Origin of the sequence: Streptomyces sp. NPDC008317 (assembly GCF_042955955.1) — a bacterium.
Classification (GTDB): Bacteria; Actinomycetota; Actinomycetes; order Streptomycetales; family Streptomycetaceae; genus Actinacidiphila.
The window spans coordinates 228,445-285,997 of record NZ_JBIBFQ010000006.1; the positions used below are offsets into that span (position 1 = coordinate 228,445).

General features: G+C 72.4%; 47 protein-coding genes and 1 tRNA gene (2 of these 48 running past the window's edge). 23 read left to right on the forward strand and 25 right to left on the reverse strand.

Annotation, left to right across the window (positions count from 1 at the left end; all coding sequences use genetic code 11):
* A protein-coding gene (locus tag ACFY9V_RS21190) for a CE1759 family FMN reductase (protein ID WP_391162387.1) crosses the window boundary here: on the reverse strand, positions 1-289 show its beginning. The gene continues 419 nt to the left of window position 1, outside the view; only the first 289 of its 708 coding nucleotides appear in the window; its start codon is at positions 287-289; its stop codon lies beyond the left edge, outside the window.
* Positions 286-1,395 (reverse strand): LLM class flavin-dependent oxidoreductase, encoded by a 1,110-nt coding sequence (locus ACFY9V_RS21195; protein ID WP_355337796.1) that lies wholly within the window; start codon positions 1,393-1,395, stop codon positions 286-288. The genes ACFY9V_RS21190 and ACFY9V_RS21195 overlap by 4 nt, the downstream gene beginning before the upstream one ends.
* A gap of 228 nt (positions 1,396-1,623) precedes the next feature.
* Between ACFY9V_RS21195 and ACFY9V_RS21200 the strand changes: the two genes are divergently transcribed.
* A complete protein-coding gene (locus ACFY9V_RS21200; RefSeq protein ID WP_355337793.1) occupies positions 1,624-2,322 on the forward strand; it encodes a type 1 glutamine amidotransferase domain-containing protein in 699 nt (232 codons plus the stop codon).
* Positions 2,323-2,395: 73 nt separating this feature from the next.
* A tRNA-Arg gene (locus tag ACFY9V_RS21205) sits at positions 2,396-2,468 on the forward strand.
* A 147-nt stretch (positions 2,469-2,615) separates the two neighbouring features.
* Here the strand turns inward: ACFY9V_RS21205 and ACFY9V_RS21210 are convergent.
* The 3 genes from ACFY9V_RS21210 to ACFY9V_RS21220 form a co-directional block, all read right to left on the reverse strand.
* A complete protein-coding gene (locus ACFY9V_RS21210; RefSeq protein ID WP_391162389.1) occupies positions 2,616-4,457 on the reverse strand; it encodes an FG-GAP-like repeat-containing protein in 1,842 nt (613 codons plus the stop codon).
* Positions 4,458-4,625: 168 nt separating this feature from the next.
* Positions 4,626-5,489: a class F sortase gene (locus ACFY9V_RS21215; RefSeq protein WP_391162391.1), complete on the reverse strand. Its 864-nt coding sequence runs from the start codon at positions 5,487-5,489 to the stop codon at positions 4,626-4,628.
* Positions 5,486-6,265: a hypothetical protein gene (locus ACFY9V_RS21220; protein WP_391162392.1), complete on the reverse strand. Its 780-nt coding sequence runs from the start codon at positions 6,263-6,265 to the stop codon at positions 5,486-5,488. Before ACFY9V_RS21220 ends, ACFY9V_RS21215 begins: the two co-directional genes overlap by 4 nt.
* A gap of 438 nt (positions 6,266-6,703) precedes the next feature.
* On the opposite strand from ACFY9V_RS21220, the gene ACFY9V_RS21225 reads away from it, so the two are divergent.
* The 5 genes from ACFY9V_RS21225 to ACFY9V_RS21245 all read left to right on the forward strand — a co-directional run bounded on the left by ACFY9V_RS21225 (position 6,704) and on the right by ACFY9V_RS21245 (position 12,892).
* On the forward strand, positions 6,704-8,149 hold the full coding sequence (locus tag ACFY9V_RS21225) for a DUF4331 domain-containing protein (protein WP_355337781.1): 1,446 nt from the start codon (positions 6,704-6,706) through the stop codon (positions 8,147-8,149).
* A gap of 122 nt (positions 8,150-8,271) precedes the next feature.
* Positions 8,272-9,687, forward strand: coding sequence for a tetratricopeptide repeat protein (locus ACFY9V_RS21230; RefSeq protein WP_391162393.1), 1,416 nt, complete (start codon positions 8,272-8,274; stop codon positions 9,685-9,687).
* Positions 9,684-11,552: a hypothetical protein gene (locus tag ACFY9V_RS21235; protein ID WP_391162394.1), complete on the forward strand. Its 1,869-nt coding sequence runs from the start codon at positions 9,684-9,686 to the stop codon at positions 11,550-11,552. The genes ACFY9V_RS21230 and ACFY9V_RS21235 overlap by 4 nt, the downstream gene beginning before the upstream one ends.
* A 137-nt stretch (positions 11,553-11,689) precedes the next feature.
* Entirely contained in the window at positions 11,690-12,034 is a 345-nt protein-coding gene (locus tag ACFY9V_RS21240) for a hypothetical protein (protein WP_391043302.1), read from the forward strand.
* Positions 12,035-12,238: 204 nt separating this feature from the next.
* Positions 12,239-12,892: a sigma-70 family RNA polymerase sigma factor gene (locus ACFY9V_RS21245; protein WP_391162395.1), complete on the forward strand. Its 654-nt coding sequence runs from the start codon at positions 12,239-12,241 to the stop codon at positions 12,890-12,892.
* A 56-nt stretch (positions 12,893-12,948) separates the two neighbouring features.
* Here ACFY9V_RS21245 and ACFY9V_RS21250 read toward each other — a convergent pair whose 3' ends face one another.
* Positions 12,949-13,929: an RNA polymerase sigma-70 factor gene (locus ACFY9V_RS21250; protein WP_355337766.1), complete on the reverse strand. Its 981-nt coding sequence runs from the start codon at positions 13,927-13,929 to the stop codon at positions 12,949-12,951.
* Positions 13,926-14,858 (reverse strand): NAD(P)-dependent oxidoreductase, encoded by a 933-nt coding sequence (locus ACFY9V_RS21255; protein ID WP_355337763.1) that lies wholly within the window; start codon positions 14,856-14,858, stop codon positions 13,926-13,928. The genes ACFY9V_RS21250 and ACFY9V_RS21255 overlap by 4 nt, the downstream gene beginning before the upstream one ends.
* A gap of 166 nt (positions 14,859-15,024) precedes the next feature.
* Here ACFY9V_RS21255 and ACFY9V_RS21260 point away from each other — a divergent pair, with 166 nt between their 5' ends.
* The 5 genes from ACFY9V_RS21260 to ACFY9V_RS21280 all read left to right on the forward strand — a co-directional run bounded on the left by ACFY9V_RS21260 (position 15,025) and on the right by ACFY9V_RS21280 (position 19,597).
* Positions 15,025-15,201 (forward strand): hypothetical protein, encoded by a 177-nt coding sequence (locus ACFY9V_RS21260; protein ID WP_391162396.1) that lies wholly within the window; start codon positions 15,025-15,027, stop codon positions 15,199-15,201.
* A gap of 24 nt (positions 15,202-15,225) precedes the next feature.
* Positions 15,226-16,182 carry a pseudouridine synthase gene (locus ACFY9V_RS21265; protein WP_391162397.1) on the forward strand — a complete coding sequence of 319 codons (957 nt, stop codon included), beginning with the start codon at positions 15,226-15,228 and terminating at the stop codon, positions 16,180-16,182.
* Positions 16,183-16,368: 186 nt separating this feature from the next.
* On the forward strand, positions 16,369-18,045 hold the full coding sequence (locus ACFY9V_RS21270; protein WP_391162398.1) for a SpoIIE family protein phosphatase: 1,677 nt from the start codon (positions 16,369-16,371) through the stop codon (positions 18,043-18,045).
* Positions 18,042-19,190: a cobalamin-dependent protein gene (locus tag ACFY9V_RS21275; protein WP_391043289.1), complete on the forward strand. Its 1,149-nt coding sequence runs from the start codon at positions 18,042-18,044 to the stop codon at positions 19,188-19,190. The genes ACFY9V_RS21270 and ACFY9V_RS21275 overlap by 4 nt, the downstream gene beginning before the upstream one ends.
* Complete coding sequence (locus ACFY9V_RS21280; protein ID WP_391162399.1) at positions 19,187-19,597, forward strand: STAS domain-containing protein; 411 nt, start codon at positions 19,187-19,189, stop codon at positions 19,595-19,597. Before ACFY9V_RS21275 ends, ACFY9V_RS21280 begins: the two co-directional genes overlap by 4 nt.
* An 81-nt stretch (positions 19,598-19,678) precedes the next feature.
* Here ACFY9V_RS21280 and ACFY9V_RS21285 read toward each other — a convergent pair whose 3' ends face one another.
* Positions 19,679-20,479 carry a VOC family protein gene (locus ACFY9V_RS21285; protein WP_391162400.1) on the reverse strand — a complete coding sequence of 267 codons (801 nt, stop codon included), beginning with the start codon at positions 20,477-20,479 and terminating at the stop codon, positions 19,679-19,681.
* A 339-nt stretch (positions 20,480-20,818) separates the two neighbouring features.
* Here ACFY9V_RS21285 and ACFY9V_RS21290 point away from each other — a divergent pair, with 339 nt between their 5' ends.
* A complete protein-coding gene (locus ACFY9V_RS21290; protein WP_188279703.1) occupies positions 20,819-21,034 on the forward strand; it encodes a hypothetical protein in 216 nt (71 codons plus the stop codon).
* 114 nt (positions 21,035-21,148) lie between these two features.
* Here the strand turns inward: ACFY9V_RS21290 and panD are convergent, their stop codons facing one another.
* A complete protein-coding gene (gene panD / locus ACFY9V_RS21295; RefSeq protein WP_391162401.1) occupies positions 21,149-21,571 on the reverse strand; it encodes an aspartate 1-decarboxylase in 423 nt (140 codons plus the stop codon).
* A gap of 222 nt (positions 21,572-21,793) precedes the next feature.
* Between panD and ACFY9V_RS21300 the strand changes: the two genes are divergently transcribed.
* From ACFY9V_RS21300 to ACFY9V_RS21315, 4 genes are all read left to right on the forward strand, one after another.
* A complete protein-coding gene (locus ACFY9V_RS21300) occupies positions 21,794-22,006 on the forward strand; it encodes a heavy-metal-associated domain-containing protein (protein ID WP_188279701.1) in 213 nt (70 codons plus the stop codon).
* A gap of 92 nt (positions 22,007-22,098) precedes the next feature.
* A complete protein-coding gene (locus ACFY9V_RS21305; RefSeq protein WP_391162402.1) occupies positions 22,099-24,384 on the forward strand; it encodes a heavy metal translocating P-type ATPase in 2,286 nt (761 codons plus the stop codon).
* Positions 24,385-24,412: 28 nt separating this feature from the next.
* Positions 24,413-25,594 (forward strand): DNA glycosylase AlkZ-like family protein, encoded by a 1,182-nt coding sequence (locus ACFY9V_RS21310; RefSeq protein WP_391162403.1) that lies wholly within the window; start codon positions 24,413-24,415, stop codon positions 25,592-25,594.
* Positions 25,595-25,726: 132 nt separating this feature from the next.
* Positions 25,727-26,440, forward strand: a complete 714-nt coding sequence (locus tag ACFY9V_RS21315) for a rhomboid-like protein (RefSeq protein WP_355337739.1) — start codon at positions 25,727-25,729, stop codon at positions 26,438-26,440.
* Here the strand turns inward: ACFY9V_RS21315 and ACFY9V_RS21320 are convergent.
* A complete protein-coding gene (locus tag ACFY9V_RS21320) occupies positions 26,424-29,003 on the reverse strand; it encodes a D-alanyl-D-alanine carboxypeptidase (protein ID WP_391162404.1) in 2,580 nt (859 codons plus the stop codon). The genes ACFY9V_RS21315 and ACFY9V_RS21320 overlap by 17 nt on opposite strands.
* A 253-nt stretch (positions 29,004-29,256) precedes the next feature.
* Here ACFY9V_RS21320 and ACFY9V_RS21325 point away from each other — a divergent pair, with 253 nt between their 5' ends.
* From ACFY9V_RS21325 to ACFY9V_RS21335, 3 genes are all read left to right on the forward strand, one after another.
* Entirely contained in the window at positions 29,257-29,958 is a 702-nt protein-coding gene (locus ACFY9V_RS21325; protein WP_355337733.1) for a GPP34 family phosphoprotein, read from the forward strand.
* Between the two features lie 414 nt (positions 29,959-30,372).
* Positions 30,373-31,230, forward strand: coding sequence for a helix-turn-helix transcriptional regulator (locus ACFY9V_RS21330; RefSeq protein ID WP_355337730.1), 858 nt, complete (start codon positions 30,373-30,375; stop codon positions 31,228-31,230).
* A 172-nt stretch (positions 31,231-31,402) separates the two neighbouring features.
* On the forward strand, positions 31,403-31,612 hold the full coding sequence (locus ACFY9V_RS21335) for a DUF397 domain-containing protein (RefSeq protein ID WP_355337727.1): 210 nt from the start codon (positions 31,403-31,405) through the stop codon (positions 31,610-31,612).
* Positions 31,613-31,791: 179 nt separating this feature from the next.
* Here ACFY9V_RS21335 and ACFY9V_RS21340 read toward each other — a convergent pair whose 3' ends face one another.
* Positions 31,792-32,670 (reverse strand): hypothetical protein, encoded by an 879-nt coding sequence (locus ACFY9V_RS21340; RefSeq protein ID WP_391162405.1) that lies wholly within the window; start codon positions 32,668-32,670, stop codon positions 31,792-31,794.
* Between the two features lie 95 nt (positions 32,671-32,765).
* Between ACFY9V_RS21340 and ACFY9V_RS21345 the strand changes: the two genes are divergently transcribed.
* Complete coding sequence (locus ACFY9V_RS21345) at positions 32,766-33,956, forward strand: aminotransferase class I/II-fold pyridoxal phosphate-dependent enzyme (RefSeq protein WP_391162406.1); 1,191 nt, start codon at positions 32,766-32,768, stop codon at positions 33,954-33,956.
* Between the two features lie 96 nt (positions 33,957-34,052).
* On the opposite strand, the gene ACFY9V_RS21350 is transcribed toward ACFY9V_RS21345, so the two are convergent.
* A complete protein-coding gene (locus ACFY9V_RS21350) occupies positions 34,053-34,841 on the reverse strand; it encodes an SDR family oxidoreductase (RefSeq protein ID WP_355337718.1) in 789 nt (262 codons plus the stop codon).
* A 432-nt stretch (positions 34,842-35,273) separates the two neighbouring features.
* On the opposite strand from ACFY9V_RS21350, the gene ACFY9V_RS21355 reads away from it, so the two are divergent.
* Positions 35,274-36,845: a sodium:solute symporter family protein gene (locus ACFY9V_RS21355; RefSeq protein ID WP_391162407.1), complete on the forward strand. Its 1,572-nt coding sequence runs from the start codon at positions 35,274-35,276 to the stop codon at positions 36,843-36,845.
* A 69-nt stretch (positions 36,846-36,914) separates the two neighbouring features.
* On the opposite strand, the gene ACFY9V_RS21360 is transcribed toward ACFY9V_RS21355, so the two are convergent.
* From ACFY9V_RS21360 to ACFY9V_RS21420, 13 genes are all read right to left on the reverse strand, one after another.
* Positions 36,915-38,018 (reverse strand): ADP-ribosylglycohydrolase family protein, encoded by a 1,104-nt coding sequence (locus ACFY9V_RS21360; RefSeq protein WP_391162408.1) that lies wholly within the window; start codon positions 38,016-38,018, stop codon positions 36,915-36,917.
* A 243-nt stretch (positions 38,019-38,261) separates the two neighbouring features.
* Positions 38,262-39,482, reverse strand: a complete 1,221-nt coding sequence (locus tag ACFY9V_RS21365; RefSeq protein WP_391162409.1) for a phosphodiester glycosidase family protein — start codon at positions 39,480-39,482, stop codon at positions 38,262-38,264.
* Between the two features lie 156 nt (positions 39,483-39,638).
* Positions 39,639-42,218: a bifunctional FO biosynthesis protein CofGH gene (locus tag ACFY9V_RS21370; protein ID WP_391043257.1), complete on the reverse strand. Its 2,580-nt coding sequence runs from the start codon at positions 42,216-42,218 to the stop codon at positions 39,639-39,641.
* 114 nt (positions 42,219-42,332) lie between these two features.
* Positions 42,333-43,160 (reverse strand): TIGR03619 family F420-dependent LLM class oxidoreductase, encoded by an 828-nt coding sequence (locus ACFY9V_RS21375; RefSeq protein WP_391162410.1) that lies wholly within the window; start codon positions 43,158-43,160, stop codon positions 42,333-42,335.
* 48 nt (positions 43,161-43,208) lie between these two features.
* Positions 43,209-45,791 carry a hypothetical protein gene (locus tag ACFY9V_RS21380; protein ID WP_391162411.1) on the reverse strand — a complete coding sequence of 861 codons (2,583 nt, stop codon included), beginning with the start codon at positions 45,789-45,791 and terminating at the stop codon, positions 43,209-43,211.
* Positions 45,792-46,067: 276 nt separating this feature from the next.
* On the reverse strand, positions 46,068-46,424 hold the full coding sequence (locus tag ACFY9V_RS21385; RefSeq protein ID WP_391043251.1) for a DoxX family protein: 357 nt from the start codon (positions 46,422-46,424) through the stop codon (positions 46,068-46,070).
* 126 nt (positions 46,425-46,550) lie between these two features.
* The gene (locus ACFY9V_RS21390) at positions 46,551-47,456 is read right to left on the reverse strand and encodes a zinc-binding dehydrogenase (RefSeq protein WP_391162412.1); all 906 of its coding nucleotides are present in this window, start codon (positions 47,454-47,456) and stop codon (positions 46,551-46,553) included.
* 274 nt (positions 47,457-47,730) lie between these two features.
* Positions 47,731-49,473, reverse strand: a complete 1,743-nt coding sequence (locus tag ACFY9V_RS21395) for an amidohydrolase family protein (RefSeq protein WP_391162414.1) — start codon at positions 49,471-49,473, stop codon at positions 47,731-47,733.
* Between the two features lie 48 nt (positions 49,474-49,521).
* A complete protein-coding gene (locus ACFY9V_RS21400) occupies positions 49,522-50,646 on the reverse strand; it encodes an LLM class flavin-dependent oxidoreductase (RefSeq protein ID WP_391043245.1) in 1,125 nt (374 codons plus the stop codon).
* A gap of 111 nt (positions 50,647-50,757) precedes the next feature.
* Positions 50,758-51,540: a glucose 1-dehydrogenase gene (locus tag ACFY9V_RS21405; RefSeq protein WP_391162415.1), complete on the reverse strand. Its 783-nt coding sequence runs from the start codon at positions 51,538-51,540 to the stop codon at positions 50,758-50,760.
* Between the two features lie 55 nt (positions 51,541-51,595).
* A complete protein-coding gene (locus tag ACFY9V_RS21410; protein ID WP_391162416.1) occupies positions 51,596-52,552 on the reverse strand; it encodes a TIGR03619 family F420-dependent LLM class oxidoreductase in 957 nt (318 codons plus the stop codon).
* 3 nt (positions 52,553-52,555) lie between these two features.
* Positions 52,556-53,818: an amidohydrolase family protein gene (locus tag ACFY9V_RS21415; protein WP_355337681.1), complete on the reverse strand. Its 1,263-nt coding sequence runs from the start codon at positions 53,816-53,818 to the stop codon at positions 52,556-52,558.
* Between the two features lie 97 nt (positions 53,819-53,915).
* Positions 53,916-54,677, reverse strand: coding sequence for an AMP-binding protein (locus ACFY9V_RS21420; RefSeq protein WP_355337678.1), 762 nt, complete (start codon positions 54,675-54,677; stop codon positions 53,916-53,918).
* A 601-nt stretch (positions 54,678-55,278) separates the two neighbouring features.
* Between ACFY9V_RS21420 and ACFY9V_RS21425 the strand changes: the two genes are divergently transcribed.
* Positions 55,279-57,553, forward strand: the 5' portion of a protein-coding gene (locus ACFY9V_RS21425) for a BTAD domain-containing putative transcriptional regulator (protein WP_391162417.1). It continues 659 nt past the right edge of the window; 2,275 of the gene's 2,934 nt are visible here — the first part of the coding sequence; it begins with the start codon at positions 55,279-55,281; its stop codon lies beyond the right edge, outside the window.

The window sequence follows — 57,553 nt, forward strand, 5'->3', positions numbered from 1 at the left end:
TGTACGAGCCGGTGAACACCGGGGTCACGGCGATCAGGCCGTCGGCGCCGGTCACCGAATCGATTGCGTCGCGCAGATGATGCGCCGGGAAGCCAGTGAGCATGTTGTGCGCGATGTCGTTGGCCAGGCCCCGCAGCTCGATGACCCGTACGTCCACGTCCACGTCACCGTCGATGTGGCGGCGTACCGCCTCCGTCAGCCGGTCGGCCAGCAGCCGGGTGGACGACGGCTGGCTGAGACCGGCGGTGACGACGGCGAGCCGGCGTCGCTCGATCGGGTGGTGCGTCATGCCCGGGCCTCCAGGACTTCGTCGGCGGTGTCGGCGTCGCGGCGGGCGAGCAGCGAGGCGTGGGTGGGGGCGTCGGGCACCTCGGCCGGGCGGCCCTTGGCGAATTCGGCGCGCAGGACGGGGACGACCTCCTCGCCGAGCAGGTCGAGCTGTTCGAGGACGGTCTTGAGGGGCAGACCGGCGTGGTCCATGAGGAAGAGCTGGCGCTGGTAGTCGCCGACGGCGTCGCGGAAGGTCAGGGTGCGTTCGATGACCTGCTGCGGGGAGCCGACGGTCAGCGGCGTCTGCTCGGCGAAGTCCTCCAGCGACGGCCCGTGCCCGTAGACCGGGGCGTTGTCGAAGTACGGCCGGAATTCCCGTACCGCGGCCTGCGAGTCGCGGCGCATGAACACCTGGCCGCCGAGGCCGACGATGGCCTGCTGCTCGGTGCCGTGGCCGTAGTGCGCGAAGCGGCGACGGTAGAGGTCGACCATCTTCTTGGTGTGTTCCATGGGCCAGAAGATGTTGTTGTGAAAGAAGCCGTCGCCGTAGTACGCGGCCTGCTCGGCGATCTCCGGGCTGCGGATGGATCCGTGCCAGACGAACGGGGGCACGCCGTCCAGCGGGCGGGGCGTCGAGGTGAACGACTGGAGCGGCGTACGGAACTTGCCCGCCCAGTCGACGACGTCCTCGCGCCACAGCTTGTGCAGCAGCGCGTAGTTCTCGACGGCGAGCGGGATGCCCTGCCGGATGTCCTTGCCGAACCACGGGTAGACCGGCCCGGTGTTGCCGCGGCCCATCATCAGGTCGACGCGGCCGTCCGCCAGGTGCTGGAGCATCGCGTAGTCCTCGGCGATCTTCACCGGGTCGTTCGTGGTGATCAGCGTGGTGGAGGTGGACAGCACGATGCGCTCGGTGCGGGCCGCGATGTACCCGAGCATGGTGGTGGGCGAGGACGGCACGAAGGGCGGATTGTGGTGCTCGCCGGTCGCGAAGACGTCCAGGCCGACCTCCTCGGCCTTCCGCGCGATGGTGACCATCGCCTTGATCCGCTCGTGCTCGCTCGGCGTCCGTCCGTTGGTCGGGTCCGTCGTGACGTCGCCGACCGTGAAGATCCCGAACTGCATCACACCCACCGTCCTGTCGCACTCACCCTGTTTGGTTGAGCATTCAACATCCCGAACATTCCGGCCACCCTACCTATTCCCCTGACCCGGCCGCACCCGGCCCCCGGCCGCACCCCGACCCGGCCGCACCCGACCCCCCGCCGCACCCGGCGCGAGCCCCCGCCTCGGCGTACGTTGGAAACGCCCGCCCCACCCGCCCCCAGCGACACGGAAGAGAGAGCCACCTCCATGGCAAGGATCCTGTTTGTCCTGACCGGAGCCACCCACTGGACGCTCGCCGACGGCAGCGCGCACCCGACCGGCTTCTGGGCCGAGGAGGCCGTGGTCCCGTACCGCGTCTTCACCGAGGCGGGCCACGAGGTCGTCGCCGCGACGCCGGGCGGGGTCGTACCGACGGTGGACCGGGGAAGCCTCGCGCCCGAGTTCAACGGCGGCGAGGAGGGCGCGGCGGCGATGGCGGCCGAGCTGGCCGGGATCGCCGCCTTCCAGCACCCCGTGAAGCTGTCCGACGTCTCGCTCGACGACTACGACGCGGTCTTCTACCCCGGCGGCCACGGCCCGATGGAGGACCTGTCGGCCGACGCCGTGTCCGGCGCCCTGCTCAACGCGGCCCTCGCCTCGGGCAAGCCGCTCGGCATCGTGTGCCACGCGCCCGCCGCGCTGCTCGCCACCGCCACGGGACCCGGCGGCGCCTCCCCCTTCGCCGGTTACCGGCTGACCGGCTTCACCAACGTCGAGGAGACCCAGGCGGGCTTCGCCGACAAGGCCCGCTGGCTCCTCCAGGACCGGCTCGTGCAGCTCGGCGCCGACTTCCAGGAAGGCGCGCCCTGGGCGCCGCACACCGTCACCGACCGCAATCTGCACACCGGTCAGAACCCGGCCTCCGCCGGTCCCCTGGCCGCCGAGATCCTCAAGACCCTCGGCTGACGAACCGGCCTTCCGCCCCGCCCCCGGGCCCCCGACCGGCCACCGCCAACCCGCTACACTGACGCCTGTCCCCGCCCCAGTAGCTCAGGGGATAGAGCACAGCTCTCCTAAAGCTGGTGTCGCAGGTTCGAATCCTGCCTGGGGCACACCGGAAGTAGCAGGTCACAGCCATGAGAGGCCCTCCCGTTGTCGAACGGGAGGGCCTCTTTGGCCGTGGAAGTCGGCACGGGGGCCGCTCGGAGACGGCACCGGTGCCCCACGGAGACCGCACGCCCCCGAGGGGACCCGGCCGGTCAGCTCATGTTGTTATACGCGTTGCCCGTGTGGGCGTCGGAGATCGCGCGGGGGGCGAAGGGGCGGGCGGGGTCGCCGGTGCCGGAGTAGAGGTAGACGGTCTTGGTGGCGGCCTGGTAGGCGAAGAGGTCGGCCTTGCCGTCGTGGTCGACGTCGCCGGCGCTGGTGAGCTGGGAGTACGTCTGCCAGCCGGAGCCGATCCGGGTGCGGCGCTCGAAGGTGCCGTCGGACTTGCCGAGGTAGAGCCACAGCACGCCGTCCTTGTCGCGGGCGACGAGGTCGCCCGCGGGTCCGCCCGCGAGGTCGCCGACGGCGGTGAGCTGGTCGTAGCCGGTCCAGCCCGTGCCGACGCGCACACGGGGCTCGAAGGGGCGGCCCGTGCTGCCGGTGCTGCGGTAGAGCCAGAGGGCACCGGTCGTGTCGACCGCGACGAGATCCGGGCGGCCGTCACCGGTGAGGTCGCTGCCGCCGGTGAGATGGGTGTACGTCTGCCAGCCGCCGCCGACGCGGACGCGCGGGGTGAGACCGCCGTCCTCGCGGCCCGAGTAGAGCCACAGGACCCCGTCCTTGTCGCGGGCGACGAGTTCGGGAAGGTAGTCGGGGCTGTTCGTCCCCGCGATGTCGCCGACGGTCTCGAGCTTGTCGTAGATCTGCCAGCCGCCGCCGATCCGCGCCCGCTGGCGCCCGTCGGCGGCGCTGTCCCGCCACAACCCGCCCGAGGCGTCGCGGCCCAGCAGGTCGGGCAGGCCGTCGTTGTCGAAGTCGTGCAGGGCGGAGGTCGGGGTGCCCGCGTGCGCGAGGAGCCGCGCGAACGGCCGGCCGTTCGGGTCGAGGGCGACGCGGAAGACGCCCGCGCCCTGGGCGGAGTCGCTGCCCTGGACGATTCGCGCGGTGCCGTCGGGGACGGCGTACGAGGCGTCGGCGCGGTCGAGGAAGGTGACCTTCTCGCCGGTCCCGACACGCAGGGCCGTCGTCCCGTACGTCACCCAGTCGCCGAGCAGGCCGATGGTCAGGTCCGTACCGGCTTTCACGCCCGGCACGGGCACCGCGGTGTCCGCGCCGGTGGTCCGGTTGCGGACGACCACCCGGAGCGTGTTCGCGGCGGTGTCGTCCTCGATCCAGGCGAGGCGGTTGCCGGAGATCACCGGATTCCGCGCCTGCCGCGGGTAGGGGAAGGTGAGGGTGGCGGTGGCCAGGTCGATCAGGCCGAAGCGCCGGTCGCTCTCCCCGGTCCCGGTGGGGACCAGGCCGTGGGTCGCGTCGCCCGGCCGCACCCGCCCGTAGTCGGTCCCCTCGGGCAGGCCCTGCACGGCGCGGTTCGCCCCGTCCGCGGTCTCGACCCACAGCTTCGTGGCGCCCCGGACGAACAGCGCGCGGCCCGCGACGCCCCCGTAGAGGCTGTCCAGCCCGTCGTCGACCGTCCGCAGCGCGAAGGAGGTGCCGGTGGGCATGTCCAGCACGCGGCTCCCGGACGTGTCGCTCGTGGTGGTGACGGTGTCCCCCGAGATCTCGGCGATCCCGTTGGCGGTGTCGAAGCGCAGGTCGCGGACCGGGCCGGGCCGGTACGGGGTCCAGCGGAGCTTGCCGTCGTCGCCGTCGTGCGGGACGTACGTCCAGAAGCCCTGGGTGCCCGCGGACGCCAGCGTGGCGCCGGGCGTCATCGGGAGCAGGCCGCTCACCCCGGATGTCGTGGCGGACGCCCGCGTCGCACCCGCGGAGGCGGAGGTGGTGGCGGTGGCCGTGGTGGTCAGCGAAACCGCGCCCAGAGTGACGGCCAGGACGGTGGCGGTCGCGGCGACGAGACGGCGGCGCCCGGTGCGGAGGGAGAGCGGGGAGACCAAGGAACGTTCCTCCTGTGCGAAACGGGGTGGGACACCGCCCTTGGTGTCCCACCCCGTCCGACAGCCGACCCGTCGGGTTGGTTGTGCTCTGCGGTCAGATGATCAGAGGAAGTCAATACGGCGTCGTGCGGGTGAAGTTGGGGACACCCCGGTCTCCGTGAGCCGTTCTCAGGTCGCGAGGTGGGCGAAGACCACGGTGTTTCCCTCGTAGGAGTGAGTGCGCGCGTTCCAGTCGGAGCAGGTGATGAGCCGGAGTTCGGCGTCCGCGGTGTTGCCGTAGACGTCGAGGGTCGGGAACCGGGCCTTCTCGTAGGAGCGGACGGCGTCGACGGTGAAGACGGCGACTTTGTGGTCGGCGCGGGTGACGCGGATCTGCTGCTCGGGCTTCATCGCGCCGAGCCGGTAGAAGACGGCGGGGCCGGTCTCCTTGGAGTCGACGTGGCCGAGGATGACGGAGGGTCCGGTCTGGCCGGGGGCGGGCGAGTTGCGGTACCAGCCGGCGCGCAGCGGCTTGGAGGGGACCTCCAGGCTGCCGTCCTTGTTGAGGCCCAGGTCCAGCAGGTCGGAGTGGACGCCGATGGCCGGGATGTCGAGGGCGACCGGCTTGGACGCGGGCAGGGTGCCGGGCCGGGTGGGCGTCGGACCGGCCGCTTCGGCCGAGGCGCCGCCGCTCGGCGGGGCGGGCATCGCGGCCATGTCGTGGCCGGACATCTCATGACCCGACATGTCGTCGCGCGGTGTGCTTCCCGCGACGGCCGGGCCCGGCTGCGGCGGCGGGTTGCCGCCGCCCCCGGTGGTCCCGGCGAGTACGGCGGTGACCCCCGCGGCGACGCAAGCCACCGCGAGGACGACGAGCATGACCGCCGTACGTCGCGTGCGGCCCACGCGGCCGGTGCGGCTGGCGCGGAGGGTACGGCCGGTGCGGCCGTCGCCGGTCGTACGTACGGTGTCGTCCGTACGGCCGGTCTCGTCCGTACGGCCGGTCTCGTCGTCCGGGCCGTCCTCGTGCGCGGCGGCGGCGTCGTCACTCATCGGGTCGTGACGCCCCTGCGGCGCAGGGCGAATCCGCCGATGCCGAGGCCGACCAGGGCGGCGGCGCTGCCGCCCGCGACCATGCCGGTGTGGATGCCGCTTCCGGTCTGCGTGGCGCCGTCACCGGTGTCCGCGCCGCCGCCGGGCATCGAGGTCATCTGGGAGACGTTGAAGGCGCCGCAGAGGGCGGGGTCGGTGGCCTCGGCGGGCAGGGTCTTGTCGAGTTCGCTCGCGCCGAGCACGTTGTCGTACGTGCCGTTGCCGTTGTAGTCGATGCCGTGCACGACCAGGACGGCCTTGCCGGACTTGAGGTTCGCGGCCACGTTGTCGGTGACTTCGAGGGTGCGGCTGTACTTGACGCTCGAACCGGCCGGGAAGCGGTCGACGGCCAGGGCGCTCTTGGGGGTGCTGTCGCCGCTGGTGGTGAGCGAGGTGCCGATCATGCCGTAGTCCTTCATGGCGTCGGCGACGTTGATCGAGCTGTGGCCGTTGTGGTCCTTGGCCTCGGACGGCTTGGGACACACACCGGCGCCGTCGACGTGGATGTGCATGGCGTGCGGGGAGCCGCCGCCGACCAGGCCCGACGCGGTGACGGTGATCTTCGCGGTGTTGCCGGAGAGCTGGATCATCGCCGTACCGCGGCCCGTGACGTGGTTGGCGGTGATCGGGTCCAGCGACGCCTGGTACGTGGTCCAGGGGACGTCGGTGTCCGTCGGTGCCGCCCACGCCGCTGCCGGGAAGGCCAACGGGACTGCGGCGACTGCTATCGCGGTCACGACACGTGCGCTGGTGGATCGCATGGTGGTGCTGCCCTTCACTCGCGGATTCGCGGAGTCGGCATGGCGTCGGCTCCGCGACCGGAGGCGGGTGCCTCCGCACTGGCATTCGGAGCGGTGGGGGGCGCGGATTGGTACGGGTGTGCCCTTGACCTCTTTACGGCGGTACCTCCGCGTCCGGGCATACGGACATATCGCATACGTATGTCCGTATGCCCGGGGAGAGCCGGAGCGCCTTGCGCCGCGCACGACATGACGCGCCGTCAACATCGGCACCACCGCCAAGCCGGACGGCGCACCCCTGGCATCCGTATCCGCATATTCGCCCGATCGGGGACAAAAACCTCTTTCGGGCAATCCGGCACCTCCCCTGGAGACGAACGGGGTGCAGGGACCGGTCCCGAGGCCGGACTCTTCACCCCCACAGAAAGACCACCCATGAGTTCACGCAGAACACCGGGCATCGTCGGCCGGTGGAAGTCGGCAGCGCTGCTGCTGACGCTCGGCACGGCGATCGCGGGAGCGGCGCTCGCCGGTCCCGGTACGGGCGTCGGCCAGGCGTCCAGCCACCGCGAGGCGCCGCTGATCGCGGCGGACCCACAGGTCGACAACACCGACCTCTACGCGTTCTCCAGTCCTGACAAGTCGGACACGGTGACGCTGGTCGCGAACTGGTACCCGTTCCAGGAGCCCAACGGGGGGCCGAACTTCTACCCGTTCGCCACCGACGCCCAGTACGACATCAATATCGACAGCCAGGGCACCGGCAAGGCGGACCTCACGTACCGCTGGACCTTCCGCAACGAGGACCGGCGCGGAGACAAGACATTCCTGTACAACAACGGCGTGGTGAACAACCTCAACGACAAGACGCTGCTGTTCCGCCAGCACTACACGCTCCAGGAATTGCGCGCGGGCAAGCGCCCGGTCACGCTGGTGAAGGACGGCATCGCGACGCCGTCGAACGTCGGCAAGGCGTCGATGCCGAACTACGGGCGGCTGCGCGGCCAGGCGACGCGGAAGCTGCCCGGCGGCGGTCAGACGGTGGCCTCGCAGGCCGCCGACCCGTTCTTCCTCGACCTGCGCGTCTTCGACCTGCTCTACGGCGGGAATCTGTCGGAGACCGGGCACAACACGCTCAAGGGCTACAACGTCAACACCCTGGCGATCCAGGTCCCGAAGTCGGCGCTGGCGCTCAACTGCAACCCCAAGCGCAACCCGGTGATCGGCGTGTGGAGCACCACCTCGCGCCGCACCATGAACCTCTCCCCGGGCAAGCAGACGGCCAGCGGCCCGTACGTGCAGGTCTCGCGGCTGGGCAACCCGCTGGTGAACGAGGCGGTGGTGCCCGCGGGTCTGAAGAACGCGTTCAACGCGCTGCCGCCGTCGCAGGACCACAACCAGCCCAAGGTCGTGGCGAAGGTGCTCAACCCCGAGCTGCCGATGCTGATCCAGTCGATCTACGGGATCCCGGCGCCCGCGACGCCGCGCAAGGACCTTCAGGAGATCTTCCTGACCGGTATCGCGAAGGCGGCGAACGGCCCGCTGGCCGTGGACCTCAACTCGCAGCTCATGAACCAGGACGCCGACAAGAAGCGGTTCGTCCCCGCCGAGGAGCTGCGGCTGAACATGTCCACCCCGGTCACCGCGAAGCCGGACCGTCTCGGCGTGCTGAACGGCGACTTCCAGGGCTACCCCAACGGCCGCCGCCTCGGTGACGACGTCGTGGACATCGCGATCCAGGCGCTGGAGGGCGCGACCCCCGGCCACCTGATCCAGGCGCTCGCCGCGGGTGACGGCGTGAACGGACCCGGCGTCCCCTTCGCCGGCACCTTCCCGTACGTCGCGCTGCCCTACACCGGCTCGGTCAACCAGGCCGGCTGAGCAAGCCACCCGGCGTGGGCACCTGACAGGCCCACGCCGGGTCCCTCTCCTCCGGTCCGACCGCCCCACCCGTCCGACCGGCCGGAGCCCCTGTTCGCCCCGAGCGGAGAAAACAGACCCCCATGCGCCGCCTCGCCCTGATCGCCACCACCGCCGTGCTCTGTGCGGGCCTGACCGGCTTCGCAGCGCTGGAGCGCTCGGGCGGCGCCTCGTCCCCGCCGCCGTCCGACGCGGTCCCGGGCCAGAGTTCCGATACGGGTTCCGGAACAGGTTCCGGTACGGGTCCCGGCCCGGACTCCGGCACGCAGGCGGCGCCGTTGAGCGTGGACGCCATCGTCGCCAAGCTCCAGAGCACGCTGCGCGCACAGCCGAACGACGCCTCCTCCTGGGCCCAGCTCGGCTCCGAATACGTCGAACAGGCCCGGCTCGACGTCGATCCGACGCTGTACCCGAAGTCGGAGGCGGCGCTGCGCAAGTCGCTCGCGCTCCAGCCGCGGCACAACACCGCCGCGCTCACCGGAATGGCCGGACTGGCCAACGCGCGGCACCAGTTCGCGCAGGCCAGGACGTGGGCGGACAAGGCGATCAGCGACGACCCGTACGCCTGGGCGCCCTACGGCGCGCTCAACGACGCGCTCACCCAGTTGGGTGAGGACAGCGCCGCGCAGGACGCCGTGCAGCGGATGCTCGATCTGCACCCGTCGACGGCGTCGTTCACCCGGGCGTCGTACACCTTCGAGCTGCACGGGCGCACCGCGGACGCGGAGCAGGCGCTGCGGCGGGCGCTCCAGGACGCGACGACGGCGGCCGACCAGGCGTTCTGCCACCACTACTTGGGCGAGCTGGCCTTCAACACCGGCAAGACGCGCGAGGCGCTGCGGGAGTACCGGACGGCGCTCGCGCTGGATCCGACGTACACCGCGTCGCTGGCGGGCGCGGCCAGGGCGGAGGCGGCGCTCGGGCGGACGGACCAGGCGGTCGCGGACTACCGGACGGCGATCGACCGGGTGCCGCAGCCGCAATATGTGTTGGAATTCGGCGAATTGCTGGAGTCGCTGGGCCGGGCGCCGGAAGCCAGGGCGCAGTACGGGGTGCTGGAGGCGGAGCAGAGGCTGTTCGCGGCCAACGGCGTGGTGGACGACCTCAACCTCGGCCAATATCAGGCCGATCACGGCGACGCGGACCTCGCGGTGAAGCTGCTGAGCGCCGAGTGGGACCGGCGGCACAGTGTGCTGGTCGCGGACGCGCTGAGCTGGGCGCTGCACCGGGCGGGCCGTGACGGCGACGCGCTGCCGCTGGCCGAGCAGGCGAACCGGCTCGGCTGGCGCGACGCGCTGCTGCGCTACCACCGGGGCGTGATCGAGCAGTCGCTCGGCGACGACGAGGCGGCGCGTACGGACCTGGCCGGGGCCCTGGCCGCCAATCCGGCCTTCTCGCCGCTGTACGCGCCGGACGCGCGCGCCCGGCTGACCGCCCTTCAGAAGGATCAGAAGGAACCGGCGGCACAACCACCGCAAGGACGGCGAGGACAGCGATGACGACCCCGATCCGTGCCCGGCGCGGCGCGGCCCTGCTGCTGGTGGCGGTGCCCTCGCTGCTGTGGCTGGCCGCCCCGGCCGTCTCCGCCCACCCGCTGGGCAACTTCACCGTCAACCGGTACGACGGTCTGACCGTACGCCCCGACCGGATCGACGACCTCGCCGTCGTGGACACCGCCGAGATTCCCACGCTCCAGGCCAAGGCCGCCATGGACACCGACCACGACGGGGCCCTGAGCCCGGCGGAGGCCGCGGCCCACGCGCACACCGCCTGCACCGACCTGGCGCGCGGTATCGACGCGACGCTCGGCGGCGACACGGGCGCGGCCGGCGGTTCGGGGACCGCGGGCGGCGCCGGGGGCGCGCGGCGGTCCAGGGCCCTGCGGTTCGGGCTGACGGACGCGTCCTTCCGGCTGGTGCCCGGGCAGGCCGGGCTCGACACCGGACGGCTGGAGTGCCGGCTGTCCGCGCCCGCCTCTCCCGGCCGCGGCGACACGATCGCGCTGGCCACGGGCGTGGACAGCAGCCGGATCGGCTGGCACGAGATCACCGCGCACGGGGACGGCGTACGCATCGGCTCCTCGGACGTCCCTGCCGTCTCGGTCTCGCGCGAGCTGCGCGCGTATCCGGCGGACCTGCTCGCCGACCCGCTGGACCAGCGCCGTACGCGGCTCGTCCTGGGCTCGGGTCCCGGGGCCGTCGCGGCCGTCGCGCCCGGCACCGGCTGGCCCTCCTCCTGGTACGCCGCCCTGGACCGGCGGCTGGGCGCGCTCACCGACCACGACCGGCTCACCCTTCCCGTCGGGCTGCTCGCCGTGCTGATGGCCATGGTGCTGGGCGCGGGGCACGCGGCGCTGCCCGGTCACGGCAAGACGATCATGGCCGCGTATCTGGCGGGCCGTCAGGGGCGTCCGCGCGACGCCGTCACGGTCGCGGGCACGGTGACGCTGACCCACACCGCCTCCGTCCTCGTCCTCGGCATCGCGCTCAGCGTGTCCTCCGCGCTCGTCGGCGAGGACGTCCTGGCCTGGCTCGGTACGGTCAGCGGCATCGTCATCACCGCGGCCGGTCTGTGGCTGCTGCCGTCGGCCGTCCGGGTCTTCCGGGCGCGGCAGGCGGAGCACGGGCACGCGGGGGGCGCGGCTCACGGTTCGCACGGCCACGGCCACGAGCCCGGACACGAGCACGGACCGGGACACGGGCACGGACACGGACACGCGCAAGGACACGGGGCTGAGCACCAGCACCCGCACCCGTCGTCCGGCCCGCTCGTCGAGGTCCCCGAGGGCGCCGAGGGCATCACCCAGCAGAGCGCGGCCACGACCGTCGCCACCACGCGGGTCGCGGTCCTGGACGAACGGGAGGCCCCCGAACACGAACACGACCGCGAGCACGGCCTTGAGCACGGCCTTGAGCACGACCACGGCCACGACGGTCACCACTCGCACCACACCGACGATCACACCGCCCACGAACACCCGCACCGCCACGGCCTCTTCGGCCACGGCCACCATCACCACTCCCACTCCGCGGGCGGCACCCGCAAGCGCGGCGGTCTCATCGGCATCGGCATCGCGGGCGGCCTGGTCCCCAGTCCCTCGGCGCTGGTCGTCCTGCTGGGCTCGATCGCCCTCGGCCGTACGGCGTTCGGCGTGCTGCTCGTCGTCTGCTACGGCCTCGGCATGGCCGCCACCCTCGCCGCCGCGGGCCTGCTCCTGCTGACGCTCAGGGACCGCTTCCCCGCACTGAGCGGCGGGAGATGGCACGCCGTCGGCGCGTGGAGCGGTCGCCTCACCCCTCTGGGCACCGCGCTGCTCATTCTCGCCGTGGGCGTGGGAACCGCCCTGCGTGCGATGCCCCTCTGACGGATCGACAACACCCGCACCCGTTGTCCCACGGACGCCACAAGGACAGAACCATGCGCACACCCTCGCGTACGACGCCTCGCACGACTGATATGACCCGCACGACAACGCGCACGGCCACACGTACGGCCACACGTATGACACCGCCTACGTCACCGCGTACGGCCTCCCGCCCGGCCGCCCTCCTCGGCGCCGCCCTGACCGCCGCCGTCCTCGCGCTCGCGCTCACCTCCTGCGCCGCCGACCGGCACACGGGAGCGCTGGTCACCGGCCCCGCGAGCCCGCGTCCGACCTGCCGCGTCCACCAGGCGACGCTGCCCGACCGCGACTACACGGCGGGCAAGAACAGCGACCCGATGGCCGTACTGTCGATGCTCCGCTACTACACGGCCCAGCACGCGCTGCCCTATTGCGACGGAAAACCGGCCAGCCGTCAGGACGACGCCTGGGACACCCTCTACGGCGACCTCACCCGGCGCTGAGCGCGCCACCGGCCCCCGACTCCGCCCATGACCCCGGCGGACGGCCGACGGGCGCCACGTCAGGGCGCCCGCACATCCGTACGTCCGTACCCCCTTTCCAGGTGGCCATCGGGCGGAGCGGCCATACCTGAGGACCGGGGCCACGAACTCCCCTTGGTCCGCACGGCACCCGGTTCAGCACCGGGCGCTGAGGAGGTGAGCCGAATGCCGGACGCAGGTCCGACGCGTCTCCCGTCGCCGCCGGAGGCGGAGTGCTGGGAGAGCGACGGCCTCGAACAGCACATGCTGGCGGCGGGACGCGGCGACCAGGAGGCGTTCACCGCGCTGTACACGCTGCTCTTTCCCATGGTCAGGTCGCTGGTCCAGCGGCGGGTGCGGCTGCGCGCCGAAGCCGAGGACATCGCCCAGGACGTCATGGCCGAGGTGTGGGCGAAGGCGTCGCTGTACCGGCCGGAGCAGGGGAGCGTACGCGGCTGGGTCGTCACCATCGCGCACCGCCGTGCCGTCGACTGGATCCGGCGCAACGCCGTACTGCTGCGCAGTGAGGACCTGGCGGCCCGCAGGACGCGGCTGCCGGCCGGCGACAACGTCCTGGACATCGTCGAGCGGCGCATGAGGCAGGCGGCGGTGCGGCGCGGGGTGAGCGTGCTGACCGATCTGCAACGGGAGGCGATCCACCTGGCGTTCTACGCCGAGCGCAGCCACCAGGAGGTCGCGGAGACGCTCGGCATCCCGCTGGGCACGGCCAAGTCCCGTGTCCGCAGCGCCCTGACGCGTCTGCGCCGCGACCTCGGTCTCGACCTGGACCTGAACCTGAACCTGAACCTGGATCTGAACCTCGACCCGGACCGCAAGTGACGGCGCGGGACGGCGGACACGGGACGGCGGACACGGGACGGCAAGGGCGGGGGGCGTTACGGGCGGCGGGCCGCGTTCCACTCGCGGTAGACCGCCCACGCGTCCCCGACCGGGCCCAGGTGCCCGAGCTTGTCGGGGTTGCTGACGGAGTTGATCATCTGGATCCGGCCGTCGAGCACGTCCAGCGTCCACACGTTGAGCACCTTGCGGTCGCGGTCGCGGAAGATCATGCCGGGCTGGCCGTTGATCTCGTGGGACTCGACGGTCACGTCGATGCGGAAGAACCAGGGGAAGGTGGTGGCGAGCAGGCGCGTCACGTTCTCGACGCCGCTGATGGCGCGGGCGAACTGCGGGGTCTTGCCGCCGCCGTCGCCGACGACCTGGACGTCCGCGGCGAGCACGTCGCGCAGGGCCTCGACGTCGCCCTCGCGCAGCGCGTCGAAGAACCGTCCCGCCAGCCTCTCCCGCTCCCGCCGGTCGGCCTCGAAGCGCGGGCGGCCCTCGTCCATGTGCCGCCTGGCGCGTACCGCGAGCTGACGGCAGGCGGCCTCGGAGCGGCCGACGGCGGAGGCGACCTCGGGGAAGCCGAAACCGAAGACCTCGCGCAGCACGAAGACGGCGCGCTCCAGCGGGCTGAGCCGCTCCAGCAGCAACAGGGCGGCCGTCGAGACGGAGTCGGCCAGTTCCGCCGAGCGCGCCGGGTCGTCGTAGGGGTCGGCGAGCAGCGGCTCCGGCAGCCACTCCCCCACGTACTCCTCGCGCCGGAAGCGGGCGGAGCGCAGCACGTCGATGGAGACGCGGGTGACGGCGGCCGACAGGTACGCCTTGGGCGAGGCGGGCGAGGTCCCGGCGGCCTCGTAGCGCAGCCAGGTGTCCTGGACCGCGTCCTCCGCCTCGCTCACGCTGCCCAGGATCCGGTACGCGATCGAGAACAGCAGGGGCCGCAGGTCCTCGAACTCCCCCGCCCGCGCCGCACCGGACCGTGCCCCGTCAGACCGTGCCGAACCCTGCCCCTGCCGCGCATCCGCCCGCGTCACTTCAGCCCCTTCTCGAACCCCTCGCGCCACGACGAGTAGCGCGGCTCCCAGCCCAGTTCCCGCCGGGCCTTGGCATTGGAGAAGCCGCGGCCCTCGGTCATCATCGTCACCGCCACCTCCCCGGCCAGCAAACGGGCCAGCCACGCGGGCACCCGCATCGGCCGTTTCGCGCCCGCGCACCGGGCCAGATACGGCAGCCACTCGGCGGCCGGCGCCGGTTCGTCGTCGACGACGTTGAACAGGCCGGTCGCGCGCCGCTCGACGGCCAGGGCGGTGGCGCTCGCCGCGTCGTCCAGGTGGATCCACGAGGTGTGGCCCGCGCCGGCGCCGACGAGCGGGAGCTGCCGCTTGCGCAGGAGTTCGACCATGTCGTCGGTGACGCCGGGGCCGTAGAAACTGCCGTAGCGCATGACCGCGCCGCCGAAGTCCGCCACCACGTCCTCGACGTGCCGGATCGCCCGCATCCCCGCCTGCGCCGCCGTCCCCTCCATCAGGTCGAGCGGGTCCTGTTCCGTCTTGACCCAGCCGCCCTCGCGGACGCCGTTCCAGGAGGCGTAGCCCTGGGCGACGACGTGGCGCACGCCGGTCGCCTGGGCCGCCGCCAGCAGGTGGTCGGTGCCTTCGGTGCGGAGCCGGATGGTGGGGGCGAACCAGCGGTCCATGTGCTTGAGGTCGGGCTTGCCCGCGTGCGCGGTGGCGATCGCCGTCATCTGGTGCACGATGACGTCCGGCCGCGCCGTGGCCACCGCCTCGCCGACCGACGCCGCGTCAAGGCCGTCCATCACGACGCCGTCGGCGCCCAGCGCCTTCAGCGAGTCCAGTTTGGCCGCGCTCGTCGTGGTGGCCGTCACCTGGTGGCCCCCGTCCACGAGCAGCGGCACCAGCCGCCGCCCCAGTACCCCGCTCCCGCCTGCCACGAACACCCGCATGACCGCCACCGTCCTCGCGTTCCGGTCGTCCCCGGCTCATCGCGGGGCTCTCCCTCACGGGACGGGACAGCGCGGGCGCCTGTGACACGCGAGGGACGGTGCGGGTGTGCGAGGTGTGCGGGGGAATGTCAGTGCGGCTTGATAGGGATCTTGATAGGGATGGGGCATGACTGAGCGTGTGACGATCCATGACGTCGATCGAGGGCTGCCGTCGATCGCGGGGCTGCGGGATGTGTGCCGGGCGTCGGCCGCGTTGGAGGTCGTGCGGTATCCGGGGGCGGGGGAGGTTCAGGGGGCCGGCCGGGGGGAGCTGGAGCGGATCGGCTACCCGGTCGCGCGCTGACGGGGGGGCGGGGAGGGCGGGGACATGGCACGCAGGGGCGGGCGCAAGGCGCCGCCGTCGCCGTTGGCGCAGCGGGACGGCGTGGACCCGGTGCGGTTGCGGCTGCCCGGCGGGGGCGGGGAGCCGCCGACGGTGGCGGCGTATCTGCTGGAGCGGTACGCGGGGGCGGTGGGCGCGGAGCGCGTCGGGGCGATGCTGGCCGAGGGGCGTTTCGTGACCGCGGACGGCGGTCCGGTGACGGCGGGGACGGCGTACGAGGCGGGCGCGTACGTATGGTTCCACCGCGATGTGGCACCGGAGACGGCCGTGCCGTTCGAGGTGAGGGTGGTGTACCGCGACGAGCGGATCGTGGTGGCGGACAAGCCGCACTTCCTGGCGACGACTCCGCGCGGGCGGCACGTGACGGACACCGCCCTGGCGCGGCTGCGGCGCGACTGCGGGCTGCCCGAACTGTCGCCCGCGCACCGGCTCGACCGGCTGACGGCGGGCCTGGTGCTGTTCGTGGTCCGCCCCGGGGACCGGGGCGCGTACCAGACGCTCTTCCGGGACCGCCGGGTGCGCAAGGAGTACGAGGCGGTCGCCGCGTACGACCCGCGGGTGGAGCTGCCCAGGACGGTACGGAGCCGGATCGTGAAGGAGCGCGGGCGGATCGCGGCGTGGGAGGAGCCGGGGCCGCCGAACGCGGAGAGCCGGGTCGAACTGCTGGAGCGGCGCGGTGCGCGGGGCCGCTACCGGCTGCTGCCCGCGACGGGCCGTACCCACCAGTTGCGGCTGCACATGAGCGCGCTCGGCCTGCCGCTGCTGTACGACCCGGTGTATCCGCGGGTGCTGCCGGAGCCCGAATCGGAGGGCGGCCGGGAGGACTTCACCCGGCCGCTGCAACTGCTCGCGCGGGCGCTGGAATTCACCGATCCGGTGACCGGACGGGCGCTGCGGTTCGACAGCGCGCGGGAGCTGGCGGCGTGGCGCGAGGCCCTGTGACCGGTCGGCCACGCTCCGGTGGGCTGGTTGCGGGGCCGCGGGGAAGTACGGGATGGTTGCTGGACGGCAACGGTCTTCTGGTCGCCGTACGCAACTGTCCCCTAGTCGATGAGGTGAGGGATTCGCTCAGCGGATCCTGAATGTGTGGTTGGTTCCGTCACGACGGCAGCCGGTGCGGACGCACCGGTGAGCGTTTCGAGGAGCGACACTCCGTACCCCCTGCTGGCGCCCTACCCGGTGCTCGTGGTCGAGGCCGACGGCAGGCTGATACTCGCGAACGAGGCGGCGGGGGTTCTGCTGCCGGGGGCCGGGAAAGGGGTGGCGCTCGCGGACGTGGCGCCACCGTGGCTGTCGCGGGCACACGAAACGCTGCACGCGCCGACGGAGGAATCCCCGGGCACGGACGTGGCCGCCACCGCTGACGTGGACGTTGCCGCGACCGCTGACGTCGACGTGGCCTGGGGTGCGGTCGGCGGGCGCACCTTCGAGGCGCATCCGACGGTGCTGGCCGACGGAAGCGCCGTGTGGTGGCTGGTCGAGGACACCGACCGGCGGCTGGCGCGCGAGGCGTTGCGCATGGAACGCGAGCGCACCGAATTCCTCAGCCGTTCGTCCAACCTGCTGCTCTCCTCGCTCAACCTGGACCGGTGCATGGACGTCACCGCGCAGATGGCCGCCGAGCACCTGGCCGACGCCGCCATGGTCATCGCCCCGTCGCGGGCGAACCGGCTGCCGGTGGTCTTCTGTGTGCGCGGCGGCAGCCCCTCGCAGTCGCACCTGGGCGTCGATCCGGACGAAGTGCCGGGGCTCGGCGAGGCGTTGCGCGGCTTCCCGCCGGTGCCCTCGCGCTGGCTCGACCCGGCGACGGCCCCCTCCTGGCTGGTGCCCGAGGGCTTCGGGCCGGTCGGTTCGATAGTGATCACCCCGCTGCCGGGGCACGGGGTGTCGGCGGGCGCCCTCGTCCTGCTGCGGCGCTCGGAGACCGACGCCTTCACCGAACGCGAAGAGGTCTTCGCCCGGCTGTTCGCCGCGCGCGCGGGCGCCGCCATGTCGGCGGCCCGGCTGTACGCGGAGCAGTCGGCGATCACCGAGGTCCTGATGCGGGAACTGCTGCCGCCGTCGCTGCACCAGGTCGGCGGGGTGGACTTCGCCGGCGGCTACCGGCCCTCGCAGGACCATGAGCGGATCGGCGGGGACTTCTACGACGTGCACCCGTCGGTGACCGAGGGCGAGGCGTCGCTGGCGGTGCTGGGCGATGTGTGCGGCAAGGGCCTCGAGGCGGCCGTGCTGACCGGCAAGATCCGCAACACCCTGCACGCGCTGCTGCCCATGGCCGACGACCACCAGCGGATGCTCAGCCTGCTGAACACGGCGCTGCTGAACTCCCACCACACCCGCTTCGCGACGCTGATCCTTGCCTCCGCGCTCCGCGACGGGCACCAGGTGCGGCTGCGGCTGACCAGCGCGGGACACCTCGCGCCGCTGATCGTGCGGGCCGACGGCGAGGTGGAGCAGGCCGACACCAAGGGCACCCTGGTCGGCGCGATCCCCGACGCCGTCTCCCGTACCGTCACGCTGTCCCTGGCGCCCGGCGAGACCTGCGTGCTGTACACGGACGGGATCACCGAGGCGCGCGGCGGCCCCCTGGGCGGTGCGCTGTTCGGCGAGAAGCGGCTGCGGCGCGTGTTGTCGGAGTGCGCGGGCATGCCCGCGGAAGGAATCGTGGAGCGGGTCCAGATGCTCGCCGCCGAATGGGTCGGCACGGGGCGTCACGACGACATGGCCGTCGTCGTGATCTCCGCGCCCCGGACGCACCACCTGAGTGCGGTGAACGGCCGTACTCGGGGCAGGTACACAGCGTGAGCACCGACACCGAGCCGACCGCACCCTCGTCGCACTCCGCGTCCTCGCCGCCCGCCCCGCCGTCCGGAGCCCGCTCCGGACCTGATCAGGGGCTCGGGCGGCGCGTGACGGAGCTGTGGGAGGCCGTCGCGCACGGCGACGAGCACGCGGCGGCCGGTGTGGTGCTCGGCGCGCTGGACACGGGGGTGGACGCGGAGAGCGTGCTGCTCGACCTCATCGCGCCCGTGCAGGGCAAGGTGGGCGAGGAGTGGGCGGCCAACCGGCTGAGCGTCGCCGAGGAGCACGCCGCCACCGCGATCAACGACCGGGCGGTGGCGGCGCTGTCCCTGCACCCCGCCGCCCGTACCGAACCCTGGCGGGGCAGGATCACGGTGGCCTGCGTCGAGGGCGAGTGGCACGCGCTGCCCGCCCGGATCCTGGCCGAGGTGCTGAAGCTGCGCGGCTGGCGCGTCGACTTCCTCGGCGCCCAGGTGCCCACCCCGCACCTCATCACCCACCTGCACCGCACCGCGTGCGACGCGGTGGCGCTCTCCAGTTCGCTGGCCACCCGGCTGCCGACCGCGCACGCGGCGATCACCGCCTGCCAGGCCGTCGGGGTGCCGGTCCTCGTCGGCGGCGCCGCCTTCGGCCCGGACGGCCGGCACGCGCGGCTGCTGGGCGCCGACGCCTGGGCCCCCGACGCGCGTACGGCCGCGGAGCGCCTCGCGCGCGGCCCACTGCCGCGCCCGCAGCCCGAGCACCAGCCGATAGACGATCTGCCGCACCTGGCCGACCAGGAGTACACGATGGTCGCGCGCGCCCGTACGGCCCTGGTGCGGACCGTCTTCGGCGGGCTGGAGGCCGCCTTCCCCGCGATGCGCGCGTACAGCGAGCTCCAGCGCGAGCACACCGCGCAAGACCTCGCGCACATCGTGGACTTCCTCACCATCGCCCTCTACACGGGCGACGAGGACCTCTTCGCGGACTTCCTCACCTGGACCGCCGGGATTCTCGCCGCCCGCGGCGTTCCCGCGCACAGCCTGCCGCCCGCGCTGCGGATCCTGTCCGACGAGCTGAAGGACTTCCCGCGCGCGGTCCGGATACTCCGGCTCGGCACCGACTGTCTGACCTCGTCCGCACTCACCACCGCCAGGACCACCGCATGACCACGATTCCCCCGAGCCATCTGCGGCTGACGGCCGTCGACACCGAGACCACCGTGCGGATCGAACTGCACGGCGACCTCGACTACGACAACGCCGACCGGCTGCTGGCCGTCGTCAGCGACAAGATCGCCGACAATCCGCGCCTGGCGGACCTGCACCTGCACTGCGCCGGGCTCGGCAGCACGGACTCCAGCGGGCTCTCGGCGCTGCTGATGATCCGCCGCCGCACCGACGAGGCCGGTGTCCGGCTCCACCTGGACGACCGGTCCTCCGCGCTGGAGCGGCTGCTGACGATCACCGGCACGCTCGCCCATCTGACGGCGCTCCCCGCGACCGGGGCCGGTGCAGCGGAGCCGTCCGCCGCCGATCAGGCCGCCCCTTCCACGGGCCAGGACCCGCGGGCCTGAGAGCCGCGCGGGCCGGGCATGCTGTGTGGCGGCTTTGCGGGAGGCTGTAAGGGCTTCGCGGGCTCTACGGGCCGTACGGGCTCAGGACGTCATCGAGGCCGCCGGGGTGAGCACGGCGAAGAACGCGCCCTCGGGGTCGGTCAGCAGGGCGAGGCGGCCGACGCCCGCCATGTCGGTGGGGGGCAGGAGGGCCGTGCCGCCGCCCTCGGTGGCCCTGGCGACGACGGCGTCGCAGTCGTCGACGCCGAAGTAGGGCTGCCAGTAGGCCGTACCGGTGGGGAGCAGGTCGGGGCCGAGCTGGAGGATGCCGCCGTGCGAGCCGTCCTGGCCGCCGCCGGAGCGGGACACCACGGTGTAGACGTCGGCGGACGCGTCGCCTGGCAGCGGCATGTCCTCGTAGTCCCAGGCCAGGACCGCGGCGTAGAAGTCCTTGGCGCGCTGGGCCCGCGGTGTGTACAGCTCCGTCCAGCACAGGCCCCAGGGGCCGACGTGGTCCAGGCCCTTGTTGGTGCCGGGCTGCCAGACGCCGAATTCGCCGCCGGTCGGGTCGGTGTAGGAGGCGAGGCGGCCCTGGTCGAAGACGTCCATCGGCGGCACCCGTACGGTGCCGCCGTTCTCCTCGACGGCCGCCGTGGTGGCGTCGGCGTCGGCGGTCTCGAAGTAGACCGTCCAGGCCGGGTGGGCGCCGGTGTCCTGGAGCGGGCCCAGCGCGGCGACCGTCGCGCCGTCCCGCACGAAGGTGCCGTACCCGCCGGACGCGGGGCCGCCCGGTTCGAATTCCCAGCCGAAGAGCGAGCCGTAGTACGCGGCGGCGGCCGTGGTGTCGCGGCTGCCCAGGTCGATCCAGTCGGGCGCGCCGGGCACGTAGTCGTTGGTGAGCATGGGTGCCTTCCTCCTGGAGCTGTCGTGCGGTGGCCGGGCGGATCGGAGCCGTCCGGGCGGATCGGAGGCGTCGGGCGGATCAGGGATGCCGGGCGGATCGCAGGCGCGGGGCGGATCGGGCGGGTGCCGGGCGGATCGGGCGGGTGCCGGGCTTTTTGTCCGATTGGGACGCAGTGTCCTCTCTCACACCCAGCATGGCAGCCGGTCCCGACAATCGCCGTTCGTGCGCAGGTCACCGCCTTGGCGGGTGAAACGGAAGGCGCCGTGCCGCATCGACACGGTCACGCGCGGTGTTTAACGGATTCGGGATTGTCAGTGCCGCCGTCTACTGTGGTTCACATGTACGGGGGAAGTCTCGATCAAGCGAACGCGGCCCTGCGCGCTTATGTGCAGGAGCACGGCGACCGGCCTTGGACGGCCGAAGAGCTCACGGAGCTGGCGCGGCTGCGCGCCGAGTGGACCGCCGCCGCGCGGGGTACCCAGATGCCGATACGCCCGGTCCAGGGCCCGGCCGTCGGCCCGGTGAGCGGCGCGGCGGTCGTCACCGCCGCGTAACGCTCACCGTCGGACACACGGGGCGCGACGCGCCACGAGCGGTCCGCGAACATTCCGCGAACATTCCGCGATCAGCGAGCGGGCCCCGGCACATCAGTGATCCGGCTTCGGCCGTCAGACCCGCGCCACGGCGTGCGGGGGGCGGAGCGTGTCCGCGCCGGGGGTGGGCTCCGACGGGTCGCCGCCGACCGTGATGATCCGGTTGCCGGCGTCCACATGGACGACGGCCGGGCGCAGCGCCCTGGCCTCGGCGTCCTCGACCTGCGCGTAGCTGATCAGGATGACCAGGTCTCCGGGGTGCACGAGGTGGGCGGCGGCGCCGTTGATGCCGATGACGCCGGAGCCGCGCTCGCCCTCGATGACATAGGTCTCCAGCCGGGCGCCGTTGGTGATGTCGACGATGTGGACGAGTTCGCCGGGCAGCAGGTCCGCGGCGTCCATCAGATCGGCGTCGACGGTCACGGAGCCCACATAGTGCAGATCCGCCTGGGTCACGGTGGCCCGGTGGATCTTCGACTTGAACATGGTGCGCAGCACGCTGCCGCCTCCTGGTGAAAGAGCTGGTCGCGTCCCTGCCACGGGTACGCGCCGACGCGTCCAGCCTAGGCGAGCGCCCGGCGCGCCGGGACCGGCGGGGCGCCCGGAGTGCCGAAGATCTCAGCTTCGTGGAATACCCCTAGGGGGTATATGGTTGTTCCCGGCGGACGGAGAAGCACGTCCGCACAAGCAGGCACGCACGCACGTATCGAGGAGAACACCATGAGCGAGGCCGTCTACTCCGTGTCCGGGATGAGCTGCGGTCACTGCGAGTCCGCGATCACCAAGGAGGTCACCGCGATTCCCGGTGTCACCTCCGTCAAGGCGGTCGCCTCGACCGGTCTGCTGACCGTCGCGTCCGAGCAGCCGGTGGACGACGAGTCGGTGCGCGCCGCCGTGGACGAGGCGGGTTACGAACTGGTCGGCCGCGCCTGACCGGCGCTTCGCGGCCTCCACGGCGGGGGCCGGGGGCAGGGGCCGGACGGCGGGAAAGGTACGACGGGGACACGAGGGGAGCGGGAGTGGCCATGACCACGGCGGCGAAGGACGGCGGGACGGCGGCGGCCGAGCAGGCGGTCGAGCTGGAGATCGGCGGCATGACGTGCGCGTCCTGCGCCGCGCGGATCGAGAAGAAGCTCAACCGGATGGACGGCGTCAGCGCCACCGTCAACTACGCGACCGAGAAGGCCAAGGTGGCGTACGCCGAGGGAGTCGCGGTCGGCGATCTCATCGCGACCGTCGAGGCCACCGGGTACACCGCCGCGCTCCCCCCGCCCCCGCTCGCGCCCCCGGCCGACGCCGACGGGACCGCCGCCGGCCCGGCGCGCGACCCCGAATCGGCCTCCCTGCGGGAGCGGTTGATCACCGCCGTCGTCCTCGCCGTGCCGGTCGTCGCGCTGTCGATGGTCCCGGCGCTCCAGTTCGACAACTGGCAGTGGCTGGCGCTGACGCTCGCCTCACCGGTCGTGGTCTACGCGGGCTGGCCCTTCCACCGCGCCGCCTGGACGAATCTGCGGCACGGCGCCGCCACCATGGACACCCTGGTGTCGGTCGGCACCCTCGCCGCGTACGGCTGGTCCCTGTGGGCGCTGTTCTTCGGCGACGCGGGCATGTCCGGCATGAAGGACTCCTTCGACCTCACCGTCTCGCGCGGCGGCGGCAGCGGCCACATCTATCTGGAGGCGGCGGCCGGGGTCACCGCGTTCATCCTGGCCGGGCGGTACTTCGAGGCCCGCGCCAAGCGGAAGGCGGGGGCGGCGCTGCGCGCGCTGCTCGAACTGGGCGCCAGGGACGTCGCGGTGCTCCGCGACGGGCGGGAAGTGCGTATCCCCGTCGGCGAGTTGGCGGTCGGCGACCGCTTCGTCGTACGCCCCGGCGAGAAGATCGCCACCGACGGCGTCGTCCGCGACGGGGGCTCCGCCGTCGACGCGTCGATGCTCACCGGGGAGTCCGTACCGGTCGAGGTCGGGCCCGGCTCGCGGGTCACCGGCGCCACCGTCAACGCGGGCGGGCGCATCGTCGTCGAGGCCGAGCGGATCGGCGCCGACACCCAACTCGCCCGTATGGCACGGCTGGTGGAGGACGCGCAGAACGGCAAGGCCGCCGCGCAGCGGCTCGCCGACCGGATCTCGGCCGTCTTCGTGCCCGTGGTGATCGTGCTGGCGCTCGGCACGCTCGCCTTCTGGCTGCTGACCGGGGAGGGCGCAACCGCCGCCTTCACCGCGGCCGTCTCCGTCCTCATCATCGCCTGCCCGTGCGCGCTCGGGCTCGCCACGCCGACCGCGCTCATGGTCGGCACCGGGCGTGGCGCGCAACTCGGCATCCTCATCAAGGGGCCCGAGGTGCTGGAGTCGACGCGGGCCGTCGACACGGTCGTACTGGACAAGACCGGGACGGTCACGACCGGGTCGATGACGCTGACCGGGGTGCGTGTGTCGGGAGCCGAGGAGGCCGACGTCCTGCGGCTGGCGGGCGCGCTGGAGGACGCCTCCGAGCACCCGATCGCGCGGGCCGTCGCCGCCGGGGCGCGCGAGGCGGCCGGTGAACTGCCGCCGGTCACGGACTTCGAGAACGTCCCCGGCCTCGGTGTGCGCGGTGTCGTCGAGGGCCACGAGGTGCTGGTCGGCCGCGAGCGGCTGCTGAGCGGGCGCGGGCTCGTCCTGCCCGCCGACCTCGCCGAGGCCAAGGCGGCGGCCGAGGCGCACGGCGGCACGGCGGTGATCGTGGGCTGGGACGGGCGGGCGCGGGCCGTGCTCGTCGTCGCCGACGCCGTCAAGCCGACGAGCGCGGAGGCCGTACGGCGGCTGCGGGCGCTCGGCCTGCGGCCGATGCTGCTCACCGGGGACAACGCGGCCGTCGCGGCGGCCGTCGCCGCCGAGGTCGGCATCGACGCCGCCGACGTCTTCGCGGACGTCCTCCCCGAGGACAAGGTCGCCGTCGTCCGGCGCCTCCAGGCCGAGGGGCGCAGCGTCGCCATGGTCGGCGACGGTGTGAACGACGCCGCCGCGCTCGCCCAGGCCGACCTCGGGCTCGCCATGGGCACCGGCACCGACGCCGCCATCGAGGCCGGGGACCTCACCCTGGTCCGCGGTGACCTGCGCGTGGCCGCCGACGCCATCCGTCTCGCGCGGCGCACGCTCGGCACCATCAAGTCCAATCTCTTCTGGGCCTTCGGCTACAACGTCGCCGCTCTGCCGCTGGCGGCGGCGGGGCTGCTCAACCCGATGATCGCGGGCGCGGCCATGGCCTTCTCCTCCGTCTTCGTCGTGGCCAACAGCCTGCGCCTGCGCGGCTTCCGGCCGCTGAGCCGGTAGTGACGGCGGGGCGTGTGAGCATGAGGTCATGAGCGGAACGCGGCGGCGACAGGCCGGGAACGAGGAGCGGCGGGGGCGGCTGGTGCGGCGGCAGCTCCGGGCCGTGGGCACCTGCGAGGAGGTCGCCGACGCGCTCGTGGCGCTGCACGCGACCGATCCGGCGACGGTGTTCCTGACGGTGGCGGCGCGGCTGCGCGAGCCGGGCGACGGCGTCGGGGCGCTGGAGGAGGCGCTGTACGGGGAGACCGGGTCGCTGGTGCGGATGCTGGCGATGCGGCGCACGATGTTCGTCGTGGGCCGGGCGGCGGCGCCGGGGGTGTACGCGGCGGCCGGGCGGCAGATCGCGGCGAAGGAGCGCAAGGGGCTGCTGGCGTTCCTGGCGGAGGGCGGCGGCTGGGACGAGGCGTGGCTGGAAGGCGTCGAGGCGCGGGTGCGCGCGGCGCTCGACGCGCACGGCGAGACCAGCGGCGCGGGGCTGTCGAAGCTGGTGCCCGAGCTGCGCGAGCAGGTGCTGGTGGCGGCGGGCAAGCCGTACGAGGCGCGGCAGAACGTGGCGAGCCGGATCATCAGGACGATGGCCGCCGAGGGCCGGATCGAGCGGCGCAGGCCGGCCGGGTCGTGGACGAGCAGCCAGTTCCGGTGGGCGAACGCCGAGCCGCTGCCCGACGTGCCGGTGGCCGAGGCGCGCGCGGGGGTGGTGAAGGCGTGGCTGGGGGCGTACGGGCCGGGGACGGCGGCCGATCTGAAGTGGTGGACGGGCTGGTCGCTGACGGAGGTGCGCAAGGCGCTCGCGGCGGTCGGCGCCGAGGAAGTGCTGCTGGACGGGGACGCCGTCGGCCACGTACTGCCCGGTGACGCCGGGCCGTCGGCGGACGCGCCGCCGCCCGCCGCGACGCTGCTGCCCGCGCTGGACCCGACGCCCATGGGGTGGCAGGAGCGCGACTGGTTCCTGCCGCGCGAGCACCGCGCGTCCCTCTTCGACCGCTCGGGCAACGTCGGGCCCACCGTGTGGTGGGGCGGCGAGGTGATCGGCGGCTGGGCGCACCGCGCGGACGGCACTGTCGCCTGGCGGCTGCTGGCCGACCGGGGCGCGCGGGCGGCGGACGCGGTCGAGGCGGCGGCGGAGCGTCTCACCGCTTTTCTCGCGGGCGGCGGTGTGACGGTCACACCGCGATTCCGCACCCCTTTGGAGCGCGAACTGTCCGCGTGACCCGGCCGGGACCCGCGCACCCGGCCGGGACCCGCGCACCGGGCCGGGACCCGCGCACCCGCTGGACTCGGTAGGCCGCGCTTACGCGCGGCGCGGCCGTATAAACCTCGCTTTCCGGACAGAATCCGGAGCGTGCATCTCCCCTCACGCCTCTCGCGTGTCACCCGCGCCGTGGCCCGCGCCGTGTGGGCGTACATCCGCAGCGCCCCCGGCACGTACATCTGGCTGGCGATCCTGTTCTTCACCACGGTCGCGATCCACCGGATGGCGCCCGCCACGGTGGACGACTTCCTGCGGCTGCGGTCGACGAACATCCGCAATCTGTCGAGCCAGCCGGTCCGCGCCCTGGTGCGCAGCGCGCTGTGGACCGACGGCGGCGGATGGCTGCCGTACGTGCTGCTCTACACGGTCTTCCACGCCACCGCCGAACGCTGGCTGGGCACCTGGCGGTGGCTCGCGGTCGTGCTGATCGGGCACGTCGCGGCGACGTACATCAGTGAGGGCGTGCTGCTGTGGGCGATCCGGCACGGGCACGCGCCGCAGTCGGCCGCCGAGACCCTCGACGTGGGCGTCAGTTACGGGCTGGCGGCGGTCGAGGCGGTGCTGACCTGGGCGGTCACGATGCCCTGGCGGTACCTGTACGGCGCCTGCGTGCTGCTCTTCTACGGGCTCGCGCTGGGCGAGGGCCGCACCTTCACCGACGTCGGGCACTTCACGTCGGTGCTGCTCGGCCTGGCCTGCTACCCGCTGACACGCGGACGGCCGGGTCGGATCGACCCGGCCGCCGCGTACCGGAGCCTGCGCGGTGCCGCCCGCGGGCGGCTCGGGGTCAGCCGACCCGGGTGAGCTTCGTGCCGAACGACGGCTCGCTCAGGTCGGACTGGAGGACGACCGGCACCGTGGTGCGGGCCGAGCCGGTGCCGAAGCCGATCGTGCCCACCTCGGCGCCGGACGTCGCGGTGTGCGGCAGCCCGTCCTTGAGGGGGGTCAGCGACAGCGTCGTCCTCAGGCCCGGCCAGCCGACGGCCTTCAGGTCCTTGCTCGCCACGACCGGCGTGTGACCGCCGAGCCCGTCGTCCACATAGCCGACGACCTCGCCCTTCTTCACTATCGTCGACGACGTCAGGCCGCCCTGCACGGAGTTGATCAGCTTCTGCGAGTTGACCAGCGCCGCCTGGAGGCTGTCGTAGACGGTCGTGCCGCCGCGCTGCTGGAGGACGACGCCGAGGATCAACTGGTCCTTGCCGTCGACCTTCTTGTTCGCCGCCCACATCAGGGCGCCCCCCGCGGGGGTGCTCGAACCGGTCTTGATGCCGATCACACCCACGTTGACCAGGTCGTTGTTGTTGTTGTAGATCGTGCCGACGCCGGGGATGTCGATGTTCGGCTGCGCGACGACCGACCGGAACACGTCGTTCTTCATGACCTCGCGGGCCAGCTTCAACTGGTCGACGGCGGTGCTCCGCGTGGTCTCCTCGAAGCCGCTCGCGCCGGTGTACGTGGTGTTGGTCATGCCGAGGTCGGCGGCGGCCTTCGTCATCTTCGTGACGAACGCCTCCTGGGTGCCGGAGTCCCAACGCGCCAGCAGGCGGGCGATGTTGTTGCCCGAGGGGATCAGCAGCAGTTGCAGCATCTGCCGCTCGGTGAACTGCTGGCCCTTCTTGACCTGCGCGGTCGACTCGTCGCTCGAACTCGCCTCGTCGGCCGCCTGCGCGTCCACGGGGATCGTCGGACCGGTCTGCTTACCCGTCAGCGGGTGGTCGCGCAGGATCAGATACGCGGTCATCACCTTGGTGACGCTCGCGATCGGCACCGGGGTCTGCGCGCCGTGCACGCCGAGCGAGCCCAGGCCCTCGACCTCGGCCACCGACTGGCCCTGCGACGGCCACGGCATGGACTGCGGCAGCGGCGTGCCGTCGAAGGTGTACGACGAGGCCGCGGTCAGCGCCATCGACGGCGCCGGCAGCGGGCGCAGCGCCTGCACCACGACGAACACGATCGCCAGCAGCACCACCAGCGGGGTCCAGATCTTGAACCGGCGCGCGACCGTCCGCAGCACCGTCTGGCGCGGCGGCGGGGTGTTCGTCAGCTCCGCGAGCAGCTTCAGCGGCGCCTCGGGCTCCGGCGGCACGGGCATCGACCGCGTCCCGTCGGGCCCGGCCGCCGCGCCGTCCGGCGAGGCCGCTGTGGGGGTGCCGATCGCGGACGGGCTCCCGGCGTACGGGGGCAGCGGCGCGCCCCCGGCGGGCTTCGGCGGGGCGGACGGCTGCCCGATCGGGCCCCCGGCCGGACTCTCCGAGGGCTTCACGGGGCCCGTACGCGGCTTGGCGGACGCCGGGGGCGGCTGGGGCGCCTCATAGGGCGCGGAGGCGCCAGAGGGCGCGCTACGGGCTCCTGAGGCGCCTTCCGCGCCCTGCGCCGCCGGGCGCTCGGCGGGGAGATCGGACACAAGCGGGCGCAGGACGGAGGCGCTCCGGGCGCCGGGGCCCTTGGGGGCGTTGTTCTCGGGGGCGTCGTCCTCGGGGGCGCTTTCGGGGGCGTCCTGGGAGGTGTCCTCGGAGGTGTTCCTGGACGCGGAGCTGTCGGAGTCCTCCGGAGCGGCGTCCTCCGCGTCACCGGCAGAGGGCGCGGCGTCCGCCACGTCGTCGGCGGCGTCGGTCGAGGTCGCCGGGGCGGCGTCCTCGGGGTCCGCGGGGTCCGCGTCCTCGGATTCCTGGCCGTCACCGGAGGCCGGGGCCGCGTCCGATACGTCGCCCGGTACGTCGTCGGCGTCGGCCTCGGTCACGCCCTCGGCGTCGTCCACGCCGTCCCCGTCTGCGCCCTCAGCCGTACCGTCACCGGCCGCAGAGCCGCCGGCGGTGGCGCCGGCGCCCAGCAGGCCCCCGCGCCCCCCGACGCGCAGCACGGCGGTGTGCTCGTCGCGCTCCGCCGCGGGCGGCCCGGCCGGCGCGGAGTCTTCCGCTTCCGGACCCGTTTCGGGGTCCGGCCCGTCCTCGGGGGCTTCCCCGGCGGCGGAATCCGGGTCCTGGAGGTCACGATTCGGTTCCGCTTCCGGAGGCAGGACCTCCGGGGTGCGGGGCGCGGGCGGCGTCGTGGACGTAGCCGCGTCGGAGGATTCGTCTACGGCCGCTACGCCGTCCGGCGTATTCGCCGTGGAGGCGGCGGAGGAGGCGGCGGCCGGGTGGGGGCGTGCGCCGGAGCCCGCGGAGTCCGCCGATTCGGGGGGCGCGGAGGGGACGGCTCCGACCGCGGCGCCCGCGTGCTCCTCCCGTACGCCCTCCGCCACGCGTGTCCCGTGCCCCTCGGTGGGCGTCCGGAACACCACCAGCCTCGGATCAGCGGTCGACCGCTCGACCGCCTCCCCCGACGTGCTCTGCCGCTGTTCCCTGCCGGGGGACTCGCCCGCCACGCAGACCTCCTCCACACATCACGAAATGGCCGCACACATCGTGCGGGGGCGGATGCCGAATGGCACCCATACCCCTTCAAAGCTCACACTGGCAGTGTCCCGCCGACAGGCCCGCGACCCGTCCGCGACACCACCGCCCACCCCGTAGACGAGAACGACATACCACCCGGTTCCCGTCGATAAGGCAAAGGCGCTCTCGACAGGCCGGTGTGAGAGGCGTCACCCTGTCATTCATCCACGCGGGGAGGCATGGATGGGCAAGAGCCGCAGAACAATTCCGGAAGAGCTGTTGCTGCTCGCACTGGACCCGACGACCGGGACCACGGCGCAGCCTCAATCGCTCGACCTCGGCCTCGCCGGGGCGCAGCTCGTCGAGCTGGCCCTGGCCGGACGGATAGCCCCTGACGGGGATCGTATAGCCGTGGTGCACCCACGGCCGACTGGAGATCCGACCCTGGACTCCGCTCTCGAACTGCTGCGGCGACGCGGCAGTCCGGTGCGGGCCGTCCACTGGATCGGCGGACCCCGCCTCGGGCTCCGCCAGACGTATCTCGCGCACCTGGAGCGGTGCGGCATGGTGCACGCCGTGCCCGGCCAGATGTGCGGGGTGCTGCCGACGACGCGGTACCAGGCGTCCGACAGCGCGGTCAGCCGGGAGATCCGTACCCGGCTGGACAGTGCGATCCGTACCGGCGTGCCGCCGGACCCGCGGACCGCCGCGCTCGCCGCGCTCGCCCACGCCGTGGGACTCGGCAAGCACCTCTACCCGGGCAACGAGGGCCGGTCGTCGCGATCGCGCCTGCGTGACCTGATCAGGTACGACCCGATGGGCGGCCTCGTCGCGCATGCCGTGATGGATGTGCAGAACGGCGTGGCGGCGCAGCCGAAGCGGCCAGCCGCTCCGGCACCGCGAGCGGCGGGGCACAGCACCATGGCCCGCGCCGGCGCCCGTTGAGTCGGCGTGCGACAGCGAGTGGACACAGGCAGCACAGGCAGCACGGTCAGTACGTTCGGCACGCTCAGTACGTTCAGCACGTTCAGCACGTGAGAGCGCGTGCGCAGGTGAGCACGTAGCGCTCGGCAACCCCCTCATCAGGGACGGCTGCGGCGCCCGTCGGCAGGGATGGGGCACCGCAATCCGCGACCATCGCGCCGTCCTCAGCGACCCGTTCCGGGAGCCGCTGTGACGCGCGGGGCGGCGGGACTCGGAACACGTTCCGGGATCCGTCGCACCGCGCGTCGCCGTATACACCCCCGTGTACCACCGCGTACACGCCCCTGCCGGGTTACCCTCATTCGCCAGCGCGCCGATGACCGCAAGTGGCAGGCTGCTGACCATCAGTAGGTTCAGCGTGGAGGTGCACTTCCAGTGGTCGCCAACGTCAATCCCACCGTCAGGCGCCGCCGGCTGGGTTCGGAACTGCGCAAGTTGCGGGAGCAGAAGGGCATGACGGCCGAGGAGGTCGCCGCCCGGCTCCTGGTGTCGCAGTCGAAGATCAGCCGGTTGGAGAACGGGCGCCGGAGCATCAGCCAGCGCGATGTGCGCGACCTGTGCGGTGTGTACGGCGTCGAGGACGTGCGGATCGTCGACTCGCTGATGCAGATGGCCAAGGAGTCGCGCCAGCAGGGCTGGTGGCATGCCTTCGGCGACATCCCGTACAGCGTGTACATCGGCCTGGAGACCGAGGCGGCCAGCCTGCGGGTCTTCGAACCCCAGGTAGTGCCTGGCCTGTTGCAGACCCCGGAGTACGCCGCCGCGATGATCGCGGGCAATCTGCCGGAGGCCACTCCCGAACAGGTCGACAAGCGCGTCAGCGTGAGAATGCGCCGGCAGGAGCGGATCACCGACCGGGACGGGCCGCTGCGGATGTGGGCCGTGGTGGACGAGGCGGCGCTGTGCCGCAAGGTCGGCGACGAGCACGTGATGCGTGACCAGCTTCTGCATTTGGTGGAATTGAGCCATCTGCCGCATGTGACCGTGCAGGTGCTGCCGTTCGAGGCGGGCGCGCACCCCGGTCTGAGCGGGCAGTTCGCGGTACTGGAGTTCACCGACGCGACCGATGCCACGGTGGTCTATCTCGAAGGCGTCAACAGCGACCTGTACTTGGAGAAGGACACCGATGTGCAGGCCTACAGCGTGATGTACGAGCATCTGCGGGCCCAGGCGCTCAGCGCCGAACAGACCCGGCAGTTCATCACCGAAGCGGCGGAACGATACACCCGCTGAAGTGCGGGCGATACGGTACACCCCCGCTCACTCCCATTGGAAGAGTTACTGGGAATATGCCATCCACTTGGGTGAAGTGGCTCACCGGTCCGTGATGTTGGCTAGTAGCGTCGAGCGCGTAGTCAGGCAATGGCGTACCTCGCCGCCGCCATCAGCACAGACCGGAGCAGAGATGGCAATCAAGCTGGGCAGTACTCCCGCGTGGATGAAGTCCTCGCGGTCCACCGGAAATGGCGCCTGTGTCGAAGTGAAGTCCCCGGCCGTCGAGTCGGTCGTGGTCCGCGACTCCAAGGACCCGCAGGGTCCGGTCCTCAGCTTTTCCCCTGAGGCGTGGACCGCGTTCGTCACGGACGTCGACCGAGGCGCGTTCACGATCAACTAGTACAGCGCGCGCACCTTCAGCAGTACCGCAGAAGAGCCCTCTCGTCTGGCCGCCGTCCTAGCCGAGGGGGCTCACTGCTGTCCTGATGTTCCGGGCCGGGTGATCAACGCGGCAAACGGGGTGATCAACGCGGCGGACCGGGTGATCAACCCAGCGGACCGGGTGATCACGTCAGCGGATCAACGGAGTTGATCAACGTAGGTGTCCGTGCCGGGAATGGTCGGAATGAAGGGAGCGATGAATTCCACTTTCGCCGAGCGCCCCGCCGAGTCGGTCCGGCCGGCGATCTCGGCGGCGTGACCGGCGAAATGCTCTTCCCACCCCTCGCGTGGATCTTGTTGCAGGAACCACAGGAGAGTGAGCCGGGTTTCGACGCCTTCGACCTGTTTCACATAAGACATCCGGTCGAGCGGCAGCGGAGTGGGCGTGAAGATCACCACCATCGCCGCCGGTGATCCGGCGAGCTTCTTCGGCAGGTGGCGGGCCCGCAGCCATTCCAGCAATTCGTCCCGGCCTTCCGCGGATTCCGCTTCCAGCACTTCGAGGACGAGTCCGCGGTACGGGTGGTCGAGCGCGTGGATGTCGCGCGGACCGGCGGCGCCGTCCCGGTAGACGCTCGCGGCGCGGTCCTGGAAGGCGGTGAAGACGTGGGTGCGGTCGTGGTAGACGCGGGCGTCGCGATTGAGCCGCTTGTTGATGCCGACCGTCCACCGCATGTGCGCGTCGTAGCGGCCCGCGGTGATCCAGTACAGCGACAGGTAGCAGCCCGCGGTGACCGGCCGCGCGACCGCGGAGTCCGCCGGGTACCGCAGGTCCAGCAGCGGCCGCGTGGCCACCCAGCGGCGCCCGGCGTACAGCCAGGGCATCGCCATCGCACCGGCGATGAAGTGGTCGTCCTCGTACCACCGGTTGTACGCGTATTCGTGCCCGGCGTGCGGCTCGACCATGGTGATCAGCGCGTGCCCGACGTCGACGCCGTACGGTCCGACGGCCGCGAGCCGTCCGTACGTCTCGACGTCCGTTCCGCCGTCCGGGCCCGTTCTCACGTCCTCAGCCATGAATCTGACGCTACGTCAGCTCCGGGGAGAAGTGAAGGTGCCCGGATGCTGGAAAGTACCTGGACATGGCAACGATTCTTCGTAGGCTGCCGGACATGACCTCGACCCGAGCCGCCGTGCCCGCCCTCGCTCAACGCGCCGTCTCGGTGGGCGCCTCGCCGGTACGGGAGATCCTGGCGCTGACCGCGCGGCCGGAGGTGATCTCCTTCGCCGGAGGGCTGCCCGCGCCCGAGCTGTTCGACGCGGCGGCCATCGCGGAGGCGTACGCCCGCGTCCTGGCCGAGCAGCCGCACAAGGTGCTCCAGTACTCGACGACCGAGGGCGATCCCGCGCTGCGCGCGGCCGTGGCGGCCCGGCTGAGCGGGCGCGACCTGGCGACGGGCATGGACGACATCCTGGTGACCGGCGGCTCGCAGCAGGGGCTCGCGCTGATCGCGACCGCGCTGATCGAGCCCGGCGATGTGGTGCTGGTGGAGAACCCGACGTATCTGGCGGCGCTCCAGTGCTTCGGCTTCGCGGGCGCCCGGGTGGTGCCGGTGCCGACCGACGCGCACGGGGTGATCCCGGAGGCGCTGGAGGAGGTGGCGCGCCGGGAACGGCCGAAACTGCTCTACCTGGTGCCCAACTTCCAGAATCCGACCGGGCGTACGCTCCCGCTCGAACGCCGCCGCGCGGTGGCCGAGGTGGCGGAGCGGCACGGGCTGTGGATCGCGGAGGACGACCCGTACGGGGATCTGCGGTTCGAGGGCGAGAGCGTGCCGTGGATCTCGGCGCTGCCCGAGGCCGCCGACCGGACGATCCTGCTCGGCAGCTTCTCCAAGATCATGTCGCCGGGGATGCGGCTGGGCTGGCTGCGGGCGCCCGCGGCGCTGCTGCGCGCCTGCGTGATCGCCAAGCAGGCCGCCGACCTGCACACCTCGACCGTCGACCAGGCCGCCGCCGCGCGCTACCTCGCCGACCACGACCTGGACGTCCATCTGGACCGGGTGCGTACCGCCTACCGCGCCCGGCGCGACGCGCTGCTCGCCGGGCTGCCGGCCGCGCTGCCCTCCGGCAGCACCTGGAACCGGCCCGAGGGCGGCATGTTCGTGTGGGTACGGCTGCCCGCGGGGTACGACGCGACGGCGCTGCTGCCGACCGCGGTCGGTCACGACGTGGCGTACGTACCGGGGTTGCCGTTCTTCGCGCAGGCGCCGGAGGCGGGGGCGCTGCGGATGTCCTTCACGACGCACACGCCGGAGGAGATCGGGGAAGGGCTGCGGCGGCTGGCGAAGGTCTTCGCCTGAGGCCGTTGACAGCAGGTAACGCGGCGGCCCGCACGCGGAACGGCGCGGCACCGTACGCACGGACGGCGCGGCGCCGTACGCGTCCAACGGCGCGCGTCACCGCATCAGTTCGCCCGCGTTGACGAGCAGGGACTGTCCGGTGATCGCGCGGGCGCGGTCGGAGGCGAGGAACACGGCGGCCTCCGCCACGTCGCCGTCGGTGGCCAGCTCGGGCAGTGCCATGCGGCGGGCGAGGCGGGCCAGCACCTCGTCCTCGCCGACGCCCTCGGCGCGTGCGGTGAGCGCGACGAAGGACCGCACGGGCGGCCCCCACATCCAGCCGGGCAGCACGGTGTTGACCCGGATCCGGTACGGGCCCAGCTCGCGCGCGAGTGAGTACATCGCGGAGGTGAGGGCGCCCTTGGAGGCCGCGTACGCCGCCTGGCGGACCTGGCTGGGCGCCGCGACCGCGGACTGGGTGCCGATGAACACGACGGAGCCGCCGCGCTCCTGGCGCTTGAGGGCGGGCAGGCACGCCTGGGCGAGCCTGAGCGACCCGAGCAGATTGACGTCGAGCACCCGCTGCCAGACGGCGAAGTCCGCGTCCTCCAGGCCGCCGAAGTAGTCGTCGAGCGCGGCGACCTGGACGACGGCGTCGATCCCGCCGAACCGCTCCTGTGCCAGCGCCGCCAGCGCCTCGCACTGCGCGCCGTCGGCGATGTCGGTGGGCAGCCAGGCCGTCGAGGTGCCCGCGGGGTCGATCTCGGCCGCCGTCTTCGCCAGCCGTTCTGCGGTCCGCGCGCCCAGCACCGCCCGTCCGCCGTCGCGTACGACGGCCGCCGCCACGCGCTGCCCGAGTCCGGCGCCGACGCCGGTCACGACCACGGTCTTCCCCTTCAGCAGCATGTCGGCCTCCGCAACCGTTGTCTGACGGAGCGTCAGAATAGGGCGGGCGCCCGCAGGAGGGAAGGCCGCGGCGGTCACGCTCGCGTCGGCGATCGGCCGCTCCCCTCTGCGTCCGCACGGGATCCCGTATCCCGGACGGCTGCCTCCTGTGTCCCGCGCGTCCCGCGGGCCTCGTGCGACGTCCAGCGAAGTGTCCGCTCATCGTGGGTGGGTGATCAGGGTCACGACAATGCCAAGGTAGGCAAAGAGCGAGTAAAATCGTTCGGCTTTCTGATCTGAGTTCAGACTCTTGAACGCAGAGACCCTTGACCGGTCCCCCGCGCGAGGGGTTCAATCCCGGAAGTCCCCACTCCCGCACGGGGGCGACCCGCCCGGACCGGCGCCACAGCGAAGTGCGCTCCTGTTCACAAGGCGGACCCCTCTGGAGGGGACATGAACAGTCTCGACTGGACCGTGCTGATCGCGTACTTCGGCGTGATGCTCGCGATCGGACTCTGGTCCCACAAGCGCGTCGACGACGTCGGCGACTACTTCACCGCGGGCGGCAAGATGCCGTGGTGGCTGTCCGGCATCTCGCACCACATGTCGGGCTACAGCGCGGTGATGTTCACCGGTTACGCGGGCATCGCCTACACCTACGGCATCACCTCGTACGTCACCTGGTCCTTCCCGATCGCGCTCGGCATCGCCATCGGCGCCAAGCTCTTCGCGCCCCGGCTCAACCGGCTGCGCTCACGGCTGCACGTGGCCTCGCCGCTCGAATACCTCAAGAACCGCTACAACCTGACGACCCAGCAGGCGCTCGCCTGGTCCGGCGTGCTGCTCAAGATCGTGGACGTCGGCGCCAAGTGGGCCGCCATCGCGACCCTGTTGTCCGTCTTCACCGGGGTCACCATCACCCAGGGCATCGTCATCACCGGCGCGATCACCGCCGTCTACTGCACGGTCGGCGGTCTGTGGGCGGACGCCCTCACCGAACTCGGCCAGTTCGTCATCCAGTTGATCGCCGGGCTCGCGATGCTGGTCGCCGCGCTCAACAAGGTCGGCGGGATCAGCGGCATCTGGAACGTGTGGGACGAGCCCGCGCTCAAGCACCACGCCGACCCGGTCGCGGGCCCGTACACCACCGTCTTCCTGCTGGCGTACCTGTTCATCAAGACCTTCGAGTACAACGGCGGCATGTGGAACCAGGCCCAGCGCTACATGGCCACCGGCTCCGCCCGCGAGGCCACCCGCAGCGCCTGGCTGTCGTCGGCCCTGTGGTTCGTCTGGCCGGTTATCCTCTTCTTCCCGATGTGGATCTCGCCGCTGCTGGTGCACGCCAAGAAGCCGGACGGCTCGGACTCGTACGGTCTGATGGTCGAACAGCTCCTGCCGCACGGGCTGCTGGGCCTGGTCGTGGTCGGCTTCTTCTCGCACACCATGGCCATGTGCTCCTCCGACGCGAACGCCATCGCCGCCGTCGTCACCCGCGACATCGCCCCGGCCTTCTCGAAGACCGCCCGCGAATGGTCGGCCCATGTCGGCCTGATCGCCGCCCGGTTGACCACGCTGACCTTCCTCGGCCTGTCCATGGCCGTGGCCACCCAGGTCAACTCCCCCACCTTCAAGGACATCATCACCGTCGTCATCAAGTGGGTGGCCGGTCTGATGGGGCCGATCGCGATCCCGTTCATGCTCGGACTGCTGCCGCGCTTCCGCACGTCCGGCCCGACCGCCGCCCTCACGAGCTGGGCGCTCGGCCTGTTCGCCTTCTACCTGCTCAACTACCCCGTCAACGACGCCGTCTCGGGCGGCGTCAACCTCGAATACCAGATCTCGCTCCCGCTGGCCGTCTCGCTCGTCCTCTACATCGTCATCGGCTGGATCAAGCCGGAGGACACGCCGGAGCGGGACGCGCTCCTCGCGAAGATCAACTCCGATGACGGGGGCGGCCCCGGACCGGCCTCCGTCTCCCTCCCCGAGCCCTCCTCCGAACCGACCCCCACCAAGGTCTCGGACTAGGTCCTGTCCGGCGGCTCCCCTTCCCGGGGGGAGCCCCGGCGGGGGCGGTGGTGATCCGCCGGACAGGCCCTAGGCGGCCGGGTAGCGGTCGAGCCACGCCGGGCTGGCGCCCGAAGGCCCGTGCAGGGCCGGCGCCTGCGTCATCTCCATGGCGAAGTCGTCGGCGAGCTGGAGCAGCGTGGCGCGCCCTTCCACCTCGGCGATCCACGCGGGCGGCAGCGCCGTCTCCCCGTGCTGGACGCCGAGCAGATTGCCGCAGACGGAGCCGGTGGAGTCGCTGTCGCCCGAGTGGTTGACGGCGAGCAGCAGCCCGTGGCGCACGTCCTCGGCGACCAGGGCGCAGTAGACGCCGATCGCCAGCGCCTCCTCGGCCGTCCAGCCCTCCCCCAGCGCCTCCACGCGCTGCGGCGACGGCATCCCCTGCCGTACGGCGCCCAGGGCGCCCTGGAGCGCGTCGGTCGTCTCCTGGTGGCCGGGGCGGGCGCCGAGGAGGGCGAGGGCGTGCTGGACGGAGCCGTCGAGGGCCTCGCCGCGCGCCAGGCCGTGCACGATGACGGCGAAGGCTCCGGCGGCGAGCTGCCCGGTGGGGTGGCCGTGGGTCTGGGCGGCGCACTCCACGGCGAGCTGGAAGACGAGCTGCGGCTCCCAGCCGACCAGCAGCCCGAAGGGCGCGGAGCGCATCACGGTGCCGCACCCCTTGGAGCCGGGGTTCTTCGGCTCCTCCAAGGTGCCCATCCGGTCGTCGGACAGGCCGCTCAGGCACGCCTCGCCCGGCGCTCGCCGCGCGTAGAGCCACTCCTCGCGGGCCAGCCAGCCGGTGTCCTTGCGGCGCTCGTCGGGCCCCCACTCGGTCTGGGTGGCCGACCAGCGGCGGTAGGCGCGGTGGATGTCGGTGGGCGGGTGCCAGGCGCCGGTGTCCCGGCGCACCTGGGCTCTGATCAGGCCCTCGACCGTGAACATCGTCATCTGCGTGTCGTCGGTGACCGCGCCGCGTCTGCCGTACGCCGGAACGTAGTCGGTGACGCCGTCCGTGCCGTGATTGCGCTGGATCGCCTCGAACGAGTCGAACTCGACGCCCGCGCCCAGCGCGTCCCCGATCGCCCCGCCCAGCAGGCAGCCCCGCACGCGGCTGCGGAAGTCCTGCTGCTGCGCGCGACCCCAGACAGCGGTCAAAGCGGTCCCCTTCGATCAACCCCGATCCGAACCCGTTCTGCGCCAGCACGATAGCCGACGTCACCAGGAGCGGAAGGGGGCCCTGGGGTTGGTGACGCCTGTCCGCGAACGGTGCCGGTCCGATCGGATACGACCGGACACCGGAAATGCTCTGACGCGCGACTCAGGGTGTCGGACTCGGGTGCGGGAGCCGGGTCCACGCGTCGGGCCGCGCGACTCGGGCGGAAGGCACACATACGCGGCTCACGTGCGCGAGAAGACGCCGATGGCGTTGGCGACCGGGCGCTCGACGCCGCCCGACGGGTGGTTGCGTACGGTCACCGCCGCCGCGCCGGGGTCGCGGGCGACCAGCGTCGTGGAACCGCCGCCGTCGAGGTTCACCGCCGAATCTGCACCCAATTCCCTCATGACGGACGCAAGTTCCGCGACGGTCAGGCCCGCGCCGGACTCGGCGGAGCCGTCCAGCGCCAGCAGGTACAGCGTGCTGCCCGACGCGTCGAAACCGGCGGCCGTACGCGTGGCCGCCGTCGTGGTGTCCAGGTCCGCGAGCGGCTGTCCGCCGCGCAGGACGGGGAAGCCGCCGACCGCGAAGACGTACGGCACGCGCGAGAGCGTCGGGGTGAGGCGGCTGTCGACCTCCGCGCGGTCGCCCACGCGCAGGGCGCGCAGTGTGTCGGCGCCCGCGTCCCGGCCGAGCAGTACGGTGCTGCCCGCGGGAATGGCTCCCGCGCCGGGCGCCTGCGCGACCGCCGCGACCCGCCCCTGACGTACCGTCACCTCGTAGGTGTCCGTGCTGCATCCGGCGCCGCGCGAGGTGTCCGTGCCGCAGACCGCCCGCTGCCGGGAGACCGTCCCCCAGTCCGCCGTGTACGCGCCGACGCCGCCGACGGGCAGCGCGTACTGGTTGTAGCCGCCCAGCGGGATGCTCCCCCGCGGGGTGCGGACCGACCCGCGCAGGTCCAGCCGGTCGAGCCGCAGCTTGCGGTCCTTGCCCATGCCGAGCACGTCGTGCGTGGTCTCCCCCGGCGGCATCGCGGGCCCGAAGCGCTGGCCGTCGGGCACGGCGGCCTTGAGGTCCCGGCCGGAACCGATCTCCGGGCCCACCGAGGAGCCGGTCGGCGCCACGCCGGGGTGCTGGTCCTCGGTGATGTTGAAGAAGTCGCCGTTCACCGCGCCCACCGCCTGCCGGTCGTCGGCGAGCCCGGACACCGCCTGCCGCGCCGCCACCGACCCCGGCGTCAACAGGTCGAGCCGCGTACGGGATTCGCGCAGATCCACCGCCAGCACATGCCCGTGCACGGTCCCCCGCGAGGCCGTTACCGAGAACTCCCGGTACTCCACGCCCGGAGCGAGCCGCTCCACCCGCTCGTACGGCGGCCCGCCGCCGGTGCCGCTGTCCGCCGCGACGGCCGACGCCCCCGCCAGTCCCCCGGCGAGCACCCCCGCCGCGACCGCCAGTGCCACGCTCGCCCGCCCGCTCCACGCCACTGCTCCCCCAAGGGTGTCTCAGGTCCCGTGTTTCCCACAGGACTCCACCACCCCCGCACTCCCCGCACCGGAACACGGTGAAACGCGGCCATGACGGTGGTGCGAATTCACCCCTCAGGTGCGCGGCGGGCGTCAGTCGCCCAGGACCGGGAGGAGGTCGGGGAGGTGGCCGTCGGAGGCGAGACCGGTGGTGATGCGCTCTTCGGGGACCTGACCGTAGAGGGTGGTGCGCTGGCGGGAGGGGCGGCCCGCGGCCTCGGCGATGGCGACGAGGTCGCGGATGGAGCGGTAGGAGCCGTAACTGGAGCCCGCCATACGGGAGATGGTCTCCTCCATCAGCGTGCCGCCGAGGTCGTTGGCACCGGAGCGGAGCATTTCGGCGGCGCCGTCCGCGCCGAGCTTGACCCAACTGGTCTGGATGTTGGTGATGTGCGGGTGGAGCAGCAGGCGGGCCATGGCGGTGACGGCCCGGTTGTCGCGGGCGGTCGGGCCGGGGCGGGCGATGCCCGCGAGGTAGACCGGGGCGTTGGTGTGGATGAAGGGGAGGGTGACGAATTCGGTGAAGCCGCCGGTCTCCTTCTGGATCTCCGCGAGCAGCCGGAGGTGGCCGAGCCAGTGGTGGGGCTGGTCGACGTGGCCGTACATCATGGTGGACGAGGACCGTATGCCCAGCGCGTGGGCGGCCTTGACGACCTCGATCCAGGTGGCGGTGGGCAGCTTGCCCTTGGTGAGGACCCAGCGGACCTCGTCGTCCAGGATCTCGGCGGCGGTGCCGGGGATGGAGTCCAGGCCCGCTTCCTTGGCGGCGGCCAGCCAGTCGCTGATCGACAGGCCGGTGCGCGTCGCGCCGTTGACGACCTCCATCGGCGAGAAGGCGTGCATGTGCATGCCGGGGACACGGGCCTTGACCGCGCGCGCGATGTCGAAATAGGCGGTGCCGGGCAGGTCGGGGTGGATGCCGCCCTGCATGCACACCTCGGTGGCGCCGACCTGCCAGGCCTGCTCGGCGCGGTCGGCGACCTGGTCGAGGGAGAGGGTGTACGCGTCGGCGTCGGTGCGGCGCTGCGCGAAGGCGCAGAAACGGCAGCCGGTGTAGCAGACGTTGGTGAAGTTGATGTTGCGGGTGACGATGTACGTCACCTCGTCGCCGACGACCGCGCGCCGCAGGTCGTCCGCGATCCGGCACAGCGCGTCCAGGGCGGGGCCGTCCGCGTGCAGCAGGGCCAGCGCCTCGGCGTCGGTGAGCCGGGTCGGGTCGTCGGCGGCCACCGACAGGGCCTGCTTGACGTCGGCGTCCACCCGGTCGGGGACCATGCCGGGCGCGGCCTGCTCGCGCAGTTCGGCCCAGTCGCCGTACACCTCGTCGAAGTCGTCGCGGCGGTCGGCCGTACGTCCTTCGGTGTCGATCGTGCGGTGCAGGTCGGTGCGGCCCGTGGCGGCCGAGGTGAAGCCCTCGTCCGGCTCCTGCCACGGGCGGCCCACGACCGGCGCGTCCTCGTCCGCCAGACCGGTGGCGGGGTCGGCGAGCGCCGTGACGTGCGGGATCAGGCGCGGGTCCAGCCAGGGCTCGCCGCGCTGGACGAACTCCGGGTAGATGGTGAGGCGTTCGCGCAGCGCGAAGCCCGACTCGGCCGTACGGGCGGCCAGTTCGTCGATCTGCGGCCACGGGCGCTCGGGGTTGACGTGGTCGGGGGTGAGCGGGGAGACGCCGCCCCAGTCGTCGATGCCGGCCTCGATGAAGCGCGCGTACTCGCCGTCCACCAGATTCGGCGGCGCCTGGATGCGGGCGGACGGGCCGAGCACGATCCTGGCCACCGCGATGGCCGCCGCCAGCTCCTCCAGCTCCGCGTCCGGCATGCCGCGCATGGCGGTGTCCGGCTTGGCGCGGAAGTTCTGGATGATCACTTCCTGGATGCCGTGGTAGCGGCGGGCGGTCCTGCGGATCGCGAAGAGCGACTCGGCGCGCTCCTCGTACGTCTCGCCGATGCCGATGAGGATGCCGGTGGTGAACGGCACGTTGGACCGGCCCGCGTCCTCCAGGACCCGCAGCCGTACGGCGGGCTCCTTGTCCGGCGAGCCGTAGTGCGGGGCGCCCGGTTCCGACCACAGGCGGGTGGCGGTCGTCTCCAGCATCATGCCCATGGACGGCGCGACCGGCTTGAGCCGCTGGAGGTCGGTCCAGCTCAGCACGCCCGGGTTGAGGTGCGGCAGCAGGCCCGTCTCCTCCAGCACCCGCACCGACATGGCCCGTACGTACGCCAGCGTGTCGTCGTAGCCGTGCGCGTCCAGCCACTCGCGCGCCTCGGGCCAGCGCTCCTCGGGGCGGTCGCCGAGGGTGAACAGCGCTTCTTTGCAGCCCATTTCGGCGCCGCGCCTGGCGATGTCCAGCACCTCGTCGGGCGACAAGTACATGCCGTGCCCTTCGCGGCGCAGCTTGCCGGGCACGGTCACGAATGTGCAGTAATGACATTTGTCCCGGCACAGCCGGGTCAGCGGAATGAAGACCTTCCGCGAATACGTGATGACGCCCGGCCGTCCCACCGCTTCGAGGCCGGCGTCCCGCAGCCGGGCCGCGGTGCCCGCGAGTCCGGCCAGGTCCTGGCCACGGGCTTGCAGCAGGACGGCGGCCTCGCCCGTGTCCAGGGCGACACCTTCGTCCGCGCGGTGCAGGGCGCGGCGCATGGCATTGGCGGTGGGCGTCGGCGAAGTCATTCTCCGAGGATAGGCGGCCCCGCCGACAATTCGCTGGGGGCTCAGGCCGTCTTCGGCCCGATCCCCCTGTCGGCAATATCACCCGGAGATCGGACCGTCCGAGGAATACTCCGGCTACAAATACTGCGCGTAGTCGTCGAGCGCCCGCAGCACCTCGTCGGTCCCGGCCGGCGGGAGCTGGACGACGATCTCCTCGATGCCGAGGTCGCGGTAGTACGCGAGCTTGCCCGCGTCCGGGCGTACGGCCGTCGGCACCACCTCCGGGCCCTTCTCCCCGCGGCCCGCTTCCCGCCACGCGGCCCGGAGTCGGGGCAGCGACTCACCCAGACCGCCGCCTCCGATCGGCATCCACCCGTCCGCGTAATCCGTCACATGGCTGAAGAGTTTCGGGCCCGCCGCGCCGCCCACCAGGGTGCGCACCCGGCCGCCCGCCGGTTTGGGATACGCCTGGCTGGCCTGCACGGACGCGAATTCGCCCGCATAGGCGACGGGTTCGGCCGCCCACAGCGCGCGCATCGCCGCCATCCGGTCCCGTACCAGCTCGCGGCGGCGCCGCCAGTCCACCCCGTGGTCGGCGGCCTCCTCCACATTCCACCCGAAGCCCACCCCCAGCGTGAACCGCCCGCCCGACAGGTGGTCGAGCGTCGCGATCTCCTTCGCCAGCACCACCGGGTCGCGCTGCGCCACCAGCGTGATCGCCGTCCCCACCTCCAGCCGCTCGGTGACCGCCGCGACCGCGCTGAGCGCCACGAACGGGTCCAGCGTCCGCCCGTACTCCTCCGGCAGCGGCTCCCCCGCCGGATACGGCGTCGCCCGCGACACCGGAATGTGCGTGTGCTCCGGCAGATAGAGCCCGGCGAACCCGCGCTGCTCCAACTCCCGCGCGAGCCGCACCGGCCCGATGGTCTGATCGGTCAGGAAGATCGTGACGGCGATCCGCACGGGCACCTCCGGTGGATTGTCGACGGATACCGGGTGTGAACGTACATCTCAGCCGTCCGAGGTGGCGGCCCTGAGACCGCGCCGGTCGGTGAGGACTTTCTCCCAGGCCGCGAGTGACCGGTCCCGGTCCGTCCAGAACTCCCGCCGGGGAACGGCGGCGTCGAGGCCGCGTACCTCCAGCCAGCGCTGGGCGATCTCCCCGAGGCCGGGGTGACAGTCCTGTTCCTCCACATGGCTGATCAGCTCCTGCCCCGCGGCGATGACCTCGGCGTCCGTGCCTTCGACGGCGGCGAGGAACAGCTTCACGGTCAGCACCATCCACCGGTCGGCGCCGCCACCGCTGCGCGCCAGCATCTCCTCACCGTTCGTCAGAAGTGTCAATACCTCCGCGGCCGGTTCGCGCCCGGTGCGTGCCGCCGCCCGCCAGATCAGCGTCTGCGCCACACCGACCGGCGTTCCGACGTCCTGGTTGACCTCATGGGCGTGCTCCAGCACCGTCTCGGCGTCCAGCGGACGGGCCAGCGACAGCACCATGCCCAGGTGGCGGTAGCTGGTGTCGCGGGACATGCCCGCGGCGGCCAGTTCGGCGTCGTCAGCCACCTTGCGGAGATATCTCTCGGCCGCCGCGAAGTCCCCCTGCAGAAAACTGAACTGGCCCAGGAGATCCTGGGACTGCGCGCGGCGGAAGCCCAGGGGGCTGTCGCAGTGGGGCAGCGCCCAGGTCTGGAGCCGCCGTCCGTCCCCCCGGAGCCATTGGATCCAGGCCAGGTCCTTCTCCGCGTTCTCCCGCAGGGGTCCGGGCTCGGCGGCGACCTCGGCGGTCAGCCGTTCCGCCTCGGCGTACCGGCCGAACTCCTCCAGCGTCTTGGCCAACCGGTGCGAGATGAAGAGGCGTGGGTACGGTCCGAGGCCCGGATGGGCCAGCGCCGCCTCGGTCAGCGACAGGGCCGCTGTGCGGTCGCCCGCGCTGCGCGCGGCCATCCCCTGGCAGGTGAGCGCCAACGCTCCGGCGGGGTGACTGCCGGACTGCACAGGCCAGTTCCGGGTCCCGGTGAGCACCGCCCCGAGGCCGCACAGGTCGACACCGTAGGCAAGGTCGTACAACCAGTCCGGGACACGGCTCGTGTTCAGTGTGAGGAGCCCGGCGGTGGTGAAGCCCTCGCCCAGTTCGCTCCTGTCGGTCGACGTCGGATTTCTGACCCCGCCGCGCAGCCGATCCCGGAGGTGTTCCAGGACTCGTTCGGCCGCGCCGCGCCACTCCTCCTGCGACCAGGCGTCGTCCGTGTTCCCGTCGTGGAGACGGACGGCGTTGCGGACGTACTCGTCCACGGTGTGTGTCAGCCATCTCGACGAATCGCTCTGCACCAGGGGGCGTTCGAGGAATCGCCGTACGACGGCGTCCGCCACGCTCGGGACCGCCGCCCTCAGCACGTCGGCGTCGAAGCGCTCGGCGAGAGAGGCGGCCCGCAGAAGCGCGCGCTCTTGCGCGGACAGATCACGCATCACACGGATCACCATCTCGGCGAAAGTCCCTCCGAATTGTTCCACCGCGGGGACGCGGCCTTCCGCGCTCAGTTGGTCGAAATACTCGGCCGACAACTCCAGATACAGCGGTACCCCGCCTGCCGCGTCGACAATCCGACGCCGCAACGGTGCCGGAATGGCGGGCTCCCCGTCCCTCGTCAGGCGAAGCCGCAGGTAGGTGTCGGCGTAGTCCTCCTCGAGCCCCGACAGCCGGTGCTGCATGGCCGGAAGCGTGCCGGGGTCGGTGACCAGACTCGGCCAGTAGTTGGGCCCCGAGTAGTGGATGGCCGGGTGATGACCGTCGCCCCAGGTCAGCCGGTTCCGCCCCGTGATGAGGAACAGGACGTTCGGCATCAGGTAGACCAGCCGGGTCAACCGGTCCTCGAGCCCACCCGCTTCCCGGCGCCTCCCGTCGACCCGCTCGAACGTGTCGAAGAAGATGACGACGTCCAGGGCTTTCCTACGGCGGTACTCGGCCAGATCCCAGGACAGGAGAGCCGGCAGGAACGGCAGCATGTCCGCAGGCGACTCGACATCCAGCAGTTCGGCGAATCCGGGACATTCCGCGAGCAGCCGGTCTTTGCGCAGATGCTCGCGGATCCTGCCCACCAGAATTCCCGCGGCCCGCCGGGCCACACCCGCGAGCGGTATCGGGCCGAGCAGCGCATCCAGTGTGCCGTCCAACTGTTCGGCCAGCGACAGGGATTCGCCGAGCCTGCCGAGCGAGGAATTCCGCGCTATCGCGGCCTCAAGAGGGACACCCGGATGGCAGCGCCGCCAGTACACGGCGAAGGCCAAGTCGAATGCGGGGCAGGAACGCATCACCTCACCGAGCGTGCCCCGCACGGCGATCACCGCGGTCTCCAGATCGGCCAGGGAGCTGTCCTCCAGGTCGATCCGGCAGGTCACGCGCTGTTCAGGACCGTCCGCCGACGCCCCGTCCAATTCCCCTTCGCGTAATCGCCGTTCCAACTGCCGGGACAGCGTCGACTTCCCGATTCCGCCCAACCCGTAGAGGACGAGGACATTGTGGCGAGGCGGCGCCGACGAACCGGCAGCGGCGGGATGGTCTCGCAGCCCCCGCAACGCCTCCTCGAACGCCGTCACATAACGGACACGATCGACGAATACGTCACCCACGGTAACGGGTGATGTTCTCCGCTGATCGAAGATTCGGTCGAGTTCCATCGCGTCGGCCCGTCCCTCCCCGGCCGAGCACTGCCCGGCCAAACGGTCGCAGTTCCCCCTCCCGGCAGCCTAGCTTCAGTGAACGGCTCAAATCCAGAGCGTTATCGGCGCATCACTGAGCGCGTCCGGTACGCGGTACGCCCTTACTGGCCGTCGGCCTCCCGAAACCCCGACGGCACCGTCACGCTCGGAGGACTACCAGGCGCCGTGGTGGGCGAGGCCCAGGGTCAGGGCGGCTGCCGCGGTGGCGAGGAAGACGATGCCGCCGAGGATGTCGCGGGAGCCGACGCGGAGGTGGGCGGTGACGGCGCCGATGAAGTAGAGGATGAGGCCGCAGGCGGCAAGGGTGCCGAGGACGGGGACGGCGAGCCCGGCCAGCAGGCCGACCGTGCCGGCGGCGAGCAACGCGCCGAGGACGGGCACCCACTTGCGGGGCAGGCCCTTCATGTCGGCCTGGGTCTTGGGGTATTCGTGGCCGATGAGGTAGGTGACGGCGGCGGCGCCGTTGAAGAGGGCGCCGAGGATGGTGACCGTCAGATAGGCGGCGAACACGGCAGCTCCGCTTCTGTGCGTGACACGTCGGGGTGACACCTCGTACGGGAAGGCTAAGGCGCCCCCGCCGAGCGGGAGTTGACCGTGAGTCGCACGCACTTGGCACGGCGTGAACCGCGCGGGCGGCTACGCGGCGTTGACCGTCAGCACGATCTTGCCCCGTACGTGGCCCTCCTCGCTGAGGCGGTGCGCCTGCGCGATGTCGGCGAGAGGGAACGTCCGGGCGACGGGCAGTGAGAAGCGGCCCGCTTCGATCAGCGGGCCGATCTCGGTGAGGACGTAGAGGGCCCGGCCGCTGTCACCGCGGCTGAAGGTGACGCCGTGCTCGCGGGCGCCGAGGAAGTCCGCGAGGGTGACGACGTGGTCGGGGCCGCCCGCGAGGGCGATGAGTTCGGGGAGGGCGCCGCTCCCGGCGACGTCGAGGGCGGTGTCCACGCCGTCGGGGGCGAGCGCGCGGACGCGGTCGGAGAGACCGTCGCCGTACGAGACGGGTTCGGCGCCGAGCGAGCGGAGGAAGTCGTGGTTGGCCGGGCTCGCGGTGCCGATGACGCGGGCGCCGCGCGCCACGGCGAGCTGCACGGCGGCGGCGCCGACGCTCCCGGAGGCGCCGTTGATCAGGACGGTGCCGCCGCGGACGCCGAGCTGGTCCAGGCCGCGCGCCGCTGTCTCGACGGCGGACGGCAGCGCGGCGGCCCCGGCGAAGTCGAGCGACGCCGGGATCGGCGCGTAGAAGGAGAGCACCGCCAGCTCGGCCTGCGCGGCGCCCTCGGCGCAGAGGCCGAACACGCGGTCGCCGACGGCCACATCGGTGACCCCTTCGCCGACCTCGTCGACGACGCCCGCCGCCTCGTATCCCAGGGTCTGCGGAAGCTCCTCGTCCATGAGGCCCTTCCGCTTCTTCCAGTCGCTCGCGTTGAGTCCCGCCGCGCGTACCGCGATACGGATCCGGCCGGGGCCCGGGTGCGGATCGGGAAGGTCCACGATCTCCAGGACCTCGGGTCCCCCGAACCGGCTGAAACGGGCCGCCTTCATCACTTCGCTCCGATCTCGGCGCACGGGGGGCAGGAGGGCGGGAGCCAGGGGTGCCGCGAATGCCGCGCGTACGCGCCAGTCTGTCAGTCCCGCCGGGCCCGGGACCCAGGACCGGAGTCCGACGCGACGACGGATGCGAAGACCGCCGGGACGACCGACGCGACGACCGACGCGGACCGGCGGCCGTACCTCATCGTCCGCCTCCAGCGGGGTGAGCGCGACGCCCCGCCCGCGCACCGCCCAGCACGGCACCGGCCGCGCGGCCCCCCGCCGGTCAGGGGGTGGTTCGGACGGTTGCCGTGTCGCGGCCGGATCTCAGGACGGTGCCGGGGACGGCGCCGGTGACGGTGTCGTCGCGGATCGTCTCGACGCCGTTGACGCGGACGCTGAGGATGCCGGTGGCGCGGGAGTCGAGGCGGGGGCTGTCGCCGGGGAGGTCGTGCAGGAGGGTGGCGGGGCCCGCGTCGATGCGTTCGGGGTCGAAGAGGACGAGGTCGGCGGCGTTGCCCGGGGCGATCACGCCGCGGCCGCGCAGGCCGAAGAGGCGGGCGGGGTCGGCGGTGAGCATGCGGACGGCGCGCTCCAGCGATAGGAGTTGGCGTCCGCGCAGGCAGTCGCCGAGGAAGCGGGTGGTGTACGGGGCGCCGCACATCCGGTCGAGGTGGGCGCCCGCGTCGGAGCCGCCGAGCATGACGTCCTCGTGGTCCCAGGTGCGGCGGCGCAGCGCCCAGGAGTCGGGGTCGTTGTCGGTGGGCATCGGCCAGAGCACCGTGCGCATGCGGTCGTTGGCGCAGATCTCGACGATCGTCTCAAAGGGTTCCTGCCCGCGTTCGGCCGCGATGTCGCGGACGACCCGCCCCGACACCCCCTGATTCGCGTCGCTGTACGTGTCGCCGATCACGTAGCGGCCGAAGTCGGCGAGGCGGCGGAAGACCCCGGCCTCGGGGCTGGCGGCGCGGCGCAGCATCTCGGCGCGTACGGCGGGCTGCCGCAGCCGCGCGATGCGTTCGGGGACGGGCAGGGCGAGGATGTCGCCCCAGCCGGGGATGAGGTTGAGGGCGCAGAAGGTGCCGAGCGACATGTTCATGGGGGTGAGGATCGGCATGGTGAGGGCGACGATCCGGCCGCCCGCCTTGCGGGCCCGCTCCGAGGCGAGGAGTTGGCGCGGGACGCGTTCGGGGACGGCGGCGTCGATGGTGAGGACGTTCCAGTTGAGCGGGCGCCCGGCGACGGCGCTCATCTCCACGAGCAGGTCGATCTCCTCGTCCGCGAACTGGTCGAGGCAGCCCGCCACGATGGCCTCGATCTGGGTGCCCTCGTGTTCGCCCACCGCCCGTGACAGGGCGAGGAGTTCGGCCGGCCGGGCGTGCCGGGACGCGACCGGCCGTCCGTCGCCGTCGGAGTGCGTACTGGACTGCGTGGTGGAAAGGCCCCAGCCGCCGGCTTCCATGGATTCGTGGAAGAGCCGCAGCATGGCGTCGAGTTGGTCCCGCGTGGGCTGTCCGCCGACCGCGTCGGCGCCCATCACGTGGCGGCGCAGGGCGCAGTGGCCCACCATGAAACCGGCGTTGACGGCGACCCGCCCCTCCAGGGCGTCGAGGTAGTCGCCGAAGGACGACCACGTCCAGTCGACGCCCTCTTCGAGCGCCGCCAGCGACATGCCCTCGACCTTGGACATCATCCGCCGGGTGTAGTCGGCGTCTTCGGGCCGGTCGGGGTGGAGCGGCGCGAGCGTGAAGCCGCAGTTGCCGCCCGCGACGGTGGTCACGCCGTGGCTCATCGAGGGCGTGGCGAAGGGGTCCCAGAAGAGCTGGGCGTCGTAGTGGGTGTGCGGGTCGACGAAGCCGGGGGTCAGGACGAGGCCGGTGGCGTCCTCCTGGGAGCGCCCGCTCTCGCCGAGGCCGCCGGGTTCGGCGACGGCCGCGATCCGGCCGCCGCGCAGCGCCACGTCGGCGGTACGGGAGGGCGCGCCCGTGCCGTCCACCACGGTGGCGCCCTTGATCACATGGTCGAACACGGGTGTGCTCCTCTCGTACGTCGCGCTGGTGCGTGCCGCCCGGTCGCGTTACGCCGCCGCCTGCCGGAACCGGGTCGTGCGGTGCACCGGGTCGGTGTCGATGACGGGTATGACGTGCTCGCCGATCAGCTTGATCGTGTTCATCGTGTCCTCGTAGCCGATGCCGATCGGCAGCCCGAAGGTCAACTGGTCGGCGCCCGCCTGCTCCCAGCGCTTGCACTGCGCCAGCACCTCGTCGGGGTTGCCGCAGATCATCAGCTCCTCGGAGATGAGCAGATCGATCAACTCCTCGGTGTAGTCCGGCAGAAGCTCGGGCCAGACCGGGATGCCGTCGGGGCGCGGGAAGGTGTCGTGGTAGCGGAAGAGCAGCGACTGGAGGTAGTTGAGGCCGCCGCCGACGGCGATCTGCCGCGCCTTCTCGGTGGTCTCTGCGCAGATCGCGGTCGAGGTCACCATCACGTTGTCGTTGACGAAGTCGCCGACCGGCTCAGCCTGCCCGATCGCCGACTTGTACGACTCGACGACCCACTCCATGTCGGAGACCTTCTGCACGCTGAAGCCGAGCACGCCCAGGCCCTTGCGGGCGGCCATCGCGTACGAGGGCGGCGAGCCGGCCGCGTACCACATCGCCGGGTGGGAGCGGCCGTACGGCTTGGGCAGGATCTTGCGCGGCGGCAGCGACCAGTGCTTGCCGCTGAAGCCGGGGTACTCGTCCTGGAGCCACATCTTGGGGAACTCCGCGATGGTCTCCTCCCAGATCTCCTTCGTGTGGTTCATGTCGGTGATGCCCGGCATGAACCCGAGGATCTCGTGGCTGCCCGCGCCGCGCCCCGAGCCGAACTCGAAGCGCCCGCCGGAGAGATGGTCGAGCATGGCGACCTTCTCGGCGACCTTCACCGGGTGGTTGACCGGCGCGAGCGGGTTGAAGATGCCGGAGCCGAGGTGGATGCGCTCGGTGGCGTGGGCGAGGTAGCCGAGGAAGACGTCGTTGGCCGACAGGTGCGAGTACTCCTCCAGGAAGTGGTGCTCGGAGGCCCAGGCGTACTTGAAGCCGGAGCGGTCCGCCTGGATGACGTACTCGGTCTCCTCGATCAGCGCGTGGTGCTCGGCCTCGGGGTCGGCCTTGGCCCGCGCGGCGGGCACATATCCCTGTACAAAGAGCCCGAATTCCAAGGGGTCACCATCCTCCGGTTTCTGACGCTCCGTCAGATCTGATCCGACTCTTCCACCGGCACGGTGGGGCGTCAATAGCTGATGGACCGTCAGATACGCTCGACGGCGGACTCAGAGCGCCGCGACTCCCGCCAGCCAGCCGCCGTCGATGACGAACGGCTGCCCGGTGACGTACGAGGAGTCCTCACTGGTCAAGAAGAGCGCGAGCCTGGCGATCTCGTCGGCCCGGCCCATCCGGCCCAGCGGCAGCAGCTTGCGGTAGAAGCGGGCGGTGGCCGCCGCCATCGCCTCCTGGTCGGCGGCCGGGTCGAGCACCGCGGGATTGGCCATCGGGGTGTCCACGGCGCCGGGGCACATCGCGTTCACCCTGATCCCGTGCGGCGCCAGCTCCAGCGCCGCCACCCGCGTCATGGCGACGATCGCCGCCTTCGTCGCCGCGTACGAGGTGAGCAGCGCCATGCCGCTGAGCGCCGTGTACGACGCGGTGTTGACGATCGTGCCGCCGCCTGCGGCGGTCAGCGCGGGCGCGCAGGCCCGCATGCCGAGGAAGGCGCCCACCTGGTTGACCCGGACGACTTGGAGGTACTCCTCCAGCGGGGTGTTCGCCAACGCGTTGAAGCGCAGGATCCCGGCGTTGTTGACCAGTCCGTCGAGGCCGCCGAACTGCTCGTCGGCGTACGCCAGCGCCGCCGTCCAGTCGTCCTCGCTGCCGACGTCGAGCCGGGTGTAGCGGGCCGCGTCGCCGATCTCCTCGGCCAGCGCCGCGCCTTGGTCGTCCAGCACGTCCGCGAGCAGCACGCGCGCGCCCTCCGCGGCGAAGAGCCGGGCCTCCTGCTCGCCCTGGCCGCGCGCGGCGCCGGTGATCAGGACGGTACGGCCGTCGAGCTTGCCCATCCGGGCCTCCGGGGGTGGTGGGACAACGGGGGGTCAACGGGGGGGTCAACGGGACTCACGTGTCGAGGTGCGGTGCCACATCGGCGGCGAACGCCGCCATCTGGTCGAGGAGTTCGGTCACGCCCCGGCTGCGGAAGCGCACCTGGATCTGGTCGACGCCCATGGCCCGGTAGGCGCGCAGGCTCTCCGTGAGCGCGTCCGGCTTGCCGTGCAGGGTGTACCGGCCGACGTGCCAGCCGGGCTCGCCGACGTAGAGCGGTTCCGCGATCGCGCCGATCTCGATCGGGTCGGCGATCCCGGCCTCGGCGCGCAGCCGCCGGACGCGGTCGATCTGGCCCGGCAGCCGGTCGCGCGGGTCGCCCTGCGGCAGCCAGCCGTCACCCCTGAGGGCGGCCCTGCGGACGGCGGCCGGTGACGAGCCGCCGATCCAGACCGGCGGCCGGGGCGTCTGCACCGGGCGTGGCCGCTGCCCGAGTCCGGCGAAGTCGTAGCGCTCGCCGTGGTGTTCGGGGAACTCGTCCTCGCCGAGCGCCGCCTTCAGCGCGTCGATGGTCTCGTCGAGTACGCCGCCGCGCCCGGCGAAGTCCGCGCCGACCGCGTCGAATTCCTCGACCACGTGCCCGGCCCCGACACCGAGGATCAGCCGCCCGCCGGAGAGCCGGTCGAGCGTCGCGTACTGCTTGGCGGTGGCCAGCGGGTGCCGCAGTCCGACGACCGCGACATGGCTGAGCAGCCGTACGCGTTCGGTGACGGCGGCGAGATAGCCGAGGGTGGCCACCGGGTCGTACCAGGTGGTGGACATCGCGGCGGCCAGCCTGCGCGGCACCGCGATGTGGTCGCAGACGGCCACGTACGCGAAGCCGTGCCGGTCGGCGGCGCGGGCGACGGCGGCGAGTTCGGCCGGGCCCGCGTCGGCCTCCCAGCCCTCGGCGTACATCGTGCTCTGCGACTGGACGGGGAGTTGCATGCCGTAGGAGAGCCGCCCTGGCGGCAGCACGCGCGGGACGCCCATGGCCTACGCCCCCGCGCCGGGTCCCGGGACCGGCCCGGCGCTCGAACCGGGCCCGGGCCACAGGCCGTCGGGGGTCAGGCCGAGCAGGTCGATGGCGTTGCCGCGCACGATCCGCTCCACCACGTCCTGGGAGAGGTGGCCCATCTGCGCCTCGCCGACCTCGCGCGACGTGGGCCACGTGGAGTCCGAGTGCGGGTAGTCCGTCTCGTAGAGGACGTTGCCGACGCCGACCGCGTCGAGATTGCGCAGGCCGACCGCGTCGTCGAAGAAGCAGCCGTAGACGTGCGAGGCGAAGGTCTCGGACGGCGGGCGCCGCACCTTGTCGGCGACCCCGCCCCAGCCGCGGTTCTCCTCCCAGACGACGTCGGCGCGCTCCAGGATGTACGGGATCCAGCCGATCTGCCCCTCGGCGTACATGATCTTGAGGTTCGGGAAGCGTTCGAGGGCGCCGGACATCAGCCAGTCGACCATCGAGAAGCAGCAGTTGGCAAAGGTGATGGTGGAGCCGACGGCGGGCGGCGCGTCGGCGGAGGTGGACGGCATCCGGCTGGAGGAGCCGATGTGCATGGCGATGACGGTGCCGGTCTCGTCGCAGGCGCGGAAGAAGGGGTCCCAGTAGTCGGTGTGCACCGACGGCAGTCCGAGGTGCGGCGGGATCTCGGAGAAGCAGACCGCGCGTACGCCGCGCGCCGCGTTGCGCCGTACCTCGGCGGCGGCCAACTCGGCGTCCCACAGCGGTATCAGGGTCAGCGGTATCAGCCGCCCGCCCGCCTGCGGGCCGCACCACTCCTCGACCATCCAGTCGTTGTACGCGCGCACGCACAGCAGCCCGAGGTCGTGGTCCTCGGCCTCGGTGAAGGTCTGCCCGCAAAAGCGCGGGAAGGTGGGGAAGCAGAGCGCGGACTGCACATGGTTGACGTCCATGTCGGCCAGCCGCTCGGGCACCGAGTACGAGCCGGGCCGCATCTGCTCGTACGTGATCGCTTCGAGCCTGATCTCGTCGCGCGAGTAGCCGACGGCGGTGTCGAGCCGGGTCAGCGGGCGGCGCAGGCCCTCGTAGAGCCACCAGTCGGCGAGCGGTCCCTCGTCCCCCGGCTCGCCCATCGTGGGCGCGAACCGGCCGCCGAGGAAGGTCATTTCCTTCAGGGGCGCGCGCACGATGCGCGGCGCGGTGTCGTGGTGTTTCGACGGGAGCCGGTCCCGCCAGACGTTGCCGGGCTCCACGGTGTGGTCGTCCACCGAGATGATCTTCGGGAAGGTCTCCATGGGCACAACGGTAGCGCCGATCTGACGATCCGTCAGCTAACGTGTCGTCACATCGTTGGCACTACGGGCCTCCGGGGCTCCCCGGCTGCGGCGGACGTCAGTCGGTCACCCGCACCGGCAGCAGAATCCGCCACACCGCGTCCTCCACGCCGTGCACGGCCGCGATCCAGCCGACGTTCTCCTCGTCGGTGCCCAGCCGTACCGCCTGCGCCAACTCCCCCATCACCTCGGTGAGATCGGCGTGCGCCATCGCGGGCTCCAGCCGCCCGCCGACCACGCCGTCGTCGTAGTAGCGGTGGTACGCGGGCGCGCTGCGCAGGACGCCGACCGGCCGCCAGTTCTGCGCCAGCCGCCACACGGGCTCGCCCGCGACGCGGACGCCGTCCGCCTCCATCACCTGGGTACGGGTGCGGTCGACGGCCAGCGCGGACCAGCCGTCGGAGCCGGTCAGCACCAGGTCGGGGTCGCAGCGGCGGACCGCGCGGGAGACCGCGTCGTTGGCGCCCGGTCCCGGCAGCACCAGCGGCACCGCGGCCATCCCCGCGTACAGGCAGCCGAAGAAGGCGCCCGCGAGGTCCGGGCCCTGCGGATAGGCGAGCAGCACGCGCGCGCCGGGAGCCAGCAGGCTGCCGAGCCGGGCGGCCACCGCGCGGGCCCGCCGGTCGAGTTCGGCGAAGCTGCACCCCGCGGTGCCGCTGACGGTCGTCCGCGGATACGGCAGCGCGGGCACGGCCTGCGGGGCGCGCTCGGCGCGGCGGCGCAGCAACTCGCCGGGCAGCCGTCCGGCGTCCCCGAGCCGCCGCGTGCCGCCGTTGCCGCCGCCCCCGCCGCCGGGCCGCTCGCGGCCCTCGCCGCTCATCGCGGGCCCCGCGGCCGGGGCCGGCATCCGTCGTACGGATCCGGCCGGGCGCACCGGGCGCACCTCGCGTACCGGAGCCCGGAACAGCTCGGAACCGGCGGCCGACGGTAGTTGCCCCGGCCTGACAGGCAGTGACCCGATCGACCCGTCCGGCTCACCGGCACCTGCCGCATGACTCGTGCACTCAGCACACATGAAACGCCCGCTACCTGTTCTTTCGCAGGACACACACCGGCATGGACCAGTCCCACACAGCACAACCTCCGCGCACGCACAGACGGAACCTCAAATTCCAGCCCAACTTTTGCTGCAAGTCCGGTTCGGGTCCTTGCACGGGGTGACCCCGGCGGCCCGACACGGCAAACTGGCACGGACGGTGCCGAACCCTCGGTCCCGTGCGCCATGCGGACAACTGTTCCGTCCGGCGATGAACGATTGATATACGTGCGGGCGACGGGCCGCGGGGGCGCCCGGCTTCGCGAATAATCGGGTCACGCACCAATCAGCGCCCGGCGGCCGACCACCGCCGGAGGCTGGCACAAGCAGTGCGCCGCTCCAGGCGCGGGTACACAATGAGCAGGTCCACGTTCAGGGGGCAGAGATGGAAAGCAGGACGGAACCGGGCAACAGCCTGCGGTTCGCGGTCCTCGGTCCGGTGCGCGCCTGGCGAGACGACGAGCCGATCGTCACCGGCGCACCACAGCAGCGCGCCTTGCTGGCCGCGCTGCTGCTGCGCGGCGGGCGCACGGCGACCGCGTCGGAACTGCTCGACGCCGTCTGGGGAGAGTCACCGCCCAACACCGCGCTCGCCGCGCTGCGTTCGTACGCCTTCCGGCTGCGCAAGGCGCTCGGCCCCGAGGCCCTGGTCACCGACTCCGGCGGCTACTCGCTGCGGGTCGCCGACGACGCGCTGGACTGCGCCGTCGTGGAGCGGCTGGCCGCCGAGGCCGACAAGCAGCGCGCCGTCGACCCGGTCCGCGCCCGCGAACTGCTGGGCACCGCGCTGGAGATGTGGCACGGCGAGCCGCTGGCCGGCCTTCCGGGGCCGCACGCCGAGACGCAGCGCAACCGGCTCGCCGAATGGCACCTCGGCCTGATCGAGACCCGTCTCGAACTGGACCTGGAGCTGGGCGCGCACGCCGAGGCCGTCTCCGAACTCACCGCGGTCTCGGCCGAACACCCGCTGCGCGAGCGGCTGCGCGCCCTGCTGATGCTGGCCCTCTACCGCAGCGGCCGGCAGGCCGAGGCGCTCGGCGTCTACGCCGACACCCGCCGTCTGCTCGCCGAAGAGCTGGGCATCGACCCGTCGGCCGAACTGAAGGACCTGCACCAGAAGATCCTGGAGGCCGACCCCTCGCTCGCCGCCCCGGCCGGTTCCGCCGCCGGACCGGCCGAGATCGTACGGCCCGCGCAACTGCCCGCGACCGTCGCAGACTTCACCGGCCGCCGCAATGTGGTCAGGGAACTGAGCGAGCAACTGGCCCAGGCGTCGCAGGGCAGCGGGGTGATGGCGGTCTCCGCCGTCGCGGGCATCGGCGGCGTCGGCAAGACCACGCTCGCCGTCCATGTCGCCCACGCGGCCCGCGACTCCTTCCCCGACGGGCAGTTGTACGTCGACCTCCAGGGCACCGACCCGCGCCCGGCCGAACCCGAGGCCGTACTCGGCTCGTTCCTGCGCGCGCTCGGCACCCCGGACTCCGCGATCCCCGAGTCGCTGGCCGACCGCGCCGCGCTCTACCGCTCCACCCTCGACGGCCGCCGCGTGCTCGCGCTGCTCGACAACGCCTACGACGCCGCGCAGATCCGCCAGTTGCTGCCGGGCACCCCCGGCTGCGCCGCCCTGGTCACCAGCCGGGTGCGGATGGTCGACCTGGCGGGCGCGCATCTGGTCGACCTCGACGTGATGTCGCCGGAGGAGGCGCTCCAGCTCTTCACCCGGATCGTCGGCGAGGAGCGCGTCACCAGCGAACGCCAGGCCGCCCTCGACGTCGTGGCGGCCTGCGGCTTCCTGCCGCTGGCCATCCGGATCGCCGCGTCCCGGCTGGCCGCCCGCCGCACCTGGACCGTCTCCGTACTCGCCCACAAACTGGCCGACCAGCGGCGCAGGCTGGACGAACTGCGGGCCGGGGACCTCGCGGTGAAGGCCACCTTCACCCTCGGCTACGGCCACCTGTCGGCGCCGCAGGCCCGCGCCTTCCGGCTGCTCTCGCTCGCCGACGGCCCGGACATCTCGCTGCACGCGGCGGCGGCCACCCTCGACCTGGACCCGTACGAGGCCGAGGAGCTGCTGGAGGCGCTGGTCGACATCAGCCTCATCGAGTCCGCCGCGCCCGCCCGTTACCGCTTCCACGACCTGCTGCGCCTGTACGCCCGCGAGTGCGCCGAGCGCGACGAGACACCGCGGGAGCGCTGCGCGGCGCTGTCGCGGGTGCTGGACTTCTACCTCGCCTCGGCCTCCTGCGCCTACGAGTTGGAGAACCCCGGCGACCGCGTCCTGGACCACCTCGCCCTCACCGCGCACTCCGGCCTGACCTTCGGCGCCCCGGACGAGGCCCTGGAATGGCTCTTCTCCGAGGCGCAGAATCTGCTGGCGGCCGTCCAGCAGGCCGCGGACGGCGGCTGCGAGGGCCCGATGCGCCGCGCCGTCGACCTGCTGCTGGTCGCCCAGGACCTGATGGAGTCCGGTGTCTACGCGCGGCAATACGAGCAGGCGACGCGGACACTGGTGACGACGGCGCACGACTGCGGGGACACGCTGGTGGAGGGGCGCGGGCGGATCTGGCTCGGCCAACTCCTGCGGATGTCGGGCCGGTTCGAGGAGGCCGAGACCGAGGCCAAGCGCGCCCTGGTGCTCGGCCTGGCCGCCGAGGACCCGA

What these genes read in the sequence shown, in the direction of transcription:
- ACFY9V_RS21195 (WP_355337796.1), bottom strand. Translation starts at nt 1,395, where the DNA reads ATGCAGTTCGGGATCTTCACGGTCGGCGACGTCACGACGGACCCGACC.
- ACFY9V_RS21200 (WP_355337793.1), top strand. Translation starts at nt 1,624, where the DNA reads ATGGCAAGGATCCTGTTTGTCCTGACCGGAGCCACCCACTGGACGCTC.
- ACFY9V_RS21215 (WP_391162391.1), bottom strand. Translation starts at nt 5,489, where the DNA reads ATGAGTGACGACGCCGCCGCCGCGCACGAGGACGGCCCGGACGACGAG.
- ACFY9V_RS21225 (WP_355337781.1), top strand. Translation starts at nt 6,704, where the DNA reads ATGAGTTCACGCAGAACACCGGGCATCGTCGGCCGGTGGAAGTCGGCA.
- ACFY9V_RS21230 (WP_391162393.1), top strand. Translation starts at nt 8,272, where the DNA reads ATGCGCCGCCTCGCCCTGATCGCCACCACCGCCGTGCTCTGTGCGGGC.
- ACFY9V_RS21235 (WP_391162394.1), top strand. Translation starts at nt 9,684, where the DNA reads ATGACGACCCCGATCCGTGCCCGGCGCGGCGCGGCCCTGCTGCTGGTG.
- ACFY9V_RS21240 (WP_391043302.1), top strand. Translation starts at nt 11,690, where the DNA reads ATGACACCGCCTACGTCACCGCGTACGGCCTCCCGCCCGGCCGCCCTC.
- ACFY9V_RS21245 (WP_391162395.1), top strand. Translation starts at nt 12,239, where the DNA reads ATGCCGGACGCAGGTCCGACGCGTCTCCCGTCGCCGCCGGAGGCGGAG.
- ACFY9V_RS21255 (WP_355337763.1), bottom strand. Translation starts at nt 14,858, where the DNA reads ATGCGGGTGTTCGTGGCAGGCGGGAGCGGGGTACTGGGGCGGCGGCTG.
- ACFY9V_RS21260 (WP_391162396.1), top strand. Translation starts at nt 15,025, where the DNA reads ATGACTGAGCGTGTGACGATCCATGACGTCGATCGAGGGCTGCCGTCG.
- ACFY9V_RS21265 (WP_391162397.1), top strand. Translation starts at nt 15,226, where the DNA reads ATGGCACGCAGGGGCGGGCGCAAGGCGCCGCCGTCGCCGTTGGCGCAG.
- ACFY9V_RS21280 (WP_391162399.1), top strand. Translation starts at nt 19,187, where the DNA reads ATGACCACGATTCCCCCGAGCCATCTGCGGCTGACGGCCGTCGACACC.
- ACFY9V_RS21285 (WP_391162400.1), bottom strand. Translation starts at nt 20,479, where the DNA reads ATGCTCACCAACGACTACGTGCCCGGCGCGCCCGACTGGATCGACCTG.
- ACFY9V_RS21290 (WP_188279703.1), top strand. Translation starts at nt 20,819, where the DNA reads ATGTACGGGGGAAGTCTCGATCAAGCGAACGCGGCCCTGCGCGCTTAT.
- ACFY9V_RS21300 (WP_188279701.1), top strand. Translation starts at nt 21,794, where the DNA reads ATGAGCGAGGCCGTCTACTCCGTGTCCGGGATGAGCTGCGGTCACTGC.
- ACFY9V_RS21305 (WP_391162402.1), top strand. Translation starts at nt 22,099, where the DNA reads ATGACCACGGCGGCGAAGGACGGCGGGACGGCGGCGGCCGAGCAGGCG.
- ACFY9V_RS21310 (WP_391162403.1), top strand. Translation starts at nt 24,413, where the DNA reads ATGAGCGGAACGCGGCGGCGACAGGCCGGGAACGAGGAGCGGCGGGGG.
- ACFY9V_RS21325 (WP_355337733.1), top strand. Translation starts at nt 29,257, where the DNA reads ATGGGCAAGAGCCGCAGAACAATTCCGGAAGAGCTGTTGCTGCTCGCA.
- ACFY9V_RS21335 (WP_355337727.1), top strand. Translation starts at nt 31,403, where the DNA reads ATGGCAATCAAGCTGGGCAGTACTCCCGCGTGGATGAAGTCCTCGCGG.
- ACFY9V_RS21340 (WP_391162405.1), bottom strand. Translation starts at nt 32,670, where the DNA reads ATGGCTGAGGACGTGAGAACGGGCCCGGACGGCGGAACGGACGTCGAG.
- ACFY9V_RS21345 (WP_391162406.1), top strand. Translation starts at nt 32,766, where the DNA reads ATGACCTCGACCCGAGCCGCCGTGCCCGCCCTCGCTCAACGCGCCGTC.
- ACFY9V_RS21350 (WP_355337718.1), bottom strand. Translation starts at nt 34,841, where the DNA reads ATGCTGCTGAAGGGGAAGACCGTGGTCGTGACCGGCGTCGGCGCCGGA.
- ACFY9V_RS21355 (WP_391162407.1), top strand. Translation starts at nt 35,274, where the DNA reads ATGAACAGTCTCGACTGGACCGTGCTGATCGCGTACTTCGGCGTGATG.
- ACFY9V_RS21370 (WP_391043257.1), bottom strand. Translation starts at nt 42,218, where the DNA reads ATGACTTCGCCGACGCCCACCGCCAATGCCATGCGCCGCGCCCTGCAC.
- ACFY9V_RS21390 (WP_391162412.1), bottom strand. Translation starts at nt 47,456, where the DNA reads ATGAAGGCGGCCCGTTTCAGCCGGTTCGGGGGACCCGAGGTCCTGGAG.
- ACFY9V_RS21405 (WP_391162415.1), bottom strand. Translation starts at nt 51,540, where the DNA reads ATGGGCAAGCTCGACGGCCGTACCGTCCTGATCACCGGCGCCGCGCGC.
- ACFY9V_RS21410 (WP_391162416.1), bottom strand. Translation starts at nt 52,552, where the DNA reads ATGGGCGTCCCGCGCGTGCTGCCGCCAGGGCGGCTCTCCTACGGCATG.
- ACFY9V_RS21415 (WP_355337681.1), bottom strand. Translation starts at nt 53,818, where the DNA reads ATGGAGACCTTCCCGAAGATCATCTCGGTGGACGACCACACCGTGGAG.
- ACFY9V_RS21420 (WP_355337678.1), bottom strand. Translation starts at nt 54,677, where the DNA reads ATGAGCGGCGAGGGCCGCGAGCGGCCCGGCGGCGGGGGCGGCGGCAAC.